Raw genomic sequence first — 57,671 nt, 5'->3', positions numbered from 1 at the left:
TGCGCTTGCTGCAGCAGGACGGAGCGATGTCCAACCCCAAGTTGGCCGAACGGCTGTCCCTCAGCGTCACCCCCTGCTGGCGGCGGCTGAAGCGGCTGGAGGAAGCCGGCTACATCAAGGACTACCAGGCCAATCTGGACCGCCGCAAGCTGGGCTATGATGTGCTGGCCTTTGTCCGGCTCAGCTTCGGCCAGCACGCCGACGACGCGCCCAATCGTTTTGAAGACCGGATGCGGGAGCGCCCGGAGGTGCTGTCCTGCCACAAGATCACCGGTGACGCCGACTATTTGCTGCAAGTGGTCGCGCCCAATCTGGACGCGTACAGCGACTTCATCGAAACCGTGCTGCGCCGCACCCCAGGCCTGCACTCCATCCACTCCAGCCTGGCGCTGCGCGAAGTCAAGGCCGGCAGCCGGCTCCCCATCTAGCGCGCTCCGGCGCAATGGAAGAACCCGCCCATGATCACCGTCCACCACTTGAACAATTCCCGCTCGCAACGCGTGCTCTGGCTGCTGGAGGAGCTGAACCTGCACTACCGCATTCAGCACTACCAGCGCGATCCGCTCACCCTGCTCGCCCCGCCGGAACTCAAGGCGGCGCACCCTCTGGGCAAGTCCCCGGTGATCAGCGACGGCGAGCTGACCCTGGCCGAATCCGGCGCCATCGTCGACTACCTGGTGGACACCTACGGCTCAGGCCGGCTCAAGCCCGCCGCCGGCGCGCCGGAGCACAGCGATTACCTGTTCTGGCTGCACCACGCCGAAGGCTCGCTGATGCCGCCCTTGGTGATGAGCCTGGTGTTCTCGCGGCTGGACCGGCCGCCGGTCCCTTGGCTGCTGCGGCCGCTGGCGCGCAAACTGGCCGCCGGCGTCCGCCGCGCCTATCTGCAACCACAGCTGGACGCGCTGCTCAGCCATGCCGACCGCTGCCTGGCCCGCCACGGCTGGTTCGCCGGCCCCGTCTTCAGCGCCGCCGACATCCAGATGAGTTTTCCGCTGGAAGCCGCGCGCGCGCGCGGTTATCTGAACCGGGAACATCCGCATGCGCTGGACTTCCTGCGCCGCGTCCATGCGCGGCCGGCCTATCGGGCCGCGCTGGAAAAAGGCGGGCCTTACGCTTACGGCGACGATTGATTCCTGCTGAAACCGGCTCCAAGTCCGCAGCGCTTCGTGAAGCCTTGCAGGGTGAGTGCGAGCTCAACATGCTCATGCGCCACGAGCAATTCCGCTCTTACGCTCGTTTTCGCCTTGTCTTGTTCTGGCTCGCGAGACTTTGAACCGTTTCTTATATTAATAAACGGCGAATATCCGCCGCATTGAAGACCCGGCTTCAGGCATTGCGACGCCGTTTTTCATTCCACCCCATGCCCATGGCTTATTTAGTGTTGCGCCGCACACAAAAATGTAAAAAAGTTTGATTCAGGATTGCCTATCCTCGTAAAGCCCCCTATAATCCGGGCATCTCAAATACTGCAAAGGTTCATCGTGGACAACGACGGAAGTAGTCGATCTTGTATCGCAACGCCGTCTTGCAGGATTTAGCAGAACCTTTTCTCTGCCACATCCTGCAATGACAGGGTGTGGTGTCTAAAATTCGGCAACAACGCACATCAGCGACCCGCCTAGCGCGCGGCCCAGTGCGAGCCGGACCCCAGGCCGAACGGCCAAGCTTTTCAGACATCCCCAGATTCGCGCCGCGCAGGCGGCTTGCCGCCTGATTGCGCACGGATTCCCTTTGACGGCGTTTGCCTTCGGATTTCGTCGCGTCCTCCTTGCATCGCCAATGGGAGGAATCATCATGCGCTTGATCACTAAACTGGCAGCCCTGCTGCGCCCAGGCAAAACCACCGCCCCGGCCGCCGTTTACCAGTTGAACATTTTTTGCGTCCATGCGGACCTGACCATGCTGCGCGTGCAAGCGGCCAAGCAATTGCACGCCCGCGGCCTGGAGGTGGAACGCATCGCCCTGACCGCCGGCGACAACGACCTGGCCTGTCTGAGCGTGCTCTTCGCCTGTCCGGACGTGGCCAGCCGTTGCCTGAACCAGCTAGCCGCGCATTTTTGCCAGCTGCCCCAGGTCAACCGGGTTCACTGGGCGCGCCACGCGCAGCGCCCGCGCGTGCCCAACCGCGCCTTTTTGCTGGCCCAACGGGCTCATTTGGCGCACTGAACCCACCCCGACTTCCCGCGCGCGGCCATGTCCGCGCGATCCTAATAAACGCAAACGCTGCCAGCCAGCAGGAGGTTCCGATGTTGATAGAAGACCCTGAACCGCGACCGCGCCGGCCCTTGGCGAATTGCTGATCTGAGCCCCTCCCTTATTGCGACAACGGGACCGGCCAATTAGCCGCCGCCGACCATCGCAATCGACCATTAAATTATTTTTATTTCTGCGTCTATAAAACACAGAAAGGGAATAATGCTGTCCGTCGCATTTTCAAAATGAAAATGAGGGAGTCAAATATGCGCCACAATAAACTGGCTTGGTTATTCAATTATCTCGCGCGCAATCCAAGCAAACGCCAAGACGAAACCAGCTGCCACCTGAATGTGATTTGCGACATCCCGGTCATTACCGCGCTGCGCAAACAACTCTTCTGGGAAATGCACACCCTGGGCCTGGCGGCGACCCACGTCGCCATCACCCCGGCCGCCGCCTCCGGACAAGCCTGCCTGAGCGTGCGCCTGGATTGCCCGGTCGCCCTGCGCCGCGCCTTCAATGAAATGGCGCTGCGCCTGAGCAAGATGCCGGAGATTCACCGCGTCCGCTGGGGGCGCCGCAAACCGGAGACGCGGGCCACGCCCCGTCGCTGGGCGGCCAGCGCCTGAGCGTCCATTGAGTTCAACCCCACCGCCAAGAAAGGCCAGCCATGTCTGAAGAACCGGAACCCCGATCTTGCAGACCCGAGGCCGCCCGCACCGCCTGATCTCCTCCGCCTGACGGCGGCGGGATAGGCCCGCGCGCCTCGCCACCGTCAAAAACAACCCTGTCATCGCATGCCGCCAGGCAGGGCCGGCACGTCCGCACGCGACGGAAGCCGGATCGCAAGGAGATCGCCATGAACGACATCATCCGCCACAACATCCGGCCGCAGCGCTATCAACTGTCGGTCATCTGCCCCACGCAAGCGGTCAAGGCCGCGCGCCGGGAAATCCGCGCCGCCGCCCAAGGCCACGGGCTGAAAGTGTCCAGCTGGAACGAAACCCTGCTGGCCGGCGAATGCCACGCCTCCGGCGCGCCGGCCAACTGGATGCTGGCCACCGAGTTCCGTTCCCGCGGCGACGCCTCCATGCATTTCCTGGAAGCCGTCATGCAGCGGCTCGGCAATCTGCCGCTGGCCCGGGTCCGGCTGGACATCCTGCCCGGCCAGGTCCGGCCCGAGTGGTCCGCCGGAGTCCGTCCGCTGGCCCAATCCTGATTCACCCTCCCGCGCCGCCCAGCCACGGCGGCGCGGGCCTCAAGCCCACATGAAGGAAACACCATGACCGACGACAGTTACCCGCTACCGCCCGCCCTGCACACACCGACAACAACGCAGGCGGGCGCAAAACAACAACCCGGAACATCCGCAACACCCGCCGTGCTGCGTCCGCCAGACACCAGGCCGGCCTGAACAGGCCCGGCCGCTCTGCGCGAAACAGGCGCGCAGGAGACGAAACAATGACGAAACACACTAGCAGCCGACACAAGCTGAAAGGCTATGTCGCCACCCCAGGCGCAAAACAGGAAAAACCGGTTATCCGCGCGGTACAGGAAGCCGAAAGCTCCGTGGAAGAAACCTTGCAACGCGTGCGCGGCCACCAGGACGGTCTGACCATGGCGGAGGCGCATCAGCGCTACGCCCAGTTCGGACCCAACGAGGTGGCCCACGACAAGGCTCCGCACCCGCTGATCCAGCTGGCGCAAGCGTTCAAGAACCCCTTTGTCGTGGTGCTGATGGTGCTGGCCGCCATCAGCTATTTCACCGATGTCTATTTCGCCAGCCCCGGCGACGAGGAATGGACCGGCATCATCATTCTGCTGACCATGGTCGGCATCAGCGGCCTGCTGCGTTTCTGGCAGGAATTCCGCTCCGCCAAGGCGGCGGAAAAGCTGAAATCGCTGGTGCGCAACACCGCCACCGCGCAGCGGCGCCCGGCCAACGGCAGCAGCCCGATCCGCCAGGAAATCGCGATGAGCGAGCTGGTGGTGGGCGACATCGTCCACCTGCAGGCCGGCGACATGATTCCGGCCGACATCAAGCTGATCGAATCCCGCGATCTGTTCATCAGCCAGGCGGTGTTGACCGGCGAAGCGCTGCCGGTGGAGAAGTACGACACCCTGGGCGCGGTGGCCGAGAAATCCGCCAACGGCCAGGCCAAGGGCGACGCCGATCTGCTGGACCTGCCCAATGTCTGCTTCATGGGCACCAATGTGGTCAGCGGCAAGGCGTCCGCCATCGTGGTGGCCACCGGCACCGACACCTATTTCGGTTCGCTGGCGCGCAGCGTGGTCAGCCACAAGCGCGTGGAAACCAGCTTTGACCGCGGCGTCAACAGCGTATCCTGGCTGCTGATCCGCTTCATGCTGGTGATGGTGCCGGTGGTGTTCATGATCAACGGCCTGACCAAGGGCGACTGGATGTCCGCCCTCACCTTCGCGCTGGCGGTGGCCGTGGGTCTGACCCCGGAAATGCTGCCGATGATCGTGTCCGCCAACCTGGCCAAGGGCGCGGTGGCGATGGCGCGGCGCAAGGTGGTGGTCAAGCGGCTGAACTCGGTGCAGAATTTCGGCGCGATGGACGTGCTGTGCACCGACAAGACCGGCACCCTGACCCAGGACAAGATCATCCTGGAACACCATTACAATATCCATGGGCTCAAAGACGAAGGCGTGCTGCAACTGGCTTGGCTGAACAGCTTCCACCAGAGCGGCATGAAGAACCTGATGGATATTGCCGTGGTGGAGCACGCGGACGAACTGGGCAGCCGGGTCAAGCCGGACGGCTACAACAAGGTGGACGAAATGCCGTTCGATTTCGTGCGCCGCCGCCTGTCCGTGATCGTGGAAAACCAGCGCGGCCGCCAGTTGATGATCTCCAAAGGCGCGGTGGAGGAAATGCTGGCCGTCTCCAGCCATGTTCAGGACGGTTCGCAGATCAAGCCTCTGACCGCCGAGGAGCGCGCCGCCCTGCTCAAGCGCAGCCAGGACTACAACGCCGAAGGCTACCGCGTGCTGCTGGTCGCCACCCGCGACATCCCCGCCGAAGAAGCCAAGCGCAACTACAAGACCAATGACGAGGCCCAGCTGGTGGTGCGCGGCTTCCTGACCTTCCTGGATCCGCCCAAGGACTCCGCGGCGCCGGCCATCCGCGCGCTGAAGGAATACGGCGTGGCGGTCAAGGTGCTGACCGGCGACAATCCCATCATCACCGCCAAAGTGTGCCGCGACGTCGGCCTCAGCCCCGGCGTGCCCTTGATCGGCAAGGACATCGAGGCGATGGACGACGTGGCGCTGTGCAGCGCGGTCAAGCACACCACCATCTTCGCCAAGCTGACTCCGCTGCAGAAGTCCCGCGTGGTCAAGGCCCTGCAGGCCAACGGCCACACCGTGGGCTTCCTGGGCGACGGCATCAACGACGCGCCGGCGCTGCGCGACGCCGACGTCGGCATCTCGGTGGACAGCGGCGCGGACATCGCCAAGGAAACCGCCGACATCATCCTGCTGGAAAAGAGCCTGATGGTGCTGGAAGAAGGCGTGATCAAAGGCCGGGAAACCTTCGGCAACATCCTCAAGTACCTGAACATGACCGCCAGCTCCAATTTCGGCAATGTGTTCTCGGTGCTGGTGGCCTCGGCCTGGCTGCCTTGGGAGCCGATGCTGGCGATGCACCTCTTGATCCAGAACCTGGTCTACGACGTATCGCAGATGGTATTGCCCTGGGACAAGATGGATCCGGAGTTTCTGAAGAAGCCGCGCAAGTGGGAAGCCAACAACATCAAGCGCTTCATGCTGTGGCTGGGCCCCACCTCCTCGGTGTTCGACATCACCACCTACACGCTGATGTGGACGGTGTTCGGCGCCGGCGCGGCCTACTACGCCGGCCTGGCCCACGGCGTCAGCGACGGCGGCGCCAGCATCATGCACTCCGGCTGGTTCATCGAAGGCCTGGTGTCGCAGACCCTGGTGGTGCACATGCTGCGCACGCGCAAGATCCCCTTCCTGCAAAGCACCGCCTCGCTGCCGGTCCTGCTGTCCACCTCGGTGGCCATCGCCATCGGCTGCTACCTGCCGTTCTCGCCGCTGGCGGACAGCATCGGCTTCGTCAAGCTGGACCCCAGCTACTTCTGGTGGCTGCTGGCGACCATGCTGGGCTATATGACGCTGACCCAGATCGTCAAAACCCTTTACATCAAACGCTACGGCCGCTGGTTCTAAGCCAGTGCTCCAAAGCCATCCCAACCCCGCTTGCGCGGGGTTTTTTTACGCCGGCGCCGGCCATTCCCAGCGTCTTGCCGCGCTGGCACAATCGCCCCATCCCTCACGATAAGGAAATCCCATGCATCTGCCCTCTTTGCGCCGCGCCCAGCAAGGCCTGAAAAGCCTGCTCGCGCTCTCCATCGCCCTGTTCGGCCTGCTGGCGGCCAGCGGCAATATGCTGGACTACGACAGCAATTGGCAGTTCGTCCGCCATGTGCTGGCCATGGACGGCATGGAACCCTGGTTTAGCGGCCACGCGTTGAAAAGCCGGGCCATCACCGATCCCGGCTTGCAGCAGGCCGCCTATCTGGCCATCATCGCCGGCGAGCTGCTGTTCGGCCTGATCTGCGCCTGGGGCGGCTGCGCCATGCTGCGCGGCGCGCTATGCGGACGCGAGGACGCCTATCTGCGTGGCAAGACGCTGTTCACGCTGGGCTGCGTTCCGGCGCTGCTGGTCTGGTACACCGGCTTCGCGGTGATAGGCGGAGAATACTTCGCGATGTGGGCCAGCCAGTGGAACGGCCAGATGAAGGCCTACGCCTTCATCGGCTTCATCCTGCTCAGCCTGGTCTACCTGTCGCAGCCGGAAGCGGCGGAGCGCTAGCCGGCCCGGCAACGGCGGCGGCCCTCGTATATCATGAACCATGCCGACTTCCGCATCCGCGCCATGATGTCCCGCCGCCTCACCCTGCCCGCCCGCATCAGCCGCTGGCTGTTGATCGGCGTCGCCGCGCTCCTGCCGCTGGCCGTGATCACCCCCATCGTTTACTGGCAGGAAAGCAACCGGCTGCGGCAGCAGGCCACCCTGCAGACGAGCCAGGCGGAAAACATGCTGGATCTGATGCTGGACTACGCGGAACAGGCCACCGTCACCGTCGCTCCGCTGACCGGCCAGCCGTGTTCGCGGATTGAACAGGCGCTGCGCAAACAAGTCACCATCGTGCCCTTCATCCGCAGCGTCACCCTGGAACGCGACGGCATTCTCTATTGCTCCTCGCTGTTCGGCGTCTACCACCGGCAGATTTCGCCGCCGGACACGCCGCGGTCGGCCACCGAGCTGCGCCTGATGTCCGGCAACGAGCTGACGCCGGACCGGCCCTTGATCATCTACCGCAAACAAGCGGGTCCGACGGCCATCTACATCGCCATCGACGGCGTGCATCTGCAGTTCAGCCTGGACATGGCCAGCGACTACAGTCCGGTCTATATGCGCGTAGGTCCGCACTGGATAGGGCCGGACCACGCGGTGCACCTCAACCCCAGCCCGTCCTTCGATCTGCTCACCATAGAACGCGCCTCCCCCCGCCACCCCTATGCCGTGATCAGCGGCTTCAACCACCGCGACCTGTACCGCCAGATGGCCAACAGCTACGAGCTGGTGTTTCTCAGCATGGCGGCCCTGGGCCTGGTGCTGGCCGCCGCGCTGCGCTGGCAGCTGAACCGGCCGGCCTCGCCCACCGTGGAATTGCAGCGCGCGCTGGACAACGGCGAGTTCGAGCCCTTTTTGCAACCGGTGGTGCGCTCGGACGGGCTGGGCTGGCAAGGCGCGGAGGCGCTGATGCGCTGGCGCCATCCGCGCGACGGCCTGATCCGGCCGGACCTGTTCATTCCTCGCGCCGAGGATTGCGGCATGATCGTGCCGATGACGCGGCAGATGATGCGCCAACTGGCGCGGACCCTGGGACGGAGCCGGCTGCCGCCTCAATTTCACCTGGGCATCAACATCACCGCCGCTCATCTGCGCGACGACGTCTTGCTGGGGGACTGCCGGCAATTTCTCGCCCACTTCCCGTCCGGGGGGCTGAATCTGGTGCTGGAGCTGACGGAAAGAGAGATGGTGGAGCCCACGCCGGAGGCCTGCGCGCGGCTGGCGCGGCTGCGCGAACTGGGGGTGAAGATCGCGATAGACGATTTCGGCACCGGCCATTCCAGCCTGGTCTATCTGCAACAGCTACCGCTGGACGGCATCAAGATAGACAAGAGCTTCACCGCCAGCATAGGCGCAGACGCGCCGTCCAGCCACATTGTCGACAGCGTGGCGGAGCTGGCGCACAAATTGAAACTGGAAATCGTGGCGGAAGGGGTGGAAACCGAGGCCCAGCGCGCCTACCTGACCCGCCTGGACGTGGGCTGGCTGCAAGGCTATCTGTTTGCGCGGCCGATGCCGCTGCGCGAGTTTCTGCTGCGCCCGGAACTGGACGCCGCGCGGGCGGCGGCGCCCGACGCCGACGCGGCGCCTTAGAACCTGTTTACGATCTGCCGCGCGTCTGAGGCCCGGCTCTTAGCGCCGGCTTTCCTTGCAGTCGTCCAGCAAGGCCTTGTCGGCGATTTCGTCGCGCAATGAGCCTTCCGGCCCCTTGGTCCACCAGCTGTATTGCTCGGCCGCGTATTTGGCGCCGGAACCGGACAGCACATTGCTCAGCAGCATGGTCTTGCCCTTGATCGGCAATACGGCGAAGCTCTGGCCGTTCTTGACGTTGTAATACTTGACCGTCAGCTTGGCGCCGTCGGCGCAGACGTAGTTGACGATCTGGCGCTGTCCGGCCGGGATCTCCGGCAAGGTCAGCGGTTTGGCCAGCGCGGCCGCGCTGCTCAGGGCCAGTACGGCGAATACGGCGGATTTCATCATTTCACTCCTGTTCTTGGCTGCCGGCCGCCGGCCATTCGGCGGCGACCGGGGATAGACCGCGGCGCGGCGGCTTCGTTCGCCTCCGCCATGAAAAAGCCCGCCTGACGGCGGGCTGGAAGGCGTGCGCTACGGCTCAGCCGTGCATGCGGGCGAAGTCCTGCATGAAGTTGGCCAGCGATTTGACGCCCTCGATCGGCATCGCGTTGTAGATGGAGGCGCGGATGCCGCCCACCGCGCGGTGTCCTTTCAGCTGGATCAGGCCGTTCTTGCGCGCTTCCAGCAAAAAGGTCTCCTCCAGCGCTTCTTCCTTCAAGCGGAACACCACGTTCATCCGCGAGCGGAACGGCGCGTCGATATGAGTGTGGTAGAAGCCGCCGCTGGACTCGATCACATGATTGAGCAAGCCGGCCTTTTCCTCGTTGCGGGTGGCGATGGATTTGACGCCGCCCTGCTCCTTCAGCCATTTGAACACCAGGCCGGAGATGTAGATCGGGAAGGTGGGCGGCGTGTTGTACATGGAATCGGCGTCGGCGTGCACCTGGTAGTTGAGCATGGTGGGCAAATCGGCCCGCGCCTTGCCCAGCAGATCTTCGCGCACGATCAGCACCACCAGGCCGGACGGGCCGATGTTTTTCTGCGCGCCGGCGTAGATCAGGCCGAACTGGCTGACGTCCACTTCCCGCGACAGGAAGTCCGAGGACATGTCGCAGACCAGCGGCACGTCCGGCAGGCTTTGCGGCACGAAGGGGAATTGCAGGCCGCCTATGGTCTCGTTGGAGGTGTAATGCAGATAGGCCGCCTTGGGATCGCGCTGCCAGCCGGCTTCGTCCGGCACGTAGGCGAAATTGCGGTCTTCGCTGCTGGCCGCCACGTTCACCTTGGCGTAGCGGCGCGTTTCCTTGATCGCCAGCTTGGACCAGTGGCCGGTGTTGACGATGTCCACGCTGTCGCGCTCGCCCAGCAGGTTCAGCGGCACCTGGGAAAACTGCAGCGAGGCGCCGCCTTGCAGGAACAGCACTTTGTAGTTGGCGGGAATGCCCATCAGCTCGCGCAGATCATGCTCGGCGTCATGGATGATCTCCATGAACTCCTTGCCACGATGGCTCATTTCCATCACGCACATGCCGGAGCCGTGCCAGTCCAGCATTTCGCTTTGCGCTTCGGCCAGCACCTGGTGCGGCAGCACGGCGGGGCCGGCGGAGAAGTTGTACACTTTGGCCATGTTCATCCTCTATTTGCGTTGACGGCCCTTGGCGCCCGCACCGGCGAACTTTCGGGCCTTGGTATGCGACAAGGCCCGATCGCTAAGCGCCGGGCCTTTGTTATAGCTTACTGACTAAGCAGGAAGTGGGCTCTCGCCACGGCAACCGGCTTTCGCCGGTCTTCTTGCCAGGCTTCGATCAGCACATTGGCCACCCGCTTGCCCTGCTTGGTGATCTCACACTTGGCGTACAGGGTTTGCGGCCGGCCCGGACGCAGATAGTCCAGCGAGAAATCGACGATTTTCGGCGTTTCCAGCGATTCCCGGTTCCACATCAGGTGCAGCATCGCCGAGCTTTCCAGAAAGCCGCCGATCAGCCCGCCGTGCAACGCCGGCAAGGCGGTGTTGCCGACGTTGCGCTCGGAAAAGGGCAGCTGAAACAACAGCTCGCCGGCCTCGTCCTCGCCCAGCTCCACCCCCATCAGCTTGATGTAGGGCAGTTCTTCCACGATGAGCGCATAGGCTTTTTGATCGCGCAGCGCGTTGAAACGTTCCATGAAGCGGCTCATGCGGCGGCCTCCGGCAACATCGGCGTGCGGCTGGATTCGCGCATGAAGGTGGCCACACCGTGGGCGATCGGATCGCTGGGCGATTCGTGATAGCACACGGCGCGGGTAAAGGCGATCTGGCTGGCCAGGCGATAACATTCCGCCCGGCAGAAGATGGGCTTGCCCGGCGTGGCCGCCTTCAGGTAGTCGATGCGCAAATCCAGCGTGGCGATGGTTTCCATCTCCGGCAGATGCGCCGTCACCGCCACCGCGCTGCAGGTGTCCACCAACGAGGTGATCACCCCGCCGTGCAGGATGCCGGTGACCGGATTGCCGACCAAGTCCTCGCGCCAGTCCACTTTCAGAGTGGGCCGGCGCCCCTCGGTGCCGATGTACTGGAAACCCAGGGCGCGACAGTGCGGAAAGGAGACGAAAAGCTGGCTCATCGCCTCCAGCACTTCGGGATTGGCCGGCGTCGGAATCATGCCTCGCCGCCCTCGTCGGCGGCTTCGACGCCGTCTTCGCCTTCCAGCGCGTCCGCCTCGTCGTCGCTATCGCCCTCGGCCACTTTCTCCAGGCCGATCAGCTGCTCGCCTTCGTCCAGATTGATCAGGCGCACGCCCTGGGCTGAACGGCCGGTTTCGCGCACTTCGGCCACCTTGGTGCGGATCAGCACGCCGCCGGTGGTGATCAGCATCACGTCGTCGGTTTCCTCCACTAGGCTGGCGGCCACCAGCTTGAAGCCGGTCTTGTCGGTCAGGTCCATGGCGATCACGCCCTGGGTGCCGCGGCTGGTCAGGCGGAAGTCGCCGGTGCGGGTGCGTTTGCCGTAGCCGCCGTTGCTGGCGGTCAGCACCATCTGGTCTTCGGAGTTGGTCACCAGCAGGGAGATCAGCTTCTGGCCTTCGCCCAGCTTCATGCCGCGCACGCCTCTGGAAGTGCGTCCCATCGGCCGCACCTGGCTTTCGCTGAAGCGCACCGATTTGCCGGCGTCGGAGAACAGCATCACTTGATCGCCCTCGACCGGCAGGCCGTCCTCGATCAACTCGCCTTCAACCGCGATGTCTTCTTCTACGATGACCTCGTCATCCTCGTCGCCCTGGCCGGCCACGCTCTTGCCGCAGGTCAGCGCCACGCCGATCAGATAATTGCCTTCGTCCAGATTGATGGCGATGATGCCGGCCGCGCGCGGCTTGGAGAAGGCGCGCAGCGGCGTCTTCTTCACGGTGCCGTCGGCGGTGGCCATGAACACGTACTGGTCGTCGCGGAATTCCTTGACCGGCAGCAGCGCGTTGATCTTCTCGCCCTCTTCCAGCGGCAGCACGTTGACCATGGGCTTGCCGCGGCTCTGACGACCGCCCTGCGGCAGATCGTAAACCTTGCGCCAGTAGCAACGGCCGCGGCTGGAGAAGCACAGCACGAAGTCGTGGGTATTGGCCACGAACAAGGTGTCGATGAAATCGTCGTCCTTGGTGGCCGCCGCCTGCTTGCCGCGGCCGCCGCGCCGCTGGGCGCTGTAGTCGTCGATCGGCTGGGCCTTGATGTAGCCGGTATGGGAAATGGTCACCACCATGTCCTGCGGGGTGATCAGGTCCTCGATATTGATGTCGCCGCCGAAAGGCTCGATCTCGGAACGGCGCGCGTCGCCGAACTGGGCGCGGATGGCGGTCAGTTCTTCGCTGATGATCTGATTGATGCGCTCCGGCTTGGCCAGGATGTCCAGGAGGTCCAGGATCACCGCCATGATGTCGCGGTATTCGGCGACGATCTTGTCCTGCTCCAGACCGGTCAGGCGTTGCAGGCGCATCTCCAGGATGGCCTGGGCCTGGGCGTCGGACAGGCGGTAGCCGCTGGCCTTGAGGCCGAACTCTTCCGCCAGCCCGTCCGGGCGCGCCTTGTCCTGATCCACGCGGGACAGCATTTCCTCCACCAGCGGCGAACGCCATTCGCGCTCCATCAGCGCGATCTTGGCTTGCGGCGGGGTTTCAGACGCCTTGATCAGCGCGATGATCTCGTCGACGTTGGACAGCGCGACGGCCAGGCCTTCCAGGATGTGGCCGCGTTCGCGCGCCTTGCGCAGTTCGAAGATGGTGCGACGGGTCACCACTTCGCGGCGGTGACGCAGGAACTCCACCAGAATCTGCTTCAGGTTCAGCAAGCGCGGCTGGCCGTCCACCAGCGCCACCATATTGATACCAAAGCTGTCTTGCAGCTGGGTCAGCTTGTACAGGTGGTTGAGCACCACTTCCGGCATTTCGCCGCGCTTGAGCTCGATCACCACGCGCATGCCGGACTTGTCGGACTCGTCGCGCAGGTCGGAAATGCCTTCAATCTGCTTGTCGCGCACCAGCTCGCCGATGCGTTCCAGCAGCCGCGCCTTGTTCACCTGGTACGGGATCTCGTCGACGATGATGGCCTGGCGGTCGCCCTTGCCGATGTCTTCGAAATGGACGCGCGCGCGCATGATCACGCGGCCGCGGCCGGTGCGGTAGCCTTCCTTGACGCCGGCGGTACCGTAGATGATGCCCGCGGTGGGGAAGTCCGGCGCCGGAATGATGTCGATCAGCTCGTCAATGGTCAGCTCGCTGTTGGCCAGCAAGGCCAGGCAGGCGTCCACCACCTCGTTCAGATTGTGAGGCGGAATATTGGTGGCCATGCCCACGGCGATGCCGGAGGAACCGTTGATCAGCAGATTGGGGATCTTGGCCGGCAGAATCAGCGGCTCGTGCTCGGAACCGTCGTAGTTGGGACCGAAGTCCACGGTTTCCTTCTCGATGTCGGCCAGCAGCTCATGGGCGATGCGCGCCATGCGGATCTCGGTGTACCGCATCGCGGCGGCGTTGTCGCCGTCCACCGAACCGAAGTTGCCCTGACCATCCACCAAGGGGTAGCGCAGCGAGAAATCCTGCGCCAGACGCACGATGGTGTCGTATACCGCGCTATCGCCGTGCGGGTGGTATTTACCGATCACGTCGCCAACGATACGCGCCGATTTCTTGTACGCGCGGTTCCAGTCGTTGGACAGCTCGTGCATGGCGTACAGCACCCGACGGTGCACCGGCTTCAGGCCATCGCGCACATCAGGCAAGGCGCGGCCCACGATCACGCTCATCGCGTAATCCAGATAAGAGCGGCGCATCTCCTCTTCGAGGCTGATGGGGATGGTTTCCTTGGCGAACTGGTTATCGGTCATAGTTTCTTGATTCGTAAGGATGAACAGGCCGCGCTGCGATTGCGGGTGCATTCACGCGCCCGCCGCAGGGCGGCCAGCATAGGTAATGACAGCTCATATTCTATCACGAAACGGTCATCTCCAACGGACTTCCGTCAGTCCGGACCGGGCTCTTCCGCCCCTTCCGCGCCCTCGTCTTCCGCCGCGCCCAGTTTAAGATGCTGCTGTAATTGCTTGTTATTGCGCACCCCCAGCTTGCGCAGGCGCTCGGCGCTGGCGACCAGGTTGCCGCGGCCGCTGGACAGCTGCTTCATCGCGTCGCCGAAGCTGTCGCGCGCCACGTCCAGCTGCTTGCCCAGCTTTTCCAGATTGGCGGCGAAGCCGACGAATTTGTCGTACATCGCCCCGCCCTGGCGCGCGATCTCCTGGGCGTTCTGGTTCTGGTATTCGTAGCGCCAGATGCTGGCCACGGTGCGCAGCGTCGCCAGCAGGGTGCTGGGGCCGACGATCATGATGCGGCGCTCGAAGGCCTCGTTGAACAAGCTCATGTCCTGCTGCACCGCCAGCAGATAGGCCGGCTCCACCGGGATGAACATGAACACGAAGTCCAGGGTGTTCAAGCGGTACAGGTCCTGATAGCGCTTCTCCGACAAGGTGCGGATGTGGTTGCGGATGGCCGCGACATGCGCCTTCATTTCCGCCGCGCGCTCGGCCTCGTCCTCGGCGGCGGTGTAGCGCACATAGGCGTTCAAGGACACCTTGGAATCCACCACCAGCTGCTTGCCTTCCGGCAGGTCTATCACCACGTCGGGCTGGTAGCGGCGGTTGCCGTCCTCGCCGGCCACCACGTCGGACACTTGCACCCGGTATTCGCGGTCCTTGTGCAGACCGGAGGTTTCCAGCACCCGTTCCAGCACCATCTCGCCCCAGGAGCCCTGCGCCTTGCTGCTGGCGCCGGTCAAGGCCCTGGTCAGCGCGATGGCGTCGTCGCCCAGCCGGCTGTTGAGTTCTTGCAGGCGCTTGAGCTCCGCCTCCAGCGACAAGCGCCCCTGGCTGTCTTTTTCATAACTGTCCTGCACCAGCTTGCCGAAATCCTGCAGCCGCTGCTGCAAGGGCCCGAGCAGATGGCCGAGGTTCTGCTGGTTCTGCTCGGTGAAGCGCTTGGCCTTCTCTTCCAGGATGTCGCCGGCCAGGGCCTTGAACTGCCCCGCCATGCTTTCGCGCGCCTCGGTCAACAAGGCCAGCTTTTCGGCGTTCTGGCCGCGCTCCTGCTCCAGCAAGGTCGCCAGCTCCTGCTCGCGCGCGGTGAGCCGGGTGATTTCCTCGCCCTGCGTCTGCGCGCGCCCCTGCAAAACGGCCAGCATCTTGCCCTGCTCCTCGCTGGCGGCCAGCTGCGCGCCAAGGCGACGCAGTTCCGCCTGCAGCAGCTCCAGCTGCCTCTCCCGCTCCTGCGCCTGCCGCTCCAGCTCCGGCACGCGCTGCGCGCGCGCCACATAGGCGCCCAACTGGGTCTGAACATCGCCCAGTTGCTGCCCCTGTTGCTGCACTTGCGCCAGCGCGGCCCGTTCCCGCTGCCTACACTCTTCCAATTGCAGGCGCGACATCTCCTGCTGCGCCCGCAGATCCGCCCCCTCCCGCGCGAAGCGCCCGCGCAGCAAGGCCGCGGCCGCGCCGGCGGCCAGCAAGCCCAGCAACAGACCGATCACCAACATTTCCATCATGAAGCCTTAAATTGGCTGGCCGGCTCTCCATGGCCAAGCCGCGATTGTTCGATGACGAAGCGGAGTCGCTGGGCCAAGGGCGCCGGCGGCACTTCGATGACTTGATAAGCCAGACGCCGATACGTCCGCTCCATCGCGGCGCAAGTGCGCTCCGCCTCGGCAAAGCTTTGCTTGCGCTCCTGATCCTGAATAAAGATTTCGCGCCACGGCGGCAGCAAAAACACTTGGCGATGGTAGGGAAACCGCTCGGCGGCAGCTTGCATATGCGCAGGTATCGGCAAGCCCTGCAAATCGAGATAGCCCAAGACATCGGGCAGGCCGCGATCGAAGAACACCGGCCCGGGCAAACCCTCGGCCAGCCGCAGGCTGCGCAACTCCCAGGCCAACATCGCCTCGGCGAAAGCGCCGGGGTCCACCCAGGGCAAGGCGCGTCCGCCGATCAACGCCTGATCCTGGATGACGGCGCGGCCGGCCTCGTCCATCACCGAAAACCCGGCGGCACGCAAGGCTTCCAACAAGGCGGTCTTGCCGGCGCCCGGACCGCCGGTCAGCACCAGCCGCCGCGAATCCGCCGGCCGGCTCACGTCGCCGCCCAGTGCTGCAAATACACTTGCAGTTCCTTGCGGCCCTGCCACTCGTTGGCGATCAACTGGTAGACCGCGTCGACATTGTCCGGCAGCCACTCCACCTGATTGAACAGCATGGCGTCGAACTCCTCGCCATCGCGCGCCAGCCGCAGCTTCAGGTGCTTGTCGCCGACCACGCGCTGGCTCATCACCGCAAAACGGTCGTGAAAATACGGCACTGGGAAGCCCTGGCCCCACACTTCGGCCGCCAATTGCTCGGCGAACGCCAGGTTCAATTCGCGCGGCGCCAGGCTGCCGTCGGTTTCTATGGTGCGGGTCAGGTGGCGTTCTTCCAGCAGTTCGCGCGCCACCGCCTCGAAGGCGCGCTGGAATTCGTCAAAGCGCGATTGCCGCAGGCTAAGGCCGGCCGCCATCGCATGGCCGCCGAACTTGAGGATCAGGCCGGGATGGCGCTTGAACACCAGGTCCAGCGCGTCGCGCAGATGGAAGCCGGGAATCGAGCGGCCCGAGCCCTTGATCTCGCCGTTGTCGCCGGGCGCGAACACGATGGCCGGCCGGTGGAAGCGCTCCTTGAGCCGGGAGGCGACGATGCCCACCACGCCCTGATGCCAGTCGTCGCGGAACAGGGTCAGCGTATAGCGGTTGTCGGCGTCGATGCCGGACAGCGCCGCCAGCGCCTCGTCCTGCATGCCGTGTTCTATGCTGCGCCGCTCGCGGTTGAGCTGATCCAGCTGCTGCGCCAGCCGCTGCGCCTGCTCCTCGTTGCCGGACAGCAGGCAGGCGATGCCCAGGCTCATATCGTCCAAACGGCCGGCGGCGTTCAAACGCGGGCCCAGCGTGAACCCCAGATCGAAGGTGTTGGCCTTGTAATGGGCGCGGCCGGCGACGCGGAACAAAGCGGCGATGCCCGGCGCCATGCGGCCGGCGCGCATGCGCTTGAGGCCGTTTTCCACCAGGGTGCGGTTGTTCTGGTCCAGCCGCACCACATCGGCCACCGTGCCCAGCGCCACGTAATCCAGCAGTTCGCCCAGATTGGGCTGGCCGCGCTCGTCGAAGACGCCGCGCTGGCGCATTTCGGCGCGCAAGGCCATCAGCACGTAGAACATCACGCCGACGCCGGCCAGGTTCTTGGACGGGAATTCGCAGCCCGGCTGATTGGGGTTGACGATCAGCGCCTCCGGCAAGGTGTCGCCGGGCAGGTGGTGATCGGTGACCAGCACCTCGATGCCTCGCGCCTTGGCGGCGAGTACGCCGTCCACGCTGGCGATGCCGTTGTCCACGGTGACGATGATGTCCGGGCTTTGGCGCGCGGCCAGCTCAACGATCTCCGGCGTCAGGCCGTAGCCGTATTCGAAGCGGTTGGGCACGATGAAGTCGACGCGCGCGCCCAGCATGGACAGACCCTTGACCGCTACCGCGCAGGCGGTGGCGCCGTCGGCGTCGTAATCGGCCACCACCAGCAGCCGTTGCCGGCCGGCGATGGCGTCGGCCAGGCGGCGCGCCATCAGCAAGATGTTCTTCAGGCTCTGATAGGGCAGCAAGGCCTTGAGGCCGTAATCCAGCTCGGCGCAGTCGCAAATGCCGCGCGCGGCGTACAGCCGCGCCATCAGCGGGCTCAGACCCTGGCGCAGCAATTGCTCATGCGTGTCGGCGGGAATGGTTCGGGAAACGATTTGGGACATGTTTTCTCAATACAAGGCGGACAGCGGCAGCGGCCGCTTCCAGAATTTCCACAGGTCGTTGCGGCGCGCCCTCAGCTCCAGCCCCTCGGGGCCGTGCGCGCGCAAGACCAGGCTGTCGATCCGGCCCTGGCGCAGCGCCTGCAGCAAGGGCGCGAACCAGTCGCGTTCCAGGCGCTGCAGCGCTTCGCGCCAGCCCCAGGCGTCGCGGTACTGCGCCGCCGCCTGCAGCGCGTCCAGCACCAGCAGGCTGTCGCGGCCGCCGGCCTGATCGACGAAGCCGGAAAAATCGTAAGGCGCCGGCAAGCAGGGTTCGCCGGCCTCGGCGGCGATCCAGCCCAGCCAGTCCTCGTCGGCGAACACCTGCTCGGCCGGCGCGCGCCAGCCCGGCTCCGCGCCGCCGCCCCACAGCCACAGGCTGTTGACGCCGAGTTCGCCGCGCGCCTCGCGCTCGTCGTTCAATGGATGGGCGTACAACAGCATCTGCAATTCATTCAGCAGCCGGCTCCAGTCCAGGCCGCGCTCGCCCTGCGGCAAATGCGCGTTGATGTCCTCGCCCACCACGTCCGGCAGCGGACTGAAGCTCGCGGCGGCCGGCGCGTCCAGCTGCAGCAGCCAGCGGCCCGGCTCCAGCGGGTGGATGCGCCAGCCGTCGTCGGCGAAATGACGGTTCGCCGCGTCGGCCAGGGTTTCAGCCTCGGCCTGGCTCAAGCTCATCACGCCGATATCGGCCAGCAAGGCGCGGTCGCGGTCCACGCGCACATGCACCGGATCGGCCAGCAGCCAGTCCCCCCGCTCCGCCGGCAGGCCGGCGCCGCGCGCCCGCAGCCGCGCCAGACCTGCCGCGGAGCCGCGCCACGGCGCGGTCAATAATTCGCTCAGCGCCGCCGGCCTGGCGGCGCGTTCGCCCTGGCCCAGCAGACGCTGCAAGGCGGGCAAATCCAGGCCCTTGCACACATCGGCGCCGTCGTGGCCGTCCAGCCAGAGCAGACCGGGCAACAACAATGTCAATTTCATTTATCGCTACACATGGATGACAAGATCGAAGTAATATCAAAGCCTTGCAAAAACGCCCTGGCATGGGCGCCCGGCGAAATCAGGCGGATAGCATCCGGAATCGCGGCTATAATTTACAGTTTGCACAGGAACTTATGCCGCGCAAGCTCCCCAAATGTTGAGACGCGGCCGCAAGGCCTGTGATTGGCAAATACGGAATTTACATAAGGTTGGCTCATGGCCAGCCTTTTATAGTGAACGATGGATTATCGCAAACTGCTACATATCCCGCAAAAATGCTTCCACAAGCTGATGAACCACCATCTGAGCTTGATCGGCGCGGCCGCCTCCCTACCCTTGTTCGGCATGGCCACCGCTTTCGCCGTGGCTCAGAACGGCGCCCAACCCGCCGCCGCGGACATCCAGCAAAAAGAAGTGACCGAACAACTCAGCCTGCCCGCCTTCAGCTTCAGCGAGAGCGGCACCCGTTATTGGCGGGACGAGGCGATACAGCGAGGCGACACCATCGCCCGCGTGTTGAACCGGCTGGGCATCCGCGACAGCGAAGCCAACCGCTTCCTGCACTCCAGCCCCTTGTCCAAGGACCTGCTCAAGCTGAAGACCGGCGCCACGCTGTCGGTGCAAACCAACGATCTGGGCGAACTCTTCGGCCTGCGCTTCCTCAATGACGACGAGAACGGCGAACAGGTGCTGGTGGCCATCGAAAAGGTCAAAGGCGAATGGCAGGCCAGCGCCGACCCGATCGCCACCGAGGCGGTGCAGACGGTGCGCTCGCTGCTGATCACCCGCTCGGTCGGCGCCGCGCTGGCCAAGGCCCAGGTGCCGCGCGACATCCGCGCCCAGCTGACGGAAATCTTCGCCGATCAGTTCAACATCAACTCCCTGGGCAAGGGCGACCGCATCAATCTGGTGTACGAAACCCTGCTCTACAACGGCGCGCCCATCGCCGCCGGCAACCTGCTGGCGGTGGAAATCCAGCGCTCCGGCAAGCTACACCAGGCGTTCTACTTCGCCCACGACAGCGAATCCGGCGCCTATTACGACGCGCAAGGCAAGCCGATCAAACAGGGCTTCAGCCACCAGCCGGTGGCCAACGCCCGCATCAGCTCCGGCTTCGGCTTCCGCAAACACCCGATCCTGCGCTCGCTGCGCCTGCATTCCGGCGTGGACTACGCCGCCGTCACCGGCACCCCCATCATCGCCCCGGCCGACGGCACCATGGTCAAGGTGGAGCGTCAAAACGGCTATGGCAATATGGTGGAAATCCGCCACAATCAGAAAATGACCACGCTGTACGCGCACATGAGCCGCTTCGCCCAAGGCGCCCGCTCCGGCAAGAGCGTCAAGGCCGGCGAGGTGATAGGCTATGTCGGCAGCACCGGCCGCTCCACCGGCCCGCATCTGCACTTTGAAGTGCGGATCAACGGCCAGGCGGTGGACCCGGCCACCAACGCGCTGCCGACCCCGGGCCTGAGCGCCACCCAGCTGGCCGAATTCAAATCCGGCAACCAATCGCTGACCGCGCACCTGAAACTGCTGCGCGAACTGCCCACCAATATCGCATTGCTAGACTGATGAATGAACGCTTGATCGGACTGATGTCCGGCACCAGCCTGGACGGCGTCGACGCCGTGCTGGTGCGCTTCGACGAACAGGGCGCGCCCAGCGTGGAAGCCGACCACTTCGTCGCCTACCCGCCGCGGCTGCGCGAACAGGCGCTGGCGCTGCAGGCGATCGGCGACAACGAACTGGACCGCGCCGCCCGGTTGGCCAATGAACTGGCCGAACTCTACGCTCAGGCCGTCAACGGCCTGCTGGCGGCCGAGGGACTGAAGCCGGCCGACATCGCCGCCGTCGCCAGCCACGGCCAGACCATACGTCACGCGCCGGACGCCGGCTACACCTGGCAAATCGGCAATATGGCCCGCCTCGCCGAACTGAGCGGCATCGACGTGATCGCCGACTTCCGCAGCCGCGACCTGGCCGCCGGCGGCCAAGGCGCGCCCTTGGTGCCGGCCTTCCACCAGGCGGTGTTCGGCGCGCCGAAACAAAACCGCGTGATCCTGAACATCGGCGGCATCAGCAATCTGACCCGGCTGCATCCGGGCCAGGCGGTGGTCGGCTTCGACTGCGGCCCCGGCAATATGCTGATGGACGCCTGGTGCCTGCGCCACCAGGGCCGGCCCTACGACGCCGACGGCCAGTGGGCGGCGCAGGGCGCGGTGGAGAACTCGCTGCTGCAGGCGCTGCTGGACGAACCCTTCTTCCGTCTGCCGCCGCCCAAGAGCACCGGACGCGATCTGTTCGACCTGCCCTGGCTGGAGCAAAAGCTGCTGGGCCGCCATGTGCCCGCCGCGGACGTGCAAGCCACGCTGCTGGAATTGAGCGCGCGCGGCATCGCCCAGGCCATCGCCCTGCACTGCCCCGGCAATCAGACGGTCTTCGTCTGCGGCGGCGGCGCGCGCAACGGCGCGCTGATGCGCCGGCTGGCCGCGCTGCTGCCGGAGCAAGCCATCGCCGGCACCGCCGCGCTGGGCCTGCCCGAGCACCAAGTGGAGGCCGCCGCCTTCGCCTGGCTGGGCTGGCGCTTCTTGCGCCGCCTGGCCGGCAACCTGCCGGAAGTGACCGGCGCAGCCGGCGGACGCGTGCTCGGCGCGCTGTATCCCCGCTAAGCGTTTCAATAGGGAACGCCATCAAGTCTTGTCAGCGGAGCTGAATACATTCCGACACGCTTAAACCGGGCGTGTCAGGCTATAATCAGCGACAGTCATAGCCGAACAAGAGAAAAATGCGACTTTTCAAGCGCAAAGCCGTAGTCAAAAACAGCCAGACGCCGCTGCCGCCGCAGCTGGCCTCGCTGCTGCGCGAGGCGTGGTGGCTGCTGATGGCCGTGCTGGCCGTCTATCTGGTGCTGGTGCTGGCCAGCTACTCCCCGCTCGACCCCTCCTGGTCCCATAGCTCTTCCGACCCCACGGTGCGCAACTACGGCGGCGCTTTCGGCGCCTGGCTGTCCGATATGCTGCTCTATGTGTTCGGCCTGTCCGCCTGGTGGCTGGTGGTGTTCTGCCTGGTGGCCATCGCCTGGGGCTATCAGCGGATGGAAACCCTGGGCTTCAAGCTCAATCCCATCACCGTCGCCGCCATCGGCGGCTTTCTGCTGCTGCTGTTTTCCAGCGCCAGCATTGAAGCCATCATCCTGGCCGAAAAAGCGCTGAATCTGCCGCTGTCCGCCGGCGGCATGCTGGGACATTTCATCGGCCTAGGCATCGCCCACGGCCTGGGCCTGTCCGGCGCCTATCTCTTGCTCAGCGTGCTGGCCGCCATCGGCTTCTCCCTGTTCACCGGCCTGTCCTGGCTGGACATCATGGAACGCCTGGGCGGCGCGCTGGAAGACGGCGCCCTGAAGCTGTGGCACAGCTGGCAGGCGCGCAAGGACAGGGAAATCGGCAAGGAAACCGCGCAGAAGCGCGAAGCCAAGATCACCACCGAGAAAAAGAAGAACGAAGAGAAAATCCCTCTGCGCATCGAACCGCCGGTGCTGGACGTGCCGCTGTCCACCAAGGCGCAAAAGCCGGTGCAGCACTCCTTGTTCGCCGATCCCAAGGACGGCGCGTTGCCCGGCCTGACGCTGCTGGAAGCGCCCAAGGAGCAGCAGGAGCCGGTATCGCAGGACACGGTGGAATACACCTCGCGGCTGATCGAACGCAAGCTGGCCGACTTCGGCGTCGACGTCAAAGTGGTGGCCGCCTATCCCGGCCCGGTGATCACCCGCTACGAGGTGGAGCCCGCGGTGGGCGTCAAGGGCGCTCAGGTGGTCAACCTGATGAAGGACTTGGCGCGCGCGCTGTCCCTGGTGTCCATCCGCGTGGTGGAGACCATTCCCGGCAAAACCTATATGGGCCTGGAGCTGCCCAATCCCAAACGCCAGATCGTGCGTCTGTCGGAAATCGTCGGCTCCGACGGCTACCAGAACATGGCCTCCCGGCTGACCATGGCGCTGGGCAAGGACATCGCCGGCCAGCCCGTGTCCGCCGACCTCGCCAAGATGCCGCACGTGCTGGTGGCCGGCACCACCGGCTCCGGCAAATCGGTGGCCATCAACGCGATGATCTTGTCCCTGCTCTACAAGTCCACGCCCAAGGAAGTGCGGCTGATCATGGTCGACCCCAAGATGCTGGAATTGTCGATCTACGAAGGCATTCCGCATCTGCTGGCCCCGGTGGTCACCGATATGAAACAGGCCGCCAACGCGCTGAACTGGTGCGTGGCGGAAATGGAGCGCCGCTACAAGCTGATGTCCAAGCTGGGCGTGCGCAATCTGGCCGGCTTCAATCAGAAGATCAAGGACGCGGACAAGGCCGGCGAGAAGATCCCCAACCCCTTCAGCCTGTCGCCGGAAACGCCTGAACCGCTGGACACCCTGCCGCTGATCGTGGTGGTGATCGACGAGCTGGCCGATCTGATGATGGTGGCCGGCAAGAAGATCGAGGAATTGATCGCGCGGCTGGCGCAGAAGGCGCGCGCCGCCGGCATCCATCTGATCCTGGCCACTCAGCGGCCGTCGGTGGACGTGATCACCGGCCTGATCAAGGCCAATATCCCGACGCGGATCGCCTTCCAGGTGTCCAGCAAGATAGACAGCCGCACCATTCTGGACCAGATGGGCGCGGAAACCCTGCTGGGCCAGGGCGACATGCTCTATCTGCCGCCGGGCACCGGCTACCCGGTGCGGGTGCACGGCGCCTTCGTCGCCGACGAGGAAGTCCACCATGTGGTGGAGTTCCTGAAAAGCACCGGCGGACCGGACTACGTGGAAGGCATTCTCACCGGCCAAAGCGAGGGCGACGACGGCGCGTCCTCCGGCCTCGACGGCGAATCCGACGGCGAAGCCGACCCGCTTTACGATGAAGCCGTCGCCATCGTGCTCAAGACGCGCAAGGCGTCCATCTCCTCGGTGCAGCGTCATCTGCGCATAGGCTACAACCGCGCCGCGCGGCTGATCGAGCAAATGGAGTCCGCCGGCCTGGTTTCGGCGATGGAAAGCAACGGCAACCGCGCAGTGCTGGCGCCGTCCCGCGAAGACTAAGACAAGCCACCAAACCCGGCCGGGCGCCATGCCGCCCGGCCTCAACCAAGAGGTCCCGCATGGCGGATTTCAAGCCCGAACCCCCGTTTCGTCACGACTACGCGCCCAAGACCGGCGTGCTGCTGATGAATCTGGGCACGCCGCAAGCGCCCACCGCCAAGGCGCTGCGCCCCTACCTGAAAGAATTCCTGTCCGACCGCCGCGTGATCGAAATCCCCCGCGCGCTCTGGTGGCTGATCCTCAACGGCGTGATCCTGAACACCCGCCCGGCCCAATCCGCCAAGAAATACGCGGCGATCTGGGAAAAGGACGGTTCGCCGCTCTACACCCACACCCGCAAACAGGCGGCGCTGATCAAGGGCCAGTTGGGCGAGATGGGCTTGCGCAATCTGGTGGTGGACTTCGCCATGCGCTACGGCGAGCCTTCGGTGGAAAATGTGATCGCCCGCATGCGCGAACAAGGCGTGGAACGGCTGCTGGTGCTGCCCTTGTATCCGCAATACGCGGCCTCCTCCAGCGCCACCGCCTTGGACCAGGTCTTCCGCGCGCTGATGAAGCTGCGCAATATGCCGGAGCTGCGCACCGTTCGCCATTTCCACGACGACCCCGGCTATATCCGCGCGCTGGCGGAACAAGTGCGCGCGCATTGGCGCGAACACGGCCGCGGCGACAAATTGGTGATGAGCTTCCACGGCGTGCCGCGCTTCACCCGCGACAAGGGCGACCCCTATCACTGCGAATGCCAGAAAACCGGACGCTTATTGGCGGAAGCGCTGGGCTTGACGCAACAGGAGTACCAAGTCTGTTTCCAAAGCCGTTTCGGCCGCGCGGAATGGCTGCAGCCTTATACCAGCGAAGTATTGGCTCAGTTGGGCAAAGACAAGACCGGCAAGCTGGATATTCTCTGTCCCGGCTTTATCGCCGATTGCCTGGAAACGCTGGAAGAAATCGCGATGGAAGGCAAGGAGACCTTTCTCAGCCATGGCGGCGGCGAATATCGATACATTTCGTGTTTGAATGAAAACCCGCAATGGATTCACGCAATCTCGACTATGATCAAACAGAATCTGGCGGGATGGTGCGAGGCCCCGGAGGAAAACGCCCCGCTGCGCCAGGAACGGGCCAAGGCCTTGGGCGCCAAAACCTGAAACCGGACTGCCGGCAAAAATCCGAACAAGTCGTTTAAATTCAAAAACTTGAAAAACAAGAAACGCCACCTGGCAGTTATTCCAGGTGGCGTTTGCGCTTTAGACACACCATTACCCAAGAAGTTTACAAATAGTTGCACCCCTCCCCGGTTTTGACATTGACACTCGCGCAAACAGCTACCCATAATCAAACGCAACCAATGGTCATTTTCACCAAATACCGTTGGCCACAAAGAGATGACTAGAGTCTACAGAATAGAGAATCAGGGGATACATCACATGAACAAATATGTCCGCCTCAGCGTCATTGCCGCTGCCGCCATGACCCTGGCCGCCTGCGGCAAGCAAGAGCAACCGGCCGCCAACCAGGCGGCTTCGGCCCCGGCTCAAGCCGCAGGCGACGGCGCCGTCGTCAAGATCGGCCAGGTATCGCCGATGTCCGGTCCGATTTCCCATCTGGGCAAGGACAATGAATACGGCGCCAAGCTGGCCATCGCCGACCTGAACGCCGCCGGCGTGGAGATCGGCGGCAAGAAGCTCAAATTCGAACTGGTGTCGGAAGACGACCAGGGCGACCCGAAGATCGGCACCCAAGTGGCGCAGCGCCTGGTTGACGCCGGCGTGGCCGGCGTGGTGGGCCACCTGAACTCCGGCACCACCATCCCCGCGTCCAAGATTTACTCCGACGCCGGCATTCCGCAGATCTCTCCGTCCGCCACCAACCCGGACTACACCAAGCAAGGCTTCAAGACCACTTTCCGCGTGATCGCCAACGACGTGCAGCAAGGCCGCGCGCTGGGCGAATTCGCCGCCACCGGTCTGAAAGCCAAGAAGATCGCCATCATCGACGACCGCACCGCCTACGGCCAGGGCCTGGCCGATCAGTTCGAGGCCGCGGTCAAGGGCAAGGGCGCCGAAGTGGTGAAACGCGAGTTCACCACCAACACCGCCACCGACTTCAACGCCATTCTGACCTCGATCAAGGCCAGCAAGCCGGACCTGATCTTCTACGGCGGCATGGACGCGCAAGCCGGCCCGCTGGCCAAGCAGATGCAGCGCCTGGGCCTCAAGGCCAAGCTGATGGGCGGCGACGGTTGGCAGACGCCGGAATTCATCAAGCTGGCCGGCGAGGCTTCCGACGGCCAGTACGCGTCCAGCTGCGGCGTGCCGCGCGACAAGATGCCGGGCTTCGCGGCGTTCAACGACAAGTTCAAGAAGCAGTTCAACACCGAGGTGCAGATCTACGCGCCGTATGAGTACGACGCGGTGATGGTGTTGGTGGACGCGATGAAACGCGCCAAATCCACCGACCCCAAAACCTATCTGGCCGAAGTGGGCAAGACCGGCTACACCGGCGTGACCGGCAAGATCGCCTTTGACGACAAGGGCGACATCAAGAACGGCGCGGTGACCGTGTACCAGGTCAAGGGCGGCAAGTGGGAAGTGGTGTCCACCGTCGGCGGCGAAGCCGCCGCCGCGCCGGCCGCCAGCGCCGCCCAGTAAGCCCAGTCCTACCGCTTGAACCGAAGAGGCGCTCCGCGCCTCTTTTTTTTCGCCCCGCCGCTCACGAAGCGCGGCGGCGGGTGAACGGGGCCAAGAACGAACAATGGCGCCCTAAGGCGCCATTGGAAACCCGCGAGACAAGCCTCGCTCAGTCGCGGAACTGCGCCGCGTGCCCGGTCAGGATGGCCATGCCGGCCTTCTGGATGTCTTCGGAGATCAGCATCGCCGCGTTCCAGTTCGCCACATATTCAAGGCCGTCCGCCACCGAGTGGTCCCGGCTGTAATTGAGCACCTCCTTGCAGCCGCGCATCGCCAGCGGCGACTTGCCGGCGATCAGCCGCGCCGATTCCAGCGCCGCCGCCAGCACCGCGTCCGCATCCGGCAGCACGCGGTTGACCAGGCGGATGGCCAACGCTTCTTCCGCCGTCGCATCGCGGCCGGTCAAGGCCAGCTCGCGCGCCAGGCCTTCGCCCACCACCCGCGGCAGCCGTTGCAGCGAGCCCACGTCCGCCACCATGCCGACGTCGATCTCGCGCACCGAAAACACCGCGTCCGCGGCCGCGAAGCGGAAATCCGCCGCCAGCGCGATGTCGAGGCCGCCGCCGACGCAGGCGCCGTGCACCGCGGCGATCACCGGCTTGCGGCAACGCTCCAGGCTGTTGACGCAGCCCTGCAGATCCAGGATCAGACGACGCAATTTCTCGCGCTTGCGCGCCTCGCAATCGTCGGCGATCTCCGCCTGGACGCCCATCAGCATGCCCAGGTCGATGCCGGAACAGAAATGACGGCCCTCGCCGGCCAGCACGCCCACGCGCGCGGCCGGGGTGTCGTCCAGCCACTCGAAGGCGGCCCGCAAGTCCTGCCACATCCGCTGGTTCAGCGCATTGGCCTTGTCCGCGCGATTGAGGCGGATCAAGGCCACGTGTTCGTTCAGCTCGACGCGTATCGTTTCCAGATTGATCATGCCGCCGCTCCTTGTTCCGGACGTTTCTTGGGAATCCACGCCCACAGCATTTCGCATTCGATCGGCGATTCGCCGGACTCGTCGGTGACCAGCACCGGCACCAGCACCTCGCCCTTTTCCGTGTCGTGCATCAGCTGGATCTGCTCCGCGTTCAGGCTGGCCACCGCGCGCATATCGCCTTGCGAGCGGCGCACGTAGTTGACCTTCATCGATTTGAGCAGCATCAGCTTGTCGTCCGGCATATTCATGCCGACGACGAAGCCGGTCGAGGTCTCCGCCAGCAGGGCCATCGCCGCGGCGTGCACGCCGCGGATGTGGTTCTGCACCTTCTTGCGGTTGCGGATGGACACCGTCAAACGCTGATGGCCCACCTCCTCGAAACGCAGGCCCGCGGTGGACAGAAACGGCACGATCTTGCCGAACATCATGCTCAATACCGTACTGCGCATTCCCGCCGGCAACTTGCCCACTTTGTCGGCAATGCGGCTCATGCTGTTTTTCTTGTACTCCATGTAGCGCCCCTCTGTTGTTGTCGTGATTCCGGCACTCAATGCCCGCCCAGGCCCAGCACCGCGCGCACTTGCTGCTTGATGGTCTCCAGCGCGTGCTGATCTATGCGCGCCAGCTGCAGCGCCCCTTGCAAGGCGGAGAACAGCATCATGCCGATGGCCTCCGGCGTGCCGGCGTAACGCATCTGGCCGCTGGCCGCGCCGCGCCTAGTGATGTCCACCGCCCACAGCCGCATCTCGTCGATGAAGGCCGCCGCTTCCCGCTGCATTTCCTCCGGCAGCGTCAGGAATTCGGTGCTGAGAATGCCGCTGGGACAGATCTGCCGGTGCTGCCGGTAATAGCTGTCGCTCAGACCGAAATACGCCTCCAGCTGCGCCTGGGGATCCAGCGCCGCCTGCTGGTCGATGAAGCGCTGGAAACGCCGGCGGTAACGCTGGATCAAGGCCACGCCCAGATCGCTTTTCTTGGGGAAGTGATAATGAATGGCGGCGTTGCGCACGCCCAGCTCCGAGCTAATGTGCTGGTAGCTGAAAGCGTTGAAGCCCCGGCTGAGCAGCAATTGCTCGGCGATGTCCAGGATGCGCTTGCGGGTGTCGGTCTTGGGATCTGGGCCTTGAGTCATGCGAAGCACTCTACTTACTGGTCAGTAAGGTGTCAATTGCGCGATTTTGCAAGCAAAGCTGGAAACTGAATCAATCGTCCCCATCTCTAAACCCCGATGCCGATTCCACGCGCCGCCGGCCGTCCGCGCCGCGTCGGAAAATCAGCCCGCTTGCGCCTACCATTAAGGTCATGGGCCGGAATCGCGCCCCCATCACCCACTAGCCCCCTAACCAGCACCCTAGATGAGCGAAAACAATCAGTCCCCCAGCCTGGAGCAGGCCTTGCGCCAGATCAGCCAAGCGCCGGCCCAGCTCGACGCCCTGTCCGCGCTGCTGCAGTGCCTGCGCCCCGACGACGCCGGCAAGCCGCAACAAGCCGTCGTCAATCTGCAGGCGCTGTCCTATCTGCTGGAACACCATGCCGAATACCGCGCGGCCCTGCGCAAGGCGCTGCTGCAATTGCTGACCGAAACCCGGCAGATTCCGCTGTACACCGAATGCGGCATCCTGGCCAACGAAGGCTTCGGCTCCACCTTGCTGCGACGCGTCGGCGAACGCATTCTGCCCATGCCTTATAAGGCGGATTCGCTGCAGGACCGCTTCAGCCGGCTGTTCAGCTGGAAGCAGGACTACATCTGGCTGGCGGCCATCCCCGACGCCACCTGGCACGCGCTGTGGCGGGCGATGGCCTGGCAGGAGAACGACAACGCCGACGGCTGGCAGCAGACTCGGCTGCAGTTGCTGGAATCGGTGCAAGTGCTGTCGGCCCAGATCACCGCCATCGGCCTGGAGCCGGAGCTGGTGCGCATCAATCCGGACATCGAACGCTTCGAATCGCCGTTTCTCAATCTGAACGCCGAAGTGCAGCGCTACGTCGACGGCTACCGCCGCGATCTGATCGAGGGCCTGCCGCGCGCCGAGGACGACAAGCACGTGCTGGTGCTGCTGGACCAGTGCGAAAGCATACTCAACAAGGTGCGCAAGAACGCGCGCCGCTTCGGCATCTCGGTCAACCTCACCTACCACGGCCTGCGGCTGGCGCAGAGCATCGCCCGCATCCGCGCCTTGCTGGCCATCCTGGACCCGGAACACGACCCGGCCGCGGAACCGCACTTGTTCCAGCTCATCGTCACCTTCGCGCGCGCGGAAAACCGCAAATACAGCCTGCGCGATCTGTTCAAATCCAATGTGGAGCTGCTGGCGCTGCAAGTCACCGAGCACGCCGGCCGCCACGGCGAGCACTACATCGCGGAAAGCCGCAAGGAGTGGTCCGCCATGGCCAAGGCGGCGATGGGCGCCGGCCTCATCGTCGGCTTCATGGCGCTGATCAAGCTGATGCTCAGCCGCGGCCACCTGCCGCCGCTGTGGGAAGGCATCGCCTTCGGCCTCAACTACGCGATCGGCTTCATCATCGTGCAAATCCTGCACCTGACCATCGCCACCAAGCAGCCGGCGATGACCGCCGCGCGCATCGCCGCGGTGCTGCACGAAAACAACGGACAAAAGAAGCAGCTGGAGGACCTGGCCGACCTGGTGGTCAAAGTGATGCGCACCCAGTTCGTCGCCATCCTCGGCAATGTGCTGCTGGCCATCCCCACCGCCGGCCTGATCGCCTTCGCCTGGCAGGCCGCCTTCGGCGCGCCGGTGGTGGACGTGGCCAAGGCGCAAAGCCTGCTGCACGACATCGACCCCATCCACAGCCTGGCGCTGCCTCACGCCGCCATCGCCGGGGTGTTTCTGTTCCTGTCCGGCCTGATCGCCGGTTATTACGACAACAAGGCGATCTACCGCCGCATCCCTGAGCGCATCGCCTCCCACGCCGGGCTGAAGCGGCTATTGGGCGAAAACCGCGCCTGGAGACTGGGCAACTATATCGAACACAATCTGGGCGCGCTGGCCGGCAACTTCTACTTCGGCATGTTCCTGGGCCTGACCGGCACCATAGGCTTCATCCTCGGCCTGCCCATCGATATCCGCCACATCACCTTCTCCGCCGCCAATCTGGCCTTCGCCACCGTGGCGCAGGACTTCCAGCTGCCCCTGGCCACCGTGCTGCTCGGCTGCGCCGGCGTGGCGCTGATCGGCCTGACCAATCTGGCGGTCAGCTTCTCGCTGGCTTTGTGGGTGGCCTTGCGCTCGCGCAAGCTGTCCGGCAGCCTGCTGTGGCCGCTGGTGCCGATGCTGCTCAAGCGCTTCCTCAGCGCGCCGCTGTCCTTCTTCCTGCCGCCCAAGACCGTCGCGCAGGAAGACGCCGCCGCGGACCCCGCCGCCGAGCTCAAAAACCACTCTTGAGCCGCCGCAGGGCCGTCAACCGCCCGGCCCGGCCCGCGTTATTGCGAGAGTCGGGCCGGGGATTAAAGTTGACGGCCAAACGGCCGATAACATGACAGTATTCCCCCGCCGGCTGGCAGCCGGCGGCCCCGTGATGGAACACGCAACGACCACAACGCTTGATTTTCTCGCAAGACAAGCGCGCCAGCGGCAGCGGCGCGCCAGGGAGGCGTCGTCATGGCATCCATCACCACCAGCGTAGGGCCGCTGGACGTGCAAAGCATTGTCAGCCAGCTGATCGCAGTGGACTCGCAACCGCTGACCCAAAGCCAGAGCCGGGTCAGCAATTATCAGTCCCAGCTCAGCTCCATCGGCCAGATCAGCTCCGCGCTGTCCAGCCTGCAGACCGCCTCCACCGCCATGGCCTCCGGCAGCTTTCTGCAGCAATTCCAGATCGCCTCCACCGACAACACCATCGCCAGCGCCAGCGCCACCAGCGGCGGCGTGGCCGGCAACTACGCGCTCAACGTCACCCAGTTGGCCCAGCCGAGACAACTGGTGTTCGACCAAACCTCGGGCGGGCAAGCCATCACCGACCAGAACGCCGCGCTGGCCGGCGCGCCCGGCGCGCTGAGCTTCACCGTCAACGGGACCACCAGCACCGTGCAGCTGGGCCAGAACGGCTCCGCCGTCTCGCTGTCCTCCATCGCCGACAGCATCAATAGCGCCGGCATCGGCGTCAACGCCTCGGTGGTGGAGTACAACAGCAAGTTCTCGCTGGTGCTGGCCTCCGCGCAATCCGGCCCCGCCAACGCCTTCAGCATCGCCGCCGGCGGCAGCGACAGCGGCGCCGCGTCCGGCAACACTCTGGCCGGCCTGAGCCAGAGCGGCGCGGCCGCCGGCGAATCCGCGGCGGCCCAGGACGCCTTGCTCACCGTCAACGGCGTCAATGTGTCCAGCAGCAGCAACACCCTGAGCAATGTGATCAACGGCGCCACCGTCAACCTCAACAAGCTGGGCCAGGTGACGCTGAACATGAGCCAGAACACCGCCAACGTCACCTCCACGCTGCAAACCTTCGTCAGCGCCTACAACCAGGTGATCAGCGCCAGCAACGCCGCCCTCAACGGCAGCATGAAGAACAATAGCGACGTCATCGGCCTGCAAGAGCAGCTGTCCGGCCTGCTCAGCACGCCGGTGCCGGGCGTCAACGCCTCCTCCTCTTACGCCTATCTGGCCCAGGTCGGCATCACTCAGCAGGCGGACGGCACGCTGAAACTGGATTCCAGCGCCTTCACCACCGCGCTGAACGCCGATCCCGGCGCGGTGGCCAATCTGTTCGGCAACGCCCAGAACAACGGCTACGCCAACGCCTTCAACACCGCCATCAACAACCTGCTGGGCCCCAACGGCATGATCACCGCCGATCAGGGCGACATCAACGTCAAGATCAACGACGAAACCAATCTGCAGGCTCAGCTCAACAACCAGTTGGCCAACGAGAAAAGCTCGCTGCTGAACGAATACACCGCGCTCAACAGCGAGCTGTCGGCCATGCAGCAGTCCACCTCCAGCCTGGCCAATCTGCTGGCTTGAGCGCGGCGACGCCGGCGGCGGCGCTCTGCGCCGTCGCGGCGTTTGCCGTATACTGACGCAACTCACGCAGCCTCGCGCTGTCGAACCCCGTTTGCACCGGCCCTTCGGCCCCGGATTCAATGACTGCCCGCATTCAATACTCTCGTCGCCAACTACTCCAGATGGGCGCGCTCAGCGCCGGCCTTGGCCTCTTGCAAGGATGTCGCACCATGGTTGACCAATCCCTTCCCGCGCCGGCAGCCGTCGGCAGCAGCCTCTATTTCACCGCCTGCTCCGGCCCCTTGCCGGACGCGCGCCAAAAGCAGCAAGCCGTGGAGCGGCTGCGCCTGGCCGGCTATCAGCTGGAAAACGTCCAGGCGCTGGACCGCCGCCATCAGCGTTTCGCCGGCAGCGACGCGCAAAGGCTGGCCGACCTCAATCAGCTGATCTCGCGCCGCAGCGCGCCGCAGCTGCTGGTGGCCGGCCGCGGCGGCTACGGCGCCACGCGGCTGCTGCCCCACATCGACTACGGCCGGCTCTGCCCGCTGCTGCGCGAATCCGGCAGCCAGCTGATCGGCTACAGCGACTTCACCGCCATTCAGCTGGCCTTGCTGGCCAAGGGCGGGCTGGGCAGTTTCGCCGGCCCCATGGTCAGCGACTTCGGCGCCAAACAACCCAGCGCCTTCACCCTCAACGAATTCCTGACCACCACCACCACGGCCAACCGCCAGCTGCGCGTCGACGCGCCGCAGCGCCACAACGCCAGCGGCGAAGGCGTGTTCTGGGGCGGCAACCTCAGCGTGCTCAGCAGCCTGGTCGGCACCCCCTACCTGCCGGACATCAAGGGCGGCCTGCTGTTCCTGGAGGACGTCGCCGAACAGCCCTACCGCATCGAACGCATGCTGCAGCAGCTGCATCTGGCCGGCGTGCTGGCCAAACAGCGCGCCATTTTCATCGGCGATTTCAATATGAGCCGCCAGGTCGACCTCTACGACCCCGGCTACACCCTGGACGCGGTGCTGGCGGAAATCCGCCGTCTGACCGGCGTTCCGGTGCTGACAGGCATTCCTTTTGGTCATGTCCACGACAAGACCACGCTGCCGCTGGGCTTCCCGGCCCGCTTCAGCGCGGACGGCGGCGGCCTGACGCTGCAGTTCTTCGACTACCCGGTGACGCCGGCCAATCCGCAACAAAAAGAACTACTTAGCGTTTCCGCGCCGCTCTAGGGCGCTCGCGCCTCCCGCCGCCCGCGCGCGGCGCGCCTTGACGCTCCTGCGAGACTAGGGCAAGTTTTTCCGCTTGCCCGCCATCCCTCACAGGAGCCCCGCATGCCCCCTCGTATTCCGCTGCTGGCCGGCGCGCCGTTGATCGCCGGCCTGCTGGCCGCGGCGCCGTCAAGCGCCGCCGAACAGGGCTATCAGACCCCGCCCGCCGAATTGCGCGCCCTGGTGGACGCGCCGCGCCCGCCCTTGCAAAGCCTGGGCCCCAAGCGCCGGACCCTGCTGCAAATCCACCGCCCCGGTCTGCCCGGCATCGCCGACGTCGCCCAGCCCGAACTCAAGCTGGCCGGCTTGCGCCTGAATCCCGCCATGCGCGCCGCCAGCCGTTTCGACTTCGGCAACGCGCTAAGCCTGCTGGACGTGAAACAGGGCCGCAGCCGCGCGGTGCGCGGCCTGCCCGCCGGGGCCCGCATCGCCGACAGCGCCTGGTCCGCCGACGAAAGCCGCGTGGCTTTCAGCCTATGGGGCGCCAAGGGCGTGGAGCTGTGGCTGTTGGACGTGGCCGACGCCCGCGCGCGCCGGCTGGGCGAGGTCCACCTCAACGCCGCCACCGGCCCCGGCTTCGCCTGGTTCGGCGAACAGCTGCTGATCAAGCGCGTGCCGGCGAAGCAAGGCCCGGCGCCGCGGCCGCCCCAGGCTCCGAGCGGCCCCAATATCCAGCAAAGCGAAGGCGGCGCGCCGTCCCAGACCCGGACCTATCCCGACCTGCTCAAGACCCCCTACGACGCCGACCTGCTGGACTACCAGCTGCAAAGCCAATTGGCCTTGCTCAGCCTGGACGGCAAGCTCAGCCCCATCGGCCAGCCCGACCGCTATCTCGGCGTCAGCGCTTCGCCCAATCGCCAATACCTGCTGGCCACCCGCCTGCAACGCCCCTACTCCGGCCTGGTGCCGATCTCCCGCTTCCCCAAGCGCGTCGACGTATTGGACCGGCAAGGCCGCATCGCGCATACCGTGACCCAGCGGCCGCTGCTGGAACGCATGCCTTCCGGCAACGACGCGGTGGAGACCGGCCCGCGCGAAATCGCCTGGCGCGCCGACGCGCCGGCCAGCCTGTTTTGGGTCGAAGCGCTGGACGGCGGCGACCCCGGACAAAACGCCGCCGAACGCGACGCGCTCTATCTGCAAGCCGCGCCCTTCCAGCAAGCGCCGCGGCAGCTGCAGCGGCTGGCCAGCCGTTTCGCCGACGTCCGCTGGGGCCGCGGCGACCTGGCCCTGGTGCGCGAACACTGGTGGAAAAGCCGTGAACTGAAAGTCTGGCGCGCGCGCCCCGACCAGGACCGCCCGCCGGAACTGCTGAGCAGCCGCAAATCGGAAGACCGCTACAGCGACCCCGGCGAGGCGGCCATGATCAGCAACGCCAACGGACAATCCGTGCTGCAAACCACGCCGGACGGCAAGGCCATCTATCTGCTGGGCGAAGGCGCCGGCCCCGAAGGCGACCGCCCCTTCGTCGACCGCTACGCGCTGGACGACAAACGCGCCACGCGGCTGTGGCAATCGCAAGCGCCCTGGTTCGAACGGCCGGCCGCGCTGCTGGACGACGCAGGCCGGGACCTGCTGCTCAGCCGCGAATCCGTCAGCCAGCCGCCCAATCTCTACCGTCTGGCGCTGGGGCAAGCGTCCGGACCGCTGGAGCTGACCCATGTGCCGCACCCGACGCCGCAATTGAAGGACGTCGCCAAGACACTGCTGCGCTACCGGCGCGCCGACGGCGTGGCGCTGACCGCCACCCTCTATTTGCCGCCCGGCTACGAGGCCAAGCGCGACGGCCCGCTGCCGATGCTGATGTGGGCCTATCCCACCGAGTTCAAAACCGCCGCCGCGGCGAGCCAGGTGACGGAATCGCCCTACCGCTTCAATCGGATCAGCTATTGGGGACCGCTGGCCATGCTGGCGCGCGGCTACGCGGTGCTGGACGATCCGGGCATGCCCATCGTCGGCGAAGGCGAGAAAGAGCCGAACGACAGCTATCTGCCGCAGCTGAAAATGAACGCCCAGGCCGCGGTGGACGAAGTGGTGCGCCTGGGCGTGGCCGACCCGGCCCGCATCGCCGTCGGCGGCCATTCCTACGGCGCCTTCATGAGCGCCAATCTGCTGGCGCACACCCGGCTGTTCCATGCCGGCATCGCCCGCTCCGGCGCCTACAACCGCACGCTGACGCCCTTCGGCTTCCAATCGGAGGAACGCAATTTCTGGCAGGCCAAAGAGGTTTATCAAGCCATGTCGCCGTTCAACTACGCCAATCAGATCAAGGACCCGCTCTTGCTGATCCACGGCGAAATGGACAACAACCCAGGCACCTTCCCGCTGCAAAGCGAGCGTCTATACCAGGCGCTGCAAGGCCTGGGCGCGGTTGCGCGGCTGGTGACCCTGCCGGCGGAAAGCCACGGCTACCGCGCTCGCGAATCGATATTGCACATGCTGTGGGAACAAGACCGCTGGCTGGGACGTTACCTGGGCCGCACCGGCGCCGCGCGGCAGCCGTCCTAGGAAACCGTTCAGAGTCGCGCGAGCAAGAGCGGGACAAGGCCTTGCGGCGGAGAAAGCGGAGCGTGCAAGCGCTGCATGGGCATTTCGAAGCCGTACTCGCCGCGCCGCGCCCCACGAAGCGCGGCAGACCTTGAACAAGCGCTAAGCGGCGAGGCCACGCGCGGCCTGCGCGGCCATCGCCAAGCCCACCAGGAACATCAGGCCGGCGGACAGATAGGGCGCGCGCCGCGCCCACTCGCCCAGGCCGCCGAAACGGGCGCCCGCCTGGCGCACGCCCCAGGCCGCCAGCACGCCGACGCTGACCAGCGCCAAGGCCAGCCCCAGGCTGAACGAAGCCACCATGGTGGCGCCCAGGGAGAAGCGCTTCAGATGCAGGCATAGCAGCAAAATGGTCACCGAGGCCGGACACGGTATCAGCCCGCCGGTCAGGCCGAACAAGGCGATCTGCGCATTACCCACCTTCCTGCCGGCGAAGCGCCGCTGGATGTGCTCGGCGTGCGCGCGTTCATGCGCGTCCTGATAGGCGGGCAGCGTCGCCGTCGCTCTTCGCGCCGGCTTGGCCGGCCCCGCGCTCACCGCCCGGCGATACGTCCCCGCCCCCTCGACGCCGGCCGCCGGCGCGAAACGCACGGGATAGCGATGAACGTGACCGCCATGGCTTAGGAGCAAGGCCTTCGCCATCGCCCCTGCCGGCAAGAGCGGGCTGAGCAGATACTCCCCCTCAGTTTCGAAAGCCAGTTCCCCGGCCTCCTCCTCGCCTTGCCACGCCAGAGCCAAGCCGCGCCCATCGGGTTTCAGCCGTCGCAGGCCGGCGCCGTACTGGTACAAGGCCACGCGCAGACCGTCCTCGCGCAGAAGCAAGGCCTCGACCAGACCATGGCCGGTGTCTATCATGCTGCCGCCGTTTGGCGGCCGCCGCATGGCCCGCGCCGCCAGATTGTCCCGCCGGGTGCGCCACAACATCCAGGCCGCCACCGCCAAAACCACTACGGCGGAAAACAGCATCAGATACGGCTCCGCCTGTTCGGCGATCAACTGATTGCCGTATTGGAGCGCCAGCGCCGCCAGCAGCCAGACGATCAGCGAATGCGACAAGGCCGCGCACAAGCCCAGCAGCACCGCCTGGCCTATGCTGCCGCGGATGGCGATGATGAAAGACGCCATCATGGTCTTGGAGTGCCCGGGCTCCAGCCCGTGCAGCGCGCCTAACAGGATGGCGGACGGAATGAACAGCCAGAGATTGATGTTGCCCTGTTGGATCAGCTCGGCGATTGGCGGCATCTTTGACCTTCTTTACAATGAGTTCCATTTGGCCGCCGTGAACGATTGGAATCAACGCGTCCGGCGGCGGATTGGCGTCAATATACTATACCCCAGTATATTATCAATAGAAGGAAGCCGCGCGCATGCCGCATACCGTGAAAGACAAGAAGAAATTATTGACCCGCGTCCGCCGCATCAAGGGCCAGGCGGAAGCGCTGGAACGCGCGCTGGAACAGGAAGTCGATTGCTCGGCCGTGCTGCAACAGATCGCCGCGGTGCGCGGCGCCGTCAATGGGCTGATGATGGAAGTGATGGAGGGCCATCTGCGCGAACATCTGGGCCCTGAGGCCGACGACCCGCTGCAGCGCAGCCGGGACCTGGAACAGGTGGTGGGCGTCTTGCGCTCCTATCTGAAATAAGAGCCTTAACAAAACCGCGCAGCGCACCTGAGCCAAGGCGCGCCGACGCAGACAGTACCAGTAGTACGACAAGGAGGCGCAACGCAGGATCGGGGTTTTGTCAGCGGGCCTGAGAACCTGTTTACGATCTGCTGCGCGTTGTGGAGCGTTACACGATGAGTGCCGCTTCGAAATGCTCATGTACCGTGTGTACACTCCGCTTTCTCAGCGGTTTTCGCCTTGTCTCACCTTCGCTCGCGAGATCGTAAACACGTTTTAAGCGCGCAAAAAAATTGGGAGGGCAAAGCCCTCCCATCAAGTCTTGTAGCCAGGAGTGTTACAAGAAATCCTGCGCCGCCGGCCGTCTGCCGGCGCGCGAATAAGCGCCTGCGCTTAGTTCCAATTCTGCGGCAGCTTGTAGCCCGCGTACTTCTGCTTGGCGAAAGCCTTGAACGCCGGCGAGTTGTAAGCCGCCACCACGTCCTTGGCCCAGGGCTTGGCCAGGTCCGCCGTGCGCACCGCGCCCCAGTTGACGTAGGCGTAGCTCTTTTCCTGATAGATCGCCTCGGTCAGCTTGATGCCGGAGCTGGTGGCGTAATTGCCGTTGATCACCGAGAAGTCCACATCGCTGCGCGAACGCGGCAGTTGCGCGGCTTCCAGCGGAATGATCTTGATCTTCTTCACATTGACGGCGATGTCGCGCTCGGAAGCGGTCAGCGGGTTGATGCCCGGCTTCAGCTTGACCCAGCCCAGATCGGCCAGCATCACCAGCGCGCGGGCGAAATTGGACGGATCGTTGGGGGCGGCCACGGTGGAACCCACTTTGACGTCTTTCAGCGCCTTGATCTTGCCGGCGTAGATGCCCAGCGGCGCGGTCGGCACCTGGAACGCTTCTTTCAGGTTCAGCTTGTGCTCTTTGACGAAGTTGTCCAGATAGGGCTTGTGCTGGAACACATTCACGTCCAGCGCGCCTTCCTGCAAGGCCAGGTTAGGACGCACGTAATCGGTGAACTCCACCAGCTTGACCTTGTAACCCTGCTTTTCCAGGATGGGCTTGATCGATTGCTTGACCATATCGCCGAAATCGCCGACGGTGGTGCCGATCACGATGTCCTTCTTGGCCGGGTCCGCCGCCAGCGCCGCGCCCGCCGTCGCCAAACCCAATACCGACGCCGCCACTGCCTTGATCACGAATCTACGCATTTGTTTCTCCTGCTTGTCCATTGATAGGTAAAAGCTTAGCCCTGCCGGCGCCTGGCGCCGGCGGATGTCAACGTTTGTCCAGCTTGGCGGCCAGCCGGTTGCCCAGCAGCTGGATGACTTGCACCAGCGCCACCAGCATCAGCACCATGGCCACCATCACATCGGTCTGATAACGGTAGTAGCCGTAACGGATGGCCAGATCGCCGATGCCGCCGCCGCCCACCACTCCCGCCACCGCGGTATAGCTCAGGAAGCTGATGGTCAGAATGGTCAGACTGGAAATCAGGCCGGAGCGCGCCTCGTTGAGCAAGACCTTGCAGATGATCTGCAGCGGGCTGGCGCCCATCGCCTCGGCCGCCTCCACCACGCCGCGCGGAATTTCGCGCAGCGTCTGCTCGACCAGGCGGCCGAAATACGGAATCGCGGCAAAGGCCAGCGGGACCGAAGCCGCCACCGGACCGATGGTGCTGCCCACCAGCGCTCGCGTCAGCGGCACCAGCGACACCATCAGGATGATGAAGGGGAAGGAACGCACCAGGTTCACCACCCAGCCCAGCACGCCGTTCAGCGCGCGGTTGGCGAACTGCTGACCCGGCTGGGTCAGGTAGAGCACGATGCCGAGCGGACCGCCCAGCAAGACGGCCGCGCTCAGGCCTATGCCCAGCATCACCAGCGTTTCCTGGAAGGCCTGCCAGATTTCCGGCCCCATGCTCACCAGGTTTTGCAATGCTTCGTTCAGGGTTGCGGCATCCATTACGCGGCCTCCAGCAGCGAGCGCGCCAGATCGGAATCCGCCGCCACCTCGTTATTCGACACATCCACCACTTCCACCACCCGGCCGGCGTCCAGGGCCGCCGCGCGATGGCAGATCGCCCTCACCACGCCCATCTCGTGGGTGACGATGACGATGGTGACGCCAAAGCGTTGATTGATGTCCTTCAGACAATCCAGCACGGCTTGAGTGGTTTTCGGGTCCAACGCCGAGGTGGGCTCGTCGGCCAGGATCACCTTGGGATTGGGCGCCAGCGCGCGGGCGATGCCGACGCGCTGCTTCTGGCCGCCGGACAATTGCGCCGGATAGTGATTGGCGCGGTCCAAGAGGCCCACCACTTCCAGGCATTCATGGACGCGCTTGTCGATATCCGCCTTGGCCCAGCCCGCCACTTCCAGCGGGAAGGCGACGTTGCCGGCCACGGTGCGGTTGGCCATCAAATTGAATTGCTGGAACACCATGCCGATATTCTGGCGCGCGCGGCGCAAGGCCTTGGCGGACAGGCTGGTCAGGTCTTCGCCGTCGACGATGACGGCGCCGTGGTCCGGACGCTCCAGCAGATTGATCAGGCGCAGCAAGGTGGATTTGCCGGCGCCGGAAAAGCCGATTAGTCCGAAGACTTCGCCCGGACGAATCGTGAGAGAGGTGTCCGTGACCGCATCGAACCAGCCCCCCTCGGGGTGACGGAAACGCTTACGAACATTTTGCAGATGAATCATTCCAAATACTCCAAAAACACAAGGCCCGCCAATGAACTTGGCGGGCCTTGCATGGGAATCTTCGGAATCACTGCGGAATCGAGATTACTGTAAGCAGATGCTGGATCACGTCCTGGGGCTGCTTACCCACGCTTTAGCTGTTTTACGCCCGCAAGCTGTGTTCAAATCGGCGACTAAATTTGTTTATGATTGAACATCTATTTTCGTTTCCAGTCAATAGTTCCGACTAAAAAAGATTGAAATTATCTCATCCCGCTCAAAAAAACCGCCCGCTTAGCGCTCAAACTTATAAGCAAATCAGTGCGCGGCATATGAAAAACCGCCGCCAGCAAACGCTGACGGCGGCGATCGGACATCGTTCAAACCGGACTTACTGCGCGTCGGACAAACCCTGCTTGCCCATCGTCACGCTGTACTTCTGACGCAAGGTGTCCAGATAGCTGGACAGCTGGGCGTTGGCGTTCATCTCGCCCAGGATCGCGCTCAGCTGGCCGCGTTCTGCCTCGCTGGCCGCCGGCGCCGGAATCACCTTGTCGATGCGATAGAGCGCGTATTCGCCGTTGTCGCGCTTGGCGCCGGCGAAGGCCGGCAGCTTGCCCGCCTGAGCGGCGAACACCGCCCGCGCGTCGGCGATGGGCAGACCGGCCGGATCGCGGCGCAGCAGGGTCTTGGCTTCGCTCCAAGCCTTGCCCTCGCCCTTGCCGGCCTTCAGCTCGGCCAACAGCGCCTGGCCCTTCTTCTCGGCCAGCTTGGCGCCTTCCTTGGCCACCAGCTCGGCCTTGATCACCTCGCGCACCTCGTCCATCGTCTGCTGACGCTCCGGCTGATGTTCGGCCACGCGCACCACCAACAGGCGGCTGTTGCCGATGTCCACCGGCTCGCTATTGTGCTTCTTCTTCAGCACGTCTTCGCTGAACGCCGCCTCAAGCACCTTGGGGCTGTTGAGCAGCGGGTCCGCCGCCGGCTTGCCGCGGCTCAGCCAATCGGAATGCTGCGGCTGCAGCTTCAGCTGCTCTTGCAGCGCCTTCAGCGAATCGCCCTGCTGGTAGGCCAGTTCGGTCAGCTTGTCGGCCTGGCTGCGGAACAGGCTGCCCGCCTGCTGACGCTGCAGCTTCTCGGCGATAGCCGCTTTCACTTCGGCGAAGTCCTGAGCCTTCACTTCGTCCAGCTTGATGATGTGATAACCGAACTCGGTTTCGATCACTTCGCTGATCTGGCCCGGCTTCATGCGGAACACCGCGTCGTCGAAAGGCTTGACCATCATGCCGTGACCGAAGAAACCCAGATCGCCGCCATTGGCCGCGGAGCCCGGATCTTGCGACTTGGCCTTGGCCAATTCGGCGAAACGGGCCGGGTTGGCGCGCACGTCCTTCAGCAAGGCCTCGGCTTCGGCCTTGATCTTGGCCTTCTGCTCCGGCTTGGCGTCCTTGGCCACCGTCAGCAAGATATGGGAGGCGCGGCGCTGTTCGTTGCTGAACTCGGCCTTGTGTTCTTCGTAGTATTTCTGCAGCTCGGCGTCGCTGGGCTTAAGGCCTTGAGCCAAGGCGTCCTGGGACAGCAGCACGTAGTCGAGCTTAACCCGCTCCGGTACGCGGAAACGCTTCAGGTTGGCGTCGTAGAAGGCTTTGAGCGCGGCGTCGTCGGTCTTGACCTCGGCGGCGAAATCCGCCGGCTTCAACAGCAAAGAGCGCACTTCGCGGCCCTCGCCCAACAGGCCGGCCAGACGGTTGACCACGGTGCCGGCGACGAACTCGGTGCCGGCGATGCCGGTCAGCTGGCTTTGCAGCACGATGTCGCGCTTGACCTGGGCTTCGAAGGCTTCCGGAGACGGATAGCGGTTTTGCAGGAATTCGCGATAGCGTTCCGGGCTGAACTTGCCGTTGTCCTGGAAGGCGGGAATGGAGGCGATGACTTTGCGCAACTGCTCGGGGCTGACGGTGACACCGCGGTCGTGCGCGTCGGACAGCAGCAGTTCCTGGCGGATCAGGTTTTCCAGCGCGGCCTGGCGGCTGGCCGGATCGGTGGGCTGGCCCTCCAAGGCTCGATCCAGATCGCGCTTGTAAATCTTGGCGGAACCTACCTTGGCGAGATAAGGGTCGTCGGAAGCTGCTTCATAGCTGCCCACGCCGAAGCCCACGAAGGTCAACGCAACAGCTCCCAATACAACCTGAATGAAGACTTTATTGTTCTGGACAAACTCGAACATGGCGATTGGCTTGAGCCACCCTTGTCAAAAAAAAAGGTGAACGCTGTATTTCGTTCACCTTTTTGTGAGTTCTGGCGGAGCGGACGGGACTCGAACCCGCGACCCCCGGCGTGACAGGCCGGTATTCTAACCAACTGAACTACCGCTCCGGACTGTGGTGGGCGTTGACGGAGTCGAACCGCCGACATTCTGCTTGTAAGGCAGACGCTCTACCAACTGAGCTAAACGCCCCTCGAAACACCTTGCCAGCCGCTAGGGGCTGCCAAGGCCGCTAATTATAGCGCGTCTTTCAGTGCCTTGCCAGCACGGAACTTCGGCGAACGAGCTGCCGGGATCTTGATGGTGGCGCCGGTCTTCGGGTTGCGGCCGCTGCGTTCAGCGCGTTCGCCAACGTAGAAGGTGCCGAAGCCCACCAGGGTCACGGTGTCGCCCTTTTTCAGAGCGTCGGTTACAGCGGCCACCATGCCGTCCAGCGCCTTGGCGGCGGCGGCTTTGGAGATATCGGCCTCAGCGGCAATAGCGTCAATCAGTTCAGACTTGTTCACGTAAGTCCCCTTTCGTCGTTCTCGGTCTACGTAATTCGGATAAAAACCGCTTGCTTTATAGCAAGGGCGAAATCCTTGTGTCAAGCGGCTTTGACGGGCATTTTGCCATTTCGCAAACACACTGGAAAGCCGCTTGAACACAAGTTATTCAGCGTTCGGCTAAGGCCATGATTCTTAATGCTTCATCACGGACACGCCTTGCGCTGCCTCCTGCGTCCCTCGCAACTCCTCCGCCGGCTTTTCTTCTTCCGACAAAGGCTCCGGTTGCCGCTCCAAGGCCAAAGCCAAGACTTCGTCTATCCACTTAACGGCATGGATTTCGATTTTATGCTTGATATTGGCGGGAATTTCAACCAAATCTTTTTCGTTGCCTTTGGGGATCAACACGTGCTTGATCCCGCCGCGATGCGCCGCCAGCAGCTTCTCTTTCAGGCCGCCGATGGGCAATACCTCGCCGCGCAGCGTGATCTCGCCGGTCATCGCCACGTCGGCGCGCACCGGAATGCCTGTCAGGATGGACACCAGGGCCGTGGTCATCGCGATGCCGGCGCTGGGCCCGTCTTTGGGCGTCGCGCCTTCCGGCACGTGGATGTGCATATCGCTCTTCTCGTAGAAGTCCGGCTTGATGCCCAGCGAACGCGCGCGGCTGCGCACCACGCTCATCGCCGCGGTGATGGACTCCTGCATCACCTCGCCCAGCTGACCGGTGCGGATGATGTTGCCCTTGCCCGGCAGCGACACCGCCTCGATGGTCAGCAGTTCGCCGCCCACCTCGGTCCAGGCCAAGCCGGTGACTTGGCCGATGCGGTTCTCGTCCTCGGCGATGCCGTAATCGAAACGGCGCACGCCCAGGAATTTGTCCAGGTTGCGGCCGCTGACGGTCACCTTGCTCGCCTTGCCGGCCTTCAGCGAGGCGCTGGTCACCACCTTGCGGCAGATCTTGGCGATTTCGCGGTCCAGGCTGCGCACGCCGGCTTCACGGGTGTAGTAGCGCACGATGTCGCGCAGCGCGGTCTCCTGCACCGCCAGCTCGCCCTCCTGCACGCCGTTGGCCTTCATTTGCTTGGGCAGCAGGTATTTGGTGGCGATATTGACCTTTTCGTCCTCGGTGTAGCCGGCGAGACGAATGATTTCCATCCGGTCCAGCAGCGCCGGCGGAATGTTCAGCGAGTTGGCCGTGGCCACGAACATCACGTCGGACAAGTCGAATTCGACTTCGGCGTAATGATCGATGAAGGAGTGGTTCTGCTCCGGGTCCAAGACCTCCAGCAAGGCCGACGACGGATCGCCGCGGAAATCCGCGCCCATCTTGTCCACTTCGTCCAGCAGGAACAACGGGTTCTTCACCGCCGCCTTGCTCATGTTCTGCAGCACCTTGCCCGGCATGGAGCCGATATAGGTGCGGCGATGGCCGCGGATCTCGGACTCGTCGCGCACCCCGCCCAGCGCCATGCGCACGAACTTGCGGTTGGTGGCGCGCGCCAGGGACTGGCCCAGCGAGGTCTTGCCCACGCCCGGCGGCCCCACCAAGCACAGAATCGGCGCCTTGAGCTTGTCGACGCGCTGTTGCACCGCCAGGTACTCCAGAATCCGCTCCTTGACCTTCTCCAGGCCGAAGTGATCCTCGTCCAGCACTTCCTCGGCCTTGGCCACGTCCTTGCTGATCTTGGTCTTCTTCTTCCACGGCAGTTCGAGCAAGGTGTCGATGTAGTTGCGCACCACGGTGGCTTCCGCCGACATCGGCGACATCATGCGCAGCTTCTTGAGCTCGGACATCGCCTTCTCGCGACCCTCCTTGCTCATGCCGGCGACCTTGATCTTGTTTTCCAGCTCGTCGAGGTCGCTGACCTCGTCCATCTCGCCCAGCTCTTTCTGAATCGCCTTGACCTGCTCGTTCAGATAGTACTCGCGCTGGCTCTTTTCCATCTGCCGCTTGACGCGGCCGCGGATGCGTTTTTCCACCTGCAGGATGTCGATTTCGCCTTCCAGCTGCGACATCAGGTGCTCGAGGCGCTGCTGCACGTCGAACATCTCCAGCACTTCCTGCTTCTGTTCCAGCTTCAGCGGCAGGTGGGCGATGATGGTGTCGGCCATGCGGCCGGCGCGGTCGATGCCGGCCAGCGAGTTCAGCACTTCCGGCGGAATCTTCTTGTTCAGCTTGACGTACTGCTCGAACTGCGCGAGCAGCGCGCGGCGCATCGCCTCGGTCTCGGTCGATTCCTCGGCCTCCGGGCTCAGCGGCTTGAAGGCGCCGACGAAACATTCGTTTTCTTCGCCCACGGATTCGATCATCGCGCGCTGACGGCCTTCGACCAGCACCTTGACGGTGCCGTCCGGCAGCTTGAGCATCTGCAATACCGAAGCGATGGTGCCGACTTGATACAGGTCGTCGGCGGACGGTTCGTCCTTGGAGGCGGAACGCTGCGCCACCAAGAGGATTTGCTTGCCCTCGTCCATCGCCAGCTCCAGCGCGCGGATGGACTTGGCGCGGCCGACGAACAACGGGATCACCATATGCGGGAAGACCACCACGTCGCGCAGCGGCAGCAATGGCAGCGTGGCTTCTTCTTTGAGTTCTGCGGGTTGCGGCATATCACCTAACCTTGCTTATGAAACAATGCTTGGGAGATGGGGGGCGGACAGTAAAATTCAACACCCCCATACTAAATCAGATTTCCGGCTCTACAAATAAAAAACCGCCCGGTTTGGGCGGTCTCCGGAGTCGCGGCGGACAATCAGGCCGATTGCGCCTTGTCGTCCTTGTCGCGATAAATGAACAGCGGTTTGTCGCCCTTGTCGATAACCTTTTCATCCACCACGACTTTTTCCACGTCGGCCATGGACGGCAGCTCGTACATGGTGTCGAGCAACGCCCGCTCCAGGATGGAGCGCAAACCACGCGCGCCGGTCTTGCGGCTCAGCGCCTGCTTGGCGATCACGCGCAAGGCGGACGGACGCACTTCCAGCTCCACCGACTCCATCGAGAACAGCTTCTGATACTGCTTGATCAGCGCGTTCTTCGGCTGGGTCAGGATGGTGACCAGCGCCTCTTCGTCCAGCTCCTCCAGCGTGGCCGCCACCGGCAGGCGACCGATCAGCTCGGGAATCAGACCGAAACGGATCAGATCCTGCGGCTCCACTTCCTGGAACAACATGGACAAGCTCTTGCCGTCGTCCTTGGAGCTGATGTCGGCGCCGAAGCCGATGCCGCCCTTTTCCGAGCGCTGGCGAATGATCTTCTCCAGCCCGTCGAAAGCGCCGCCGCAAATGAACAGGATGTTGGTGGTGTCCACCTGGATGAATTCCTGATTCGGATGCTTGCGGCCGCCCTGCGGCGGAATCGAGGCCACGGTGCCCTCGATCAGCTTCAGCAAAGCCTGCTGCACGCCTTCGCCCGATACGTCGCGGGTGATGGACGGGTTTTCCGACTTGCGCGAGATCTTGTCGATCTCGTCGATGTAGACGATGCCGCGCTGGGCCTTGTCCACGTCGTAGTCGCATTTTTGCAGCAGCTTCTGGATGATGTGCTCGACATCCTCGCCCACGTAACCCGCTTCGGTCAGCGTGGTGGCGTCGGCGATGACGAAGGGCACGTCCAGCAGGCGGGCCAGAGACTGGGCGAGCAAGGTCTTGCCGGAACCGGTCGGACCGATCAGCAGGATATTGCTCTTGGCCAGCTCGACCTCGCTCTTGCTTGCCGGGCTGCTCAGACGCTTGTAGTGGTTGTACACCGCCACCGACAGGGTCTTCTTGGCGAAATCCTGACCAATGATGTATTGGTCGAGATCCGCGCGGATTTCCTGAGGCGTAGGCAGCGGACTGTCTTCGGAGGAGGACGCGGCGTCGCCGACGCCCTTCTCCAGCTCCTCGCGAATGATGTCGTTGCACAGCTCGACGCATTCGTTGCAGATGAAGACCTGCGGCCCGGCGATCAGGCGTTGGACTTCATGCTGGCTCTTGCCGCAGAAAGAGCAGTAGAGAAGCTTTTCATTGCTGTTCTTATCAGCCATTGGCGGATTCCATCGCTCCTTAAGCTTTCACGTCCTTGTGGGACGTCAGCACTTTGTCGATCAAGCCGTAGGCCTGTGCCTCGTCGGCGGACATGAAGTTGTCGCGCTCGGTGTCGGCGATCACCCGCTCCAGTTGCTGGCCGCTATGTTTGGCCAGCAGCTCGTTCATCTTGGCCTTGACTTTGACCAGTTCGCGAGCATGGATCTCGATATCGGTGACCTGGCCGGACAGGCCGCCGCCGTACAGCAGCGGCTGGTGAATCATCACCCGGCTATTGGCCAGCGCGAAGCGCTTGCCCTGCGCGCCGGCGGCGAGCAGGAAGGCGCCCATGCTGGCGGCCTGGCCAATGCACAAGGTGGAAACATCCGGCTTGATGAAGTTCATCGTGTCGTAAATGGACATGCCCGCGGTAATCGACCCACCCGGCGAGTTGATGTAGAAGTGGATGTCCTTGTCCGGATTTTCCGATTCAAGGAACAACATCTGCGCCACAACCAGGTTGGCCGACTCATCCGTGACAGGGCCCACCAGGAACACGATGCGTTCCTTCAGCAGACGCGAGTAGATGTCATACGCGCGCTCGCCGCGACCGCTCTGTTCCACCACCATGGGCACCAGGCCCAGACCTTGAGGTTCCATCATCGATTTCATCGGCCACTCCAGCTGTTATCAGGCGTTGTTGCCCATCAGGGCGTCGAAGGACAGTTCTTTCTCTACAACATTGGCCTTGGACAGCACAAATTCAACCACATTGTCTTCCAGTACCATGGAAGTCGGGCCTTCCAGGCGGTCCGGGCTGGCGTAATACCAGGTCAGCACTTCAGCCGGATCTTCGTAGCTGTCGGCGAACTCGGTGATCATGGCCTTGACTTGGTCCTGCTTGGCTTCCAGCTTGTTGGACTCCACCACTTCGGACAGGATCAGGCCCAGAGCCACGCGGCGCTCGGCTTGCTGAGCGAACAGTTCCGGCGGGAACGGCATGTCTTTGACGTTCATGCCGCGTTGCTGCATGTCGCGACGGGCTTGCTCGACCAGACGGCCGATTTCCAGGCTGACCAGGGCTTTCGGCAGTTCGATCTCGGTGGCGTCCAACAGCGCCTGCATCACGTTTTCCTTGGTGCGGGCCTGCAGACGGCGCTTCACTTCGCGTTCCACGTTCTTGCGGATTTCAGCGCGCATTTTCTCAACGTCGCCGTCGGCGATGCCCAGCAGCTTGGCGAACTCTTCGTTCACTTCCGGCAGCACGGCTTCAGCCACGTTCTTTAGCAGGATTTCGAACACGGCGGTTTTGCCGGCCACATCCTTGCCGTGGTAATCCTCGGGGAAGCTCACTTCCACGCTCTTGATGTCGCCTTCCTTCATGCCGGCGACGCCCGCTTCAAACTCGGCCAGCATCTGGCCTTGGCCCAGCACGAAGGGGAAGTTCTCGGAAGAACCGCCTTCGAAGAGCACGCCGTCGATGGCGCCCTTGAAGTCGATGATCACGCGGTCGCCGGTGGCGGCTTCGCGCTCAACGCGGTTGTAGCGGGTGCGCTGCTTGCGCAGGATATCGATGGTTTTCTCGATTTCGGCGTCGGTCACCGGGGTCAGCGGCTTTTCCACTTCCTTGCCGGCCAGCTCGCCAACCTTCACTTCCGGGTAAACCTCGAAAGTGGCGGCGAACTTGAAGTTTTCCTTGTCGTCGCCGGCGGCTACCGGCTCGAAGCGCGGGTAGCCGGCAACGCGCAGCTTCTGCTCGCTCACGGCGGAGTAGAAACCCTGTTGAACCTGTTCACCCATCACTTCTTCACGCACCTGGGCGCCGTAGTTCATTTCCACGATCTTCAGCGGAGCCTTGCCCGGGCGGAAACCTTGAATCTTGGCGTTGCGGGCCACGCGCTTCAGGCGCTCGGCCACTTGCGTGTCGATGGCCGCCATCGGCAGGGCGATATTCATGCGGCGCTCAAGATTGCTCAATGTTTCCAGCTGTACTTGCATGTTAAATCCTTAAGTGTGTGACAGGTTTAGTCATCTGGGACGGTACGACGCCACGGATCGGCAGACACGAAGGACATTGCCTCACCTCAGAGGTGGCGCTGCGCGGAGTTACACCACGCACCCAACGCGAAAACGGACAGTATAGCACGCGGCCGGTGCTGGCAAGTAGCCGCCGCGCGGCCGCGGCGGGCCAAGCGGGCCTAGCCCCGCCGCGGATTCCGGCATGACGGCGCCCCGAAAAACGGCAAGCTTTTGAATCGACGCGTGAATGCGCAAATGATTTCAGCCAGAACCAAGCCCGGCCGATAGGACGGCCGGGAACAGCGATAAAGGAATTCAATCAGCAATGTTGAATATTCCAATCAAGCCAACGCTTAACCTTGCCCCGCCGCTCTTGTATATTGTCAGCCGAAACGCCGGCGCCCGCGCGCGGGCCCGCTGGCTGAATAGTCCGCTCTTGCTCTTGGATTCCGACGGACAGACACCATACTTCAGAACTGAACGACTCGACCTCGGCGCCCAACCGGCAGCCCCGGTTTGACGCAATCGGTTTCATTACCCGCTTCTCACACAGGAAAACATCATGACCACGACTCGCCACAGCCCCCTGCTGATTCTTGGCTCCGGCCCCGCCGGCTACACCGCCGCCGTTTACGCGGCGCGCGCCAACCTGAAGCCGGTGCTGGTCACCGGCCTGGCGCAAGGCGGCCAGTTGATGACCACCACCGACGTGGACAACTGGCCCGCGGACGCCGCCGGCGTGATGGGCCCGGAACTGATGCAGCGCTTTCAGCAGCACGCCGAGCGCTTCGGCACCGAAATCCTGTTCGACCACATCCACACCACCCATCTGCATGAAAAACCGATCCGCCTGGTGGGCGACGCCGGCGAATACACCTGCGACGCGCTGATCATCGCCACCGGCGCCTCGGCCAAATACCTGGGCCTGGCCTCCGAAGAAGCGTTCAAGGGCAAGGGCGTGTCCGCCTGCGCCACCTGCGACGGCTTCTTCTACCGCAACCAGGACGTGGCGGTGATCGGCGGCGGCAACACCGCGGTGGAAGAAGCGCTGTACCTGGCCAACATCGCCAAGCACGTGACCCTGATCCACCGCCGCGAAACCTTCCGCGCCGAGAAGATTCTGATCGACAAGCTGATGGACCGCGTCAAGGAAGGCAAGATCAGCCTGAAGCTGAACGCCACCCTGGACGAAGTGCTGGGCGACGCTTCCGGCGTCACCGGCCTGCGCCTGAAGTCCATGCAGGACGCCTCCACCGAAGAAATCAAGGTGATGGGCCTCTTCGTCGCCATCGGCCACCAGCCGAACACCGAGATCTTCAAAGGCCAGCTGGAAATGGACGGCACCGGCTACCTGATCACCAAGAGCGGCCGCGAGGGCAACGCCACCGCCACCAGCGCGGCGGGCGTGTTCGCCGCCGGCGACGTGCAGGACCACATCTACCGCCAGGCGGTGACCAGCGCGGCCTCCGGCTGCCAGGCCGCCCTGGACGCGGAACGTTACCTGGACAGCCTGAAGTAAACGCTTGAAAGCCTTCAAGAAAGCCTTGCAAGGCCTGCGCCAGCAGGTGCGCGACTCCCGCGCGCCGGCTGGCGTTTCCGTTTCCGCCGCGCCGCCGGCCGAACCGGAACCGGATTTCCGCCAGCTGTTCCGCGACGTCAAGCCGCTGAAGCCGGACAACCGCCACGCCAGCCCTCGCCCCAAGCCCAGCCCGCACCCGCGCCGCCGCCATCAACACGGCCAGACGTCGGAAGCGGTGCAACAGGCCTTGCTGCAGCAGATGGTGGGCTGGTTCGAACCGGCCGAGATCGACGCCCATTTCGCCCGGCCCGGCATGCCCTCCGCCACGCTGAAAAAGCTGCGCGCAGGCTTCTGGCCGGTCTGTCGCCAGCTCGACCTGCACGGTTGCGACCGCTACCAGGCCCAGGACGCCTTGGCGCTGTTCCTGCACCGGGCGCGGCGCCACGGCCCCTGCGTGCGGGTGATACACGGCAAGGGCTTCGGCTCCAACGGCCAGCCCGTGCTCAAGCGCATGGTGCGCGCCTGGCTCAAGCACCACCCCGACGTGCTGGCCTTTTGCGAGGCCGGCGAATCCATGGGCGGCGCCGGCGCGCTCTTGGTGCTGCTGCGGCGGGAACACGCGCCGTGAAAATTTCGTTACCCATTCCCATTGTCTAACCGGGCGGGAATCCGCTAATCTCAAAACAAGGCGGACGCACCAACCCAGTTCCACCACAGGAGTTACTGCATGTCCGGCATTGCTTGCCCCGACTTCACCCTGCCCGGCACCGCCGGCGTCTCGTTTCAGCTGTCCAGCAGCCCCAAGCCGCTGGTGATCTACTTCTACCCCAAAGACAACACCCCCGGCTGCACCAACGAAACCATGGATTTCCGCGATCTGCACGCCGAATTCGCCGCCGCCGGCGCCGCCGTTGTCGGCATTTCCCGCGACAGCCTGAAGTCTCACGAGAACTTCAAAGCCAAGCTGGAGCTGCCATTCGAATTGTTGTCCGATGCAGAGGAGGTTGTTTGCAATCTGTTTGGCGTCATCAAGATGAAGAATATGTATGGCAAACAGGTCAGAGGGATTGAACGCAGCACCTTCGTGATTGGCCGGAACGGCGACATCGCGCGCGAATGGCGCGGCGTCAAAGTGCCAGGCCACGCCGCGGCGGTGCTGGACTTCGTCAAGACGCTCTAAAAACCGCGACGGGGTCGGCCGATTCCCGGCCCGCCCCGCGATAAAACCAGGGGATCATCATGGCCAGCCGCAAAAAAATCAGCGCCAGCAAGCTGTTTGTTCTCGACACCAACGTGCTGCTGCACGACCCCACCTGCTTGTATCGCTTCGAAGAACACGATGTGTTCATCCCCATCATCACGCTGGAAGAACTGGACACCCACAAGAAGGGGATGTCCGAAGTGGCGCGCAACGCGCGCCAGGCCAGCCGTTTCCTAGATGAGATCGTCAGCGGGGCCGAAGCCAAGATCGAATCCGGCATTCCGCTGAAGAGCGCCAGCCGCGACGCCGCCGCCGGCAAGCTGATCCTGCAGACCCAGGCGATACACAGCGTGCTGCCGCCGTCTCTGCCGGTGGGCAAGGCCGACAACCAGATCCTCGGCATCGTGATGGCCTTGAAGGAGTTGCAGCAAGGCCGCTCGGTGATCCTGGTGTCCAAAGACATCAATATGCGCATCAAGGCCCGCGCGCTGGGCCTGGACGCGGAAGACTATTTCAACGACAAGGTGCTGGAAGACACCGACCTGCTCTACACCGGCACCCGGGAAATCGACGAAAGCTTCTGGGAGCGTAACGGCAAGGACATGAAGTCCTGGCAGGAACAGGGCCGCAGCTACTACCAGGTCAAGGGCCCGGACGGCCAGAACCTCTACGTCAACCAGATGCTGTGGCAGGAAGGCGCCCAGCCGCTGCAGGCGCGCGTGACCCAGGTGGAGGGCAAGACCGCGGTGCTGCAGACGCTGAAGGACTACAGCCACCACAAAAACAATGTCTGGGGCATCACCGCGCGCAACCGCGAGCAGAACTTCGCCCTCAATCTGCTGATGGACCCGGAGGTGGACTTCATCACCCTGCTGGGCCAAGCCGGCACCGGCAAGACGCTGCTGACGCTGGCCGCCGGCCTGGCGATGACGCTGGAACAGAAGCTGTACTCCGAAATCATCATGACCCGGGTCACTGTGCCGGTGGGCGAGGACATCGGCTTCCTGCCCGGCACCGAAGAGGAAAAGATGGCGCCGTGGATGGGCGCGCTGGAGGATAATCTGGACGTGCTCAACAAGAGCGACGACGACGGCGGCGACTGGGGCCGCGCCGCCACCCGCGACCTGATCCGCTCCCGCATCAAGGTCAAATCGCTGAACTTCATGCGCGGCCGCACCTTCCTCAACAAATACCTGATCATCGACGAGGCGCAAAACCTGACGCCCAAGCAGATGAAGACCCTGATCACCCGCGCCGGCCCCGGCACCAAGGTGGTCTGCCTGGGCAATATCTCGCAGATCGACACCCCCTACCTGACCGAGGGCAGCTCCGGCCTGACCTATGTGGTGGACCGCTTCAAGGGCTGGGGCCATTCCGGCCACATCACGCTGCAGCGCGGCGAGCGCTCGCGGCTGGCGGACCACGCCGCCGAAGTGCTGTGATGTCCCCGCGCCTGGAGCTACTGCATCAAGCCCCGGCGCCAACGGCGGCGCGTCTCGCGCCGCCGTTGTTGTTCGTGCACGGCGCCTTTTGCGGCGCCTGGTGCTGGCGGGAATACTTCATGCCCTGGTTCGCCCGGCAAGGCTACGATTGCTGGGCGCTGAGCCTGGAGGGACACGGCGGCAGCGAGGGCCGGGACTACCTGGCCGCGATCGGCGTCGACGACTATGTGCGCAATCTTGACGCGGCGCTCAAGCAATTGCCGGCCGCGCCGGTGATGGTGGGCCACTCCATGGGCGGCTACGTGGTGCAGCAATACCTGAGCCGCCACAAGCTGCCCGGCGCGGCCTTGCTGGCCTCGGTCCCGCCCGGGGGGCTCGCCTCGTCCAGTCTGCGCTTGCTGACGCAGGCGCCAGCGCTGTTTCTCAAGCTCAATATGTACCAGCACGGCCTGTACGATCCGGAGTTCATCGAACTGAAGGACATGCTGCTGTCGCCGGACGCGCCGGAATCGGCGGTGGAACTGCTGATCAGCCGTTGCCAGCAGGAAAGCCAGCGAGCGCTGATGGACATGACCCTGGTCAACCCGCTGGCCAACCGGCCGCTGGCGCGGCTGCCGGCGCTGGTGCTGGGCGCGGCCGAAGACCAGCTGGTGGGGCCGGAAGACGTGGTGGCCACCGCGCGGCGTCTGGACGTGGCGGCGGACATCCTGCCCCATCTTGGCCATATGATGATGCTGGACACGCGCTGGGAGAGTGCGGCGGAATGGCTGGCGAACTGGCTGGAACGGCAATTTCCGGAAGACTGGGATCAGGCGCTCAGCGCCTGATAACCTGCTTACGATCTGCTGCGCGTCATGAGACGTGGCGCGGTGAGCACCGCTTCGAAATGCTCATATGCGCATCGTGAACAGGTTCTGAACCCGGCAATAAAAAAAGCGGCCTAAGCCGCTTTTCCAGTCACCCCGCCGTCTCAGGCGCGGGTATCAATATTCTGCCCCAGATGGGCCGGATTGCTGGCCTGGGCCTGCGCCATATTGTCGGACGCGCCTTGCACCAAGCTCAAAGCCGACTGCGACTGCGCCGACATGGCTTTTTTCAATGCGTAGATCTGGATGCTGTTGGACACGCCCTGCCCGCTGATCTGACTCAATCCATCCATACTTCGCCTCCTTCTGAAACACGCACAATGCGCATGGCTATAGTCTAGACGCATCGTCGTCGGCTGTCATCGCTGAATTTAGTCTTTTGTATCCAATTCACGACAGCGCCGACCGCGCCGCGCCGTCGCCGCGCATAATCAGCCCATCCCTATTGACCCGAGCCCGTCCATGCGCCTGCACAGCCTGTCCCTGATCGATTTCCCCCTCATCCATCAAGCCTTCAGGCTGGCATTCAGCGACTACCTGCTGCCCATGCAAATGGACGAAGAACAGCTGGCCGCCATGCTGCATCGGCGCGGCTGGCGCCCGGAGTTGAGCATCGGCGCCTGGCGCGACGGCGCGCTCGTCGGTCTGTGGCTTGCCGGCGTGCACTGCGACGAGGCCGGCCCGATCGGCTATTGCGTCGCCACCGGCGTCACGCCCGACGCGCGCCGCCAAGGCCTGCTGCAAGCGATGGCCGCCGCGGTCAGCCGGCGGCTGGCCAGCCGGGGCATACAGCGTCAACAACTGGAGGTGATCAGCGACAACGCCGCGGCCATGGCCGCCTATCTGAAGCTGGGCTTCCGCCCTCGCCGCCGGCTGGACTGTTACCGCATTGAACACGCGCTGGCCGTGGACGCCGCGCCCGGCTGGCGCTGCGAAGCCGCTGACCGCTCGCAATGGCCGCGTTGGCCGCTGCACAGCGAGCCCGCCGTGCCCAATAGCCGCGACAGCCTGGAGCGCGCGCGGCCGCCGCTGCTCTTGATGACGGCGAAACAGAACGGCGATTTGCTGGGCTACGCGCTTTATTCCGCCGCCGGCGACGTCGCGGAACTGGCGGTTGCGCTGCCGCATCGGCGCCGCGGCGTCGCCCGCTCGCTGCTGGCCGCCGTTCAGCGGGACACCGCCGCGCCCGCGCTGGCTATCAGTAATCTAGACGTCGACGACGATGCCGGCGCGGGCCTGCTGCGGTCTTGCGGCGCTCGTCTGTGGCTGTCGCAATGGGAAATGCGCCGCCCTTGACCTCCGGCATGCCAATGCCGTAATATCAAACAAATGTTTGCAAAACGGACAAATGTTTGATGACTGAGCGGGAACAACAAATCCTCTCTCTGCTGCGCCTGGATCCGCTGATCCCGCAGCAGGAGCTGGCGGATCAACTGGGCATCAGCCGCTCGGCGGTGGCCGGGCACATCATGAATCTGGTGCAAAAGGGGCATATCCGCGGCAAAGGCTACATCCTGGCCGAACAGCGCTATGTCGCCGCCGTCGGCGGTGCCAATATGGACATCGTCGGCAGCGCCGCCGCCGCGCTGCGTCACGGCGACTCCAATCCCGGCCAGGTGCGCTGCTCGCCCGGCGGCGTGGCGCGCAACGTCGCGGAAAACCTGGCGCGGCTGGGCGCCGACTGCCGGCTGGTCTCGGTGGTGGGCGACGACATCCACGGCCGCTCGCTGCTGGAAGCCACCCAGCGCGCCGGCGTCGACGTGCGCGGCTGTCTGACGCTGCCGGACGCCGCCACCTCCACCTATCTGTCCATCCAGCAGGCCGACGGCGACATGGCGCTGGCCATCAACGACATGGACATCCTCAACCGGCTGACGCCTGAACGCCTGCAAGCGCAGAGCGAGCTGGTGCGGCACGCCGGCGCGGTGGTGGCCGACACCAATCTGAGCGCCGACGCGCTGGCCTGGCTGATCGCCGAAAGCGGCGACAAGCCGCTGTTCGTCGATCCGGTATCCGCGTTCAAGGCCGAGCGCGTCCGTCCCTGGCTGTCGCGCATCCACACGCTGAAACCCAACCGCCTGGAAGCCGCCGCCTTGTCCGGCCTGCCGTTGGAACGGGCGGAGCACGCGCCGGAGGCGGCGCGCTGGTTCCATGGCCAGGGCGTGCGCCGCGTAGTGCTGAGCATGGCCGGCGCCGGCATCTATTACAGCGGCGAAGCCGGCGACGGCTGGCTGGACGCGCCGGACTGCGCCATCGTCAACACCACCGGCTCCGGCGACGCGCTGATGGCCGGCCTGACTTGGGGTTGGCTCAATGAGCTGTCGCTGGCGGACAGCGTGCGCTTTGCTCGCGGCTGCGCCGCGCTGACGTTGTCCTCCGCCGCCACCAACAACCCTTCCCTGTCCCGCGCGGCGGTGGAAGCCTATCTGAACGCCTGATCTCGTCATCAACTAAGGAGCACGCAATGCACAACGCCCATCTCGACATTCATCCCGAAGTCGCCGCCGCCCTGGCCGCCAACCGCCCGGTGGTGGCGTTGGAATCCACCATCATTTCCCACGGCATGCCTTATCCGCAGAACGTGGAAACCGCGCTGCAGGTGGAAGCGGAAATCCGCGCCCACGGCGCGGTGCCGGCCACCATCGCCATCATAGACGGACGTCTGAAGGCCGGTCTGAGCGCGGACGAGATCGAGTACCTGGGCAAGGGCGGCCGCGACATCGCCAAGGTCAGCCGCCGCGACCTGCCCTTCATCGTCGCCGGCAAACGCAGCGGCGCCACCACCGTGGCCACCACCATGATCATCGCCGCGATGGCCGGCATCCGCGTGTTCGCCACCGGCGGCATCGGCGGCGTGCACCGCGGCGCCGAGCGCAGCTTCGACGTGTCCGCCGACCTGCAGGAACTGGCGCAAACCCCGGTGGCCGTGGTCTGCGCCGGCGCCAAGTCCATCCTGGACCTGGGCCTGACGCTGGAATACCTGGAAACCCACGGCGTGCCGGTTATCGGCCACCGCTGCGACCACCTGCCGGCCTTCTTCACCCGCGACAGCGCCTTCAAGCTGGACCACCGTCTGGACGAGG

Annotated in this window: 49 protein-coding genes and 2 tRNA genes (2 of these 51 running past the window's edge); 26 read left to right on the top strand and 25 right to left on the bottom strand. The window is 64.3% G+C overall.

The genetic code is table 11. The features are described from left to right. The 8 genes from QUG03_RS07510 to QUG03_RS07475 all read left to right on the top strand — a co-directional run. On the top strand, positions 1-428 hold the 3' portion of the coding sequence (locus QUG03_RS07510) for an Lrp/AsnC family transcriptional regulator (RefSeq protein ID WP_227108254.1). 46 nt of this gene lie to the left of the window's left edge; the window shows 428 of its 474 coding nt (coding positions 47-474); the start codon falls outside the window, past its left edge; the stop codon is at positions 426-428. 30 nt (positions 429-458) lie between these two features. After that, positions 459-1,133 carry a glutathione S-transferase family protein gene (locus tag QUG03_RS07505; RefSeq protein WP_227108252.1) on the top strand — a complete coding sequence of 225 codons (675 nt, stop codon included), beginning with the start codon at positions 459-461 and terminating at the stop codon, positions 1,131-1,133. A 664-nt stretch (positions 1,134-1,797) separates the two neighbouring features. Then, complete coding sequence (locus tag QUG03_RS07500) at positions 1,798-2,169, top strand: hypothetical protein (protein ID WP_048414716.1); 372 nt, start codon at positions 1,798-1,800, stop codon at positions 2,167-2,169. Between the two features lie 293 nt (positions 2,170-2,462). Next, positions 2,463-2,828, top strand: coding sequence for a hypothetical protein (locus QUG03_RS07495; protein ID WP_107799182.1), 366 nt, complete (start codon positions 2,463-2,465; stop codon positions 2,826-2,828). Positions 2,829-3,058: 230 nt separating this feature from the next. Then, positions 3,059-3,418, top strand: a complete 360-nt coding sequence (locus tag QUG03_RS07490) for a hypothetical protein (protein WP_107799183.1) — start codon at positions 3,059-3,061, stop codon at positions 3,416-3,418. Between the two features lie 242 nt (positions 3,419-3,660). Beyond that, a complete protein-coding gene (gene mgtA / locus QUG03_RS07485) occupies positions 3,661-6,417 on the top strand; it encodes a magnesium-translocating P-type ATPase (RefSeq protein ID WP_107799184.1) in 2,757 nt (918 codons plus the stop codon). Positions 6,418-6,538: 121 nt separating this feature from the next. Further along, positions 6,539-7,063: a DUF2165 family protein gene (locus QUG03_RS07480; protein WP_488906187.1), complete on the top strand. Its 525-nt coding sequence runs from the start codon at positions 6,539-6,541 to the stop codon at positions 7,061-7,063. A 33-nt stretch (positions 7,064-7,096) separates the two neighbouring features. Continuing rightward, entirely contained in the window at positions 7,097-8,701 is a 1,605-nt protein-coding gene (locus QUG03_RS07475; RefSeq protein WP_500819740.1) for an EAL domain-containing protein, read from the top strand. Between the two features lie 39 nt (positions 8,702-8,740). Here the strand turns inward: QUG03_RS07475 and QUG03_RS07470 are convergent, their stop codons facing one another. The 9 genes from QUG03_RS07470 to QUG03_RS07430 all read right to left on the bottom strand — a co-directional run bounded on the left by QUG03_RS07470 (position 8,741) and on the right by QUG03_RS07430 (position 19,013). Continuing rightward, positions 8,741-9,085 (bottom strand): MliC family protein, encoded by a 345-nt coding sequence (locus tag QUG03_RS07470; protein WP_199225858.1) that lies wholly within the window; start codon positions 9,083-9,085, stop codon positions 8,741-8,743. A 136-nt stretch (positions 9,086-9,221) separates the two neighbouring features. After that, positions 9,222-10,310: a 3-phosphoserine/phosphohydroxythreonine transaminase gene (serC, locus tag QUG03_RS07465; protein WP_107801767.1), complete on the bottom strand. Its 1,089-nt coding sequence runs from the start codon at positions 10,308-10,310 to the stop codon at positions 9,222-9,224. A gap of 107 nt (positions 10,311-10,417) precedes the next feature. Then, positions 10,418-10,846 (bottom strand): PaaI family thioesterase, encoded by a 429-nt coding sequence (locus QUG03_RS07460; RefSeq protein WP_371926199.1) that lies wholly within the window; start codon positions 10,844-10,846, stop codon positions 10,418-10,420. Positions 10,847-10,854: 8 nt separating this feature from the next. Further along, positions 10,855-11,322 (bottom strand): PaaI family thioesterase, encoded by a 468-nt coding sequence (locus QUG03_RS07455; RefSeq protein WP_107799189.1) that lies wholly within the window; start codon positions 11,320-11,322, stop codon positions 10,855-10,857. Further along, the gene (gene gyrA, locus QUG03_RS07450) at positions 11,319-14,030 is read right to left on the bottom strand and encodes a DNA gyrase subunit A (RefSeq protein ID WP_107799190.1); all 2,712 of its coding nucleotides are present in this window, start codon (positions 14,028-14,030) and stop codon (positions 11,319-11,321) included. The genes QUG03_RS07455 and gyrA overlap by 4 nt, the downstream gene beginning before the upstream one ends. Positions 14,031-14,164: 134 nt before the next feature. After that, entirely contained in the window at positions 14,165-15,727 is a 1,563-nt protein-coding gene (locus tag QUG03_RS07445; protein ID WP_500819818.1) for a DNA recombination protein RmuC, read from the bottom strand. Continuing rightward, positions 15,727-16,314: an AAA family ATPase gene (locus QUG03_RS07440; protein WP_500819739.1), complete on the bottom strand. Its 588-nt coding sequence runs from the start codon at positions 16,312-16,314 to the stop codon at positions 15,727-15,729. The genes QUG03_RS07445 and QUG03_RS07440 overlap by 1 nt, the downstream gene beginning before the upstream one ends. Continuing rightward, entirely contained in the window at positions 16,311-17,999 is a 1,689-nt protein-coding gene (recJ, locus tag QUG03_RS07435; RefSeq protein WP_500819738.1) for a single-stranded-DNA-specific exonuclease RecJ, read from the bottom strand. The genes QUG03_RS07440 and recJ overlap by 4 nt, the downstream gene beginning before the upstream one ends. A gap of 6 nt (positions 18,000-18,005) precedes the next feature. Next, the gene (locus QUG03_RS07430; RefSeq protein WP_227108235.1) at positions 18,006-19,013 is read right to left on the bottom strand and encodes a hypothetical protein; all 1,008 of its coding nucleotides are present in this window, start codon (positions 19,011-19,013) and stop codon (positions 18,006-18,008) included. 240 nt (positions 19,014-19,253) lie between these two features. On the opposite strand from QUG03_RS07430, the gene QUG03_RS07425 reads away from it, so the two are divergent. The 5 genes from QUG03_RS07425 (at position 19,254) to QUG03_RS07405 (ending at position 26,750) form a co-directional block, all read left to right on the top strand. Beyond that, complete coding sequence (locus tag QUG03_RS07425) at positions 19,254-20,588, top strand: M23 family metallopeptidase (protein WP_107799195.1); 1,335 nt, start codon at positions 19,254-19,256, stop codon at positions 20,586-20,588. Then, on the top strand, positions 20,588-21,685 hold the full coding sequence (locus QUG03_RS07420) for an anhydro-N-acetylmuramic acid kinase (RefSeq protein WP_227108233.1): 1,098 nt from the start codon (positions 20,588-20,590) through the stop codon (positions 21,683-21,685). Before QUG03_RS07425 ends, QUG03_RS07420 begins: the two co-directional genes overlap by 1 nt. Positions 21,686-21,801: 116 nt before the next feature. Next, positions 21,802-24,099 (top strand): DNA translocase FtsK, encoded by a 2,298-nt coding sequence (locus QUG03_RS07415; RefSeq protein ID WP_235088788.1) that lies wholly within the window; start codon positions 21,802-21,804, stop codon positions 24,097-24,099. Positions 24,100-24,158: 59 nt separating this feature from the next. Further along, complete coding sequence (hemH, locus tag QUG03_RS07410; protein ID WP_107799198.1) at positions 24,159-25,247, top strand: ferrochelatase; 1,089 nt, start codon at positions 24,159-24,161, stop codon at positions 25,245-25,247. Positions 25,248-25,526: 279 nt separating this feature from the next. Next, positions 25,527-26,750: a branched-chain amino acid ABC transporter substrate-binding protein gene (locus tag QUG03_RS07405; RefSeq protein ID WP_019101420.1), complete on the top strand. Its 1,224-nt coding sequence runs from the start codon at positions 25,527-25,529 to the stop codon at positions 26,748-26,750. 148 nt (positions 26,751-26,898) lie between these two features. On the opposite strand, the gene QUG03_RS07400 is transcribed toward QUG03_RS07405, so the two are convergent. The 3 genes from QUG03_RS07400 to QUG03_RS07390 are packed head-to-tail and all read right to left on the bottom strand — an operon-like array spanning position 26,899 to position 28,846. Beyond that, entirely contained in the window at positions 26,899-27,714 is an 816-nt protein-coding gene (locus QUG03_RS07400) for a crotonase/enoyl-CoA hydratase family protein (protein ID WP_227108216.1), read from the bottom strand. Beyond that, the gene (locus QUG03_RS07395) at positions 27,711-28,205 is read right to left on the bottom strand and encodes a DUF4442 domain-containing protein (RefSeq protein WP_227108215.1); all 495 of its coding nucleotides are present in this window, start codon (positions 28,203-28,205) and stop codon (positions 27,711-27,713) included. Before QUG03_RS07395 ends, QUG03_RS07400 begins: the two co-directional genes overlap by 4 nt. A 56-nt stretch (positions 28,206-28,261) precedes the next feature. Then, positions 28,262-28,846, bottom strand: a complete 585-nt coding sequence (locus QUG03_RS07390) for a TetR/AcrR family transcriptional regulator (protein WP_107799199.1) — start codon at positions 28,844-28,846, stop codon at positions 28,262-28,264. A 223-nt stretch (positions 28,847-29,069) separates the two neighbouring features. Between QUG03_RS07390 and QUG03_RS07385 the strand changes: the two genes are divergently transcribed. From QUG03_RS07385 to QUG03_RS07370, 4 genes are all read left to right on the top strand, one after another. Continuing rightward, positions 29,070-31,118 carry a site-specific recombinase gene (locus QUG03_RS07385; protein WP_235088789.1) on the top strand — a complete coding sequence of 683 codons (2,049 nt, stop codon included), beginning with the start codon at positions 29,070-29,072 and terminating at the stop codon, positions 31,116-31,118. 216 nt (positions 31,119-31,334) lie between these two features. Then, positions 31,335-32,693 (top strand): flagellar filament capping protein FliD, encoded by a 1,359-nt coding sequence (gene fliD, locus QUG03_RS07380; protein ID WP_253314233.1) that lies wholly within the window; start codon positions 31,335-31,337, stop codon positions 32,691-32,693. 209 nt (positions 32,694-32,902) lie between these two features. Beyond that, on the top strand, positions 32,903-33,898 hold the full coding sequence (locus tag QUG03_RS07375; RefSeq protein WP_227108212.1) for an LD-carboxypeptidase: 996 nt from the start codon (positions 32,903-32,905) through the stop codon (positions 33,896-33,898). A gap of 102 nt (positions 33,899-34,000) precedes the next feature. Then, on the top strand, positions 34,001-36,445 hold the full coding sequence (locus QUG03_RS07370; RefSeq protein WP_500819737.1) for a S9 family peptidase: 2,445 nt from the start codon (positions 34,001-34,003) through the stop codon (positions 36,443-36,445). A 141-nt stretch (positions 36,446-36,586) separates the two neighbouring features. Here QUG03_RS07370 and QUG03_RS07365 read toward each other — a convergent pair whose 3' ends face one another. Then, positions 36,587-37,726 (bottom strand): HoxN/HupN/NixA family nickel/cobalt transporter, encoded by a 1,140-nt coding sequence (locus tag QUG03_RS07365; protein WP_500819736.1) that lies wholly within the window; start codon positions 37,724-37,726, stop codon positions 36,587-36,589. A 125-nt stretch (positions 37,727-37,851) separates the two neighbouring features. Here QUG03_RS07365 and QUG03_RS07360 point away from each other — a divergent pair, with 125 nt between their 5' ends. Continuing rightward, a complete protein-coding gene (locus tag QUG03_RS07360) occupies positions 37,852-38,127 on the top strand; it encodes a metal/formaldehyde-sensitive transcriptional repressor (protein ID WP_107799205.1) in 276 nt (91 codons plus the stop codon). Positions 38,128-38,499: 372 nt separating this feature from the next. On the opposite strand, the gene QUG03_RS07355 is transcribed toward QUG03_RS07360, so the two are convergent. The 11 genes from QUG03_RS07355 to tig all read right to left on the bottom strand — a co-directional run bounded on the left by QUG03_RS07355 (position 38,500) and on the right by tig (position 49,539). Beyond that, positions 38,500-39,309: a MetQ/NlpA family ABC transporter substrate-binding protein gene (locus tag QUG03_RS07355; protein ID WP_107799206.1), complete on the bottom strand. Its 810-nt coding sequence runs from the start codon at positions 39,307-39,309 to the stop codon at positions 38,500-38,502. A gap of 67 nt (positions 39,310-39,376) precedes the next feature. After that, positions 39,377-40,063, bottom strand: coding sequence for a methionine ABC transporter permease (locus QUG03_RS07350; RefSeq protein WP_107799207.1), 687 nt, complete (start codon positions 40,061-40,063; stop codon positions 39,377-39,379). Further along, positions 40,063-40,800, bottom strand: coding sequence for a methionine ABC transporter ATP-binding protein (locus tag QUG03_RS07345; protein ID WP_107799208.1), 738 nt, complete (start codon positions 40,798-40,800; stop codon positions 40,063-40,065). Before QUG03_RS07345 ends, QUG03_RS07350 begins: the two co-directional genes overlap by 1 nt. Before the next feature lie 370 nt (positions 40,801-41,170). Continuing rightward, entirely contained in the window at positions 41,171-43,006 is a 1,836-nt protein-coding gene (locus tag QUG03_RS07340; RefSeq protein ID WP_227108207.1) for a SurA N-terminal domain-containing protein, read from the bottom strand. A 72-nt stretch (positions 43,007-43,078) separates the two neighbouring features. After that, positions 43,079-43,155, bottom strand: a tRNA-Asp gene (locus tag QUG03_RS07335). A gap of 6 nt (positions 43,156-43,161) precedes the next feature. Next, a tRNA-Val gene (locus tag QUG03_RS07330) sits at positions 43,162-43,237 on the bottom strand. A 44-nt stretch (positions 43,238-43,281) separates the two neighbouring features. Then, a complete protein-coding gene (locus QUG03_RS07325; RefSeq protein ID WP_474456863.1) occupies positions 43,282-43,671 on the bottom strand; it encodes an HU family DNA-binding protein in 390 nt (129 codons plus the stop codon). A gap of 54 nt (positions 43,672-43,725) precedes the next feature. After that, positions 43,726-46,143 carry an endopeptidase La gene (lon, locus tag QUG03_RS07320; RefSeq protein WP_107799210.1) on the bottom strand — a complete coding sequence of 806 codons (2,418 nt, stop codon included), beginning with the start codon at positions 46,141-46,143 and terminating at the stop codon, positions 43,726-43,728. Positions 46,144-46,286: 143 nt separating this feature from the next. Beyond that, positions 46,287-47,561, bottom strand: a complete 1,275-nt coding sequence (gene clpX / locus QUG03_RS07315; protein ID WP_107799211.1) for an ATP-dependent Clp protease ATP-binding subunit ClpX — start codon at positions 47,559-47,561, stop codon at positions 46,287-46,289. Positions 47,562-47,580: 19 nt separating this feature from the next. Beyond that, positions 47,581-48,213 (bottom strand): ATP-dependent Clp endopeptidase proteolytic subunit ClpP, encoded by a 633-nt coding sequence (gene clpP / locus QUG03_RS07310; RefSeq protein ID WP_107799212.1) that lies wholly within the window; start codon positions 48,211-48,213, stop codon positions 47,581-47,583. Between the two features lie 18 nt (positions 48,214-48,231). Next, a complete protein-coding gene (tig, locus tag QUG03_RS07305; protein WP_107799213.1) occupies positions 48,232-49,539 on the bottom strand; it encodes a trigger factor in 1,308 nt (435 codons plus the stop codon). A 583-nt stretch (positions 49,540-50,122) separates the two neighbouring features. On the opposite strand from tig, the gene trxB reads away from it, so the two are divergent. From trxB to QUG03_RS07280, 5 genes are all read left to right on the top strand, one after another. Then, positions 50,123-51,079, top strand: coding sequence for a thioredoxin-disulfide reductase (gene trxB, locus QUG03_RS07300; protein ID WP_235088794.1), 957 nt, complete (start codon positions 50,123-50,125; stop codon positions 51,077-51,079). A 4-nt stretch (positions 51,080-51,083) separates the two neighbouring features. Next, entirely contained in the window at positions 51,084-51,707 is a 624-nt protein-coding gene (locus QUG03_RS07295; protein WP_500819735.1) for a Smr/MutS family protein, read from the top strand. Positions 51,708-51,806: 99 nt separating this feature from the next. Further along, the gene (locus QUG03_RS07290; protein ID WP_048414751.1) at positions 51,807-52,259 is read left to right on the top strand and encodes a peroxiredoxin; all 453 of its coding nucleotides are present in this window, start codon (positions 51,807-51,809) and stop codon (positions 52,257-52,259) included. A gap of 59 nt (positions 52,260-52,318) precedes the next feature. Then, positions 52,319-53,722, top strand: coding sequence for a PhoH family protein (locus QUG03_RS07285; RefSeq protein WP_107799216.1), 1,404 nt, complete (start codon positions 52,319-52,321; stop codon positions 53,720-53,722). Further along, positions 53,722-54,549, top strand: a complete 828-nt coding sequence (locus QUG03_RS07280) for an alpha/beta hydrolase (RefSeq protein WP_233246671.1) — start codon at positions 53,722-53,724, stop codon at positions 54,547-54,549. The genes QUG03_RS07285 and QUG03_RS07280 overlap by 1 nt, the downstream gene beginning before the upstream one ends. A 143-nt stretch (positions 54,550-54,692) precedes the next feature. Here the strand turns inward: QUG03_RS07280 and QUG03_RS07275 are convergent, their stop codons facing one another. Continuing rightward, entirely contained in the window at positions 54,693-54,881 is a 189-nt protein-coding gene (locus QUG03_RS07275; protein ID WP_048411033.1) for a putative motility protein, read from the bottom strand. A 169-nt stretch (positions 54,882-55,050) separates the two neighbouring features. Between QUG03_RS07275 and QUG03_RS07270 the strand changes: the two genes are divergently transcribed. The 3 genes in view from QUG03_RS07270 to QUG03_RS07260 are tightly spaced (at most 59 nt apart) and all read left to right on the top strand, a layout consistent with a single transcriptional unit that may run on beyond the window. After that, the gene (locus QUG03_RS07270) at positions 55,051-55,884 is read left to right on the top strand and encodes a GNAT family N-acetyltransferase (RefSeq protein WP_500819734.1); all 834 of its coding nucleotides are present in this window, start codon (positions 55,051-55,053) and stop codon (positions 55,882-55,884) included. A 59-nt stretch (positions 55,885-55,943) separates the two neighbouring features. Next, entirely contained in the window at positions 55,944-57,026 is a 1,083-nt protein-coding gene (locus QUG03_RS07265) for a PfkB family carbohydrate kinase (RefSeq protein ID WP_107799219.1), read from the top strand. Between the two features lie 26 nt (positions 57,027-57,052). Next, positions 57,053-57,671, top strand: partial view of a pseudouridine-5'-phosphate glycosidase gene (locus QUG03_RS07260; protein WP_107799220.1) — the 5' portion only. It continues 308 nt past the right edge of the window; only the first 619 of its 927 coding nucleotides appear in the window; it begins with the start codon at positions 57,053-57,055; the stop codon falls past the right edge of the window.

It is taken from the genome of Chromobacterium sp. CCUG 30098 (genome assembly GCF_059916605.1).
The sequence above is the reverse complement of the archived record's forward strand: the minus strand, read 5'-3'. Positions and strand labels throughout refer to the sequence as shown.

Bases quoted from the DNA above. Each gene is read 5' to 3' on its own strand.
- QUG03_RS07470 (WP_199225858.1), bottom strand. From the start codon at position 9,085: ATGAAATCCGCCGTATTCGCCGTACTGGCCCTGAGCAGCGCGGCCGCG.
- QUG03_RS07270 (WP_500819734.1), top strand. From the start codon at position 55,051: ATGCGCCTGCACAGCCTGTCCCTGATCGATTTCCCCCTCATCCATCAA.
- lon (WP_107799210.1), bottom strand. From the start codon at position 46,143: ATGCCGCAACCCGCAGAACTCAAAGAAGAAGCCACGCTGCCATTGCTG.
- clpX (WP_107799211.1), bottom strand. From the start codon at position 47,561: ATGGCTGATAAGAACAGCAATGAAAAGCTTCTCTACTGCTCTTTCTGC.
- QUG03_RS07345 (WP_107799208.1), bottom strand. From the start codon at position 40,800: ATGATTCATCTGCAAAATGTTCGTAAGCGTTTCCGTCACCCCGAGGGG.
- recJ (WP_500819738.1), bottom strand. From the start codon at position 17,999: ATGTCCCAAATCGTTTCCCGAACCATTCCCGCCGACACGCATGAGCAA.
- QUG03_RS07405 (WP_019101420.1), top strand. From the start codon at position 25,527: ATGAACAAATATGTCCGCCTCAGCGTCATTGCCGCTGCCGCCATGACC.
- QUG03_RS07455 (WP_107799189.1), bottom strand. From the start codon at position 11,322: ATGATTCCGACGCCGGCCAATCCCGAAGTGCTGGAGGCGATGAGCCAG.
- serC (WP_107801767.1), bottom strand. From the start codon at position 10,310: ATGGCCAAAGTGTACAACTTCTCCGCCGGCCCCGCCGTGCTGCCGCAC.
- tig (WP_107799213.1), bottom strand. From the start codon at position 49,539: ATGCAAGTACAGCTGGAAACATTGAGCAATCTTGAGCGCCGCATGAAT.
- QUG03_RS07385 (WP_235088789.1), top strand. From the start codon at position 29,070: ATGAGCGAAAACAATCAGTCCCCCAGCCTGGAGCAGGCCTTGCGCCAG.
- QUG03_RS07375 (WP_227108212.1), top strand. From the start codon at position 32,903: ATGGTTGACCAATCCCTTCCCGCGCCGGCAGCCGTCGGCAGCAGCCTC.
- QUG03_RS07365 (WP_500819736.1), bottom strand. From the start codon at position 37,726: ATGCCGCCAATCGCCGAGCTGATCCAACAGGGCAACATCAATCTCTGG.
- QUG03_RS07420 (WP_227108233.1), top strand. From the start codon at position 20,588: ATGAATGAACGCTTGATCGGACTGATGTCCGGCACCAGCCTGGACGGC.
- QUG03_RS07505 (WP_227108252.1), top strand. From the start codon at position 459: ATGATCACCGTCCACCACTTGAACAATTCCCGCTCGCAACGCGTGCTC.
- QUG03_RS07370 (WP_500819737.1), top strand. From the start codon at position 34,001: ATGCCCCCTCGTATTCCGCTGCTGGCCGGCGCGCCGTTGATCGCCGGC.
- QUG03_RS07475 (WP_500819740.1), top strand. From the start codon at position 7,097: ATGAACCATGCCGACTTCCGCATCCGCGCCATGATGTCCCGCCGCCTC.
- QUG03_RS07290 (WP_048414751.1), top strand. From the start codon at position 51,807: ATGTCCGGCATTGCTTGCCCCGACTTCACCCTGCCCGGCACCGCCGGC.
- QUG03_RS07390 (WP_107799199.1), bottom strand. From the start codon at position 28,846: ATGACTCAAGGCCCAGATCCCAAGACCGACACCCGCAAGCGCATCCTG.
- QUG03_RS07445 (WP_500819818.1), bottom strand. From the start codon at position 15,727: ATGGAAATGTTGGTGATCGGTCTGTTGCTGGGCTTGCTGGCCGCCGGC.
- trxB (WP_235088794.1), top strand. From the start codon at position 50,123: ATGACCACGACTCGCCACAGCCCCCTGCTGATTCTTGGCTCCGGCCCC.
- QUG03_RS07480 (WP_488906187.1), top strand. From the start codon at position 6,539: ATGCATCTGCCCTCTTTGCGCCGCGCCCAGCAAGGCCTGAAAAGCCTG.
- QUG03_RS07460 (WP_371926199.1), bottom strand. From the start codon at position 10,846: ATGGAACGTTTCAACGCGCTGCGCGATCAAAAAGCCTATGCGCTCATC.
- QUG03_RS07340 (WP_227108207.1), bottom strand. From the start codon at position 43,006: ATGTTCGAGTTTGTCCAGAACAATAAAGTCTTCATTCAGGTTGTATTG.
- QUG03_RS07425 (WP_107799195.1), top strand. From the start codon at position 19,254: ATGGATTATCGCAAACTGCTACATATCCCGCAAAAATGCTTCCACAAG.
- QUG03_RS07495 (WP_107799182.1), top strand. From the start codon at position 2,463: ATGCGCCACAATAAACTGGCTTGGTTATTCAATTATCTCGCGCGCAAT.
- QUG03_RS07275 (WP_048411033.1), bottom strand. From the start codon at position 54,881: ATGGATGGATTGAGTCAGATCAGCGGGCAGGGCGTGTCCAACAGCATC.
- QUG03_RS07360 (WP_107799205.1), top strand. From the start codon at position 37,852: ATGCCGCATACCGTGAAAGACAAGAAGAAATTATTGACCCGCGTCCGC.
- QUG03_RS07280 (WP_233246671.1), top strand. From the start codon at position 53,722: ATGTCCCCGCGCCTGGAGCTACTGCATCAAGCCCCGGCGCCAACGGCG.
- QUG03_RS07285 (WP_107799216.1), top strand. From the start codon at position 52,319: ATGGCCAGCCGCAAAAAAATCAGCGCCAGCAAGCTGTTTGTTCTCGAC.
- mgtA (WP_107799184.1), top strand. From the start codon at position 3,661: ATGACGAAACACACTAGCAGCCGACACAAGCTGAAAGGCTATGTCGCC.
- QUG03_RS07500 (WP_048414716.1), top strand. From the start codon at position 1,798: ATGCGCTTGATCACTAAACTGGCAGCCCTGCTGCGCCCAGGCAAAACC.
- QUG03_RS07355 (WP_107799206.1), bottom strand. From the start codon at position 39,309: ATGCGTAGATTCGTGATCAAGGCAGTGGCGGCGTCGGTATTGGGTTTG.
- QUG03_RS07415 (WP_235088788.1), top strand. From the start codon at position 21,802: ATGCGACTTTTCAAGCGCAAAGCCGTAGTCAAAAACAGCCAGACGCCG.
- clpP (WP_107799212.1), bottom strand. From the start codon at position 48,213: ATGAAATCGATGATGGAACCTCAAGGTCTGGGCCTGGTGCCCATGGTG.
- fliD (WP_253314233.1), top strand. From the start codon at position 31,335: ATGGCATCCATCACCACCAGCGTAGGGCCGCTGGACGTGCAAAGCATT.
- QUG03_RS07490 (WP_107799183.1), top strand. From the start codon at position 3,059: ATGAACGACATCATCCGCCACAACATCCGGCCGCAGCGCTATCAACTG.
- gyrA (WP_107799190.1), bottom strand. From the start codon at position 14,030: ATGACCGATAACCAGTTCGCCAAGGAAACCATCCCCATCAGCCTCGAA.
- QUG03_RS07265 (WP_107799219.1), top strand. From the start codon at position 55,944: ATGACTGAGCGGGAACAACAAATCCTCTCTCTGCTGCGCCTGGATCCG.
- QUG03_RS07430 (WP_227108235.1), bottom strand. From the start codon at position 19,013: ATGAAATTGACATTGTTGTTGCCCGGTCTGCTCTGGCTGGACGGCCAC.
- QUG03_RS07400 (WP_227108216.1), bottom strand. From the start codon at position 27,714: ATGATCAATCTGGAAACGATACGCGTCGAGCTGAACGAACACGTGGCC.
- QUG03_RS07350 (WP_107799207.1), bottom strand. From the start codon at position 40,063: ATGGATGCCGCAACCCTGAACGAAGCATTGCAAAACCTGGTGAGCATG.
- hemH (WP_107799198.1), top strand. From the start codon at position 24,159: ATGGCGGATTTCAAGCCCGAACCCCCGTTTCGTCACGACTACGCGCCC.
- QUG03_RS07395 (WP_227108215.1), bottom strand. From the start codon at position 28,205: ATGAGCCGCATTGCCGACAAAGTGGGCAAGTTGCCGGCGGGAATGCGC.